Source organism: Stenotrophomonas sp. YJH_SMC_57 (assembly GCF_059369755.1).
The window spans coordinates 114,055-171,341 of record NZ_JCAFSZ010000005.1 but is presented as its reverse complement, the minus strand read 5'-3'; the positions used below and the strand labels follow the sequence as shown (position 1 = coordinate 171,341).

At 65.1% G+C, this 57,287-nt stretch carries 52 protein-coding genes (2 of these 52 only partly in view); 32 read left to right on the top strand and 20 right to left on the bottom strand.

Going from position 1 to position 57,287, the window contains the following annotated elements:
• Both creC and creB read right to left on the bottom strand, forming a co-directional pair.
• Positions 1-757, bottom strand: partial view of a two-component system sensor histidine kinase CreC gene (gene creC, locus AC5P7U_RS08225; RefSeq protein WP_006426003.1) — the 5' portion only. The gene continues 704 nt to the left of window position 1, outside the view; 757 of the gene's 1,461 nt are visible here — the first part of the coding sequence; its start codon is at positions 755-757; the stop codon falls past the left edge of the window.
• Positions 758-760: 3 nt separating this feature from the next.
• Positions 761-1,486 (bottom strand): two-component system response regulator CreB, encoded by a 726-nt coding sequence (gene creB / locus AC5P7U_RS08220; protein ID WP_197563132.1) that lies wholly within the window; start codon positions 1,484-1,486, stop codon positions 761-763.
• A 35-nt stretch (positions 1,487-1,521) separates the two neighbouring features.
• On the opposite strand from creB, the gene AC5P7U_RS08215 reads away from it, so the two are divergent.
• The 4 genes from AC5P7U_RS08215 (at position 1,522) to AC5P7U_RS08200 (ending at position 7,298) form a co-directional block, all read left to right on the top strand.
• Positions 1,522-2,379: a 23S rRNA (adenine(2030)-N(6))-methyltransferase RlmJ gene (locus tag AC5P7U_RS08215; RefSeq protein WP_006425982.1), complete on the top strand. Its 858-nt coding sequence runs from the start codon at positions 1,522-1,524 to the stop codon at positions 2,377-2,379.
• A 95-nt stretch (positions 2,380-2,474) separates the two neighbouring features.
• Positions 2,475-3,020, top strand: coding sequence for a GNAT family N-acetyltransferase (locus AC5P7U_RS08210; protein WP_004150340.1), 546 nt, complete (start codon positions 2,475-2,477; stop codon positions 3,018-3,020).
• A gap of 150 nt (positions 3,021-3,170) precedes the next feature.
• On the top strand, positions 3,171-6,635 hold the full coding sequence (mfd, locus tag AC5P7U_RS08205; protein ID WP_197563229.1) for a transcription-repair coupling factor: 3,465 nt from the start codon (positions 3,171-3,173) through the stop codon (positions 6,633-6,635).
• Positions 6,636-6,680: 45 nt separating this feature from the next.
• Positions 6,681-7,298 (top strand): HD-GYP domain-containing protein, encoded by a 618-nt coding sequence (locus AC5P7U_RS08200; protein ID WP_197563231.1) that lies wholly within the window; start codon positions 6,681-6,683, stop codon positions 7,296-7,298.
• A gap of 171 nt (positions 7,299-7,469) precedes the next feature.
• Here the strand turns inward: AC5P7U_RS08200 and AC5P7U_RS08195 are convergent, their stop codons facing one another.
• Together AC5P7U_RS08195 and gpmA are read right to left on the bottom strand one after the other, a co-directional pair.
• Positions 7,470-9,563, bottom strand: coding sequence for a M13 family metallopeptidase (locus tag AC5P7U_RS08195; RefSeq protein ID WP_197563233.1), 2,094 nt, complete (start codon positions 9,561-9,563; stop codon positions 7,470-7,472).
• Positions 9,564-9,705: 142 nt separating this feature from the next.
• Entirely contained in the window at positions 9,706-10,455 is a 750-nt protein-coding gene (gene gpmA, locus AC5P7U_RS08190; protein WP_197563235.1) for a 2,3-diphosphoglycerate-dependent phosphoglycerate mutase, read from the bottom strand.
• A gap of 94 nt (positions 10,456-10,549) precedes the next feature.
• Here gpmA and nfi point away from each other — a divergent pair, with 94 nt between their 5' ends.
• A complete protein-coding gene (gene nfi, locus AC5P7U_RS08185) occupies positions 10,550-11,224 on the top strand; it encodes a deoxyribonuclease V (RefSeq protein ID WP_197563237.1) in 675 nt (224 codons plus the stop codon).
• A gap of 37 nt (positions 11,225-11,261) precedes the next feature.
• Here the strand turns inward: nfi and AC5P7U_RS08180 are convergent, their stop codons facing one another.
• Both AC5P7U_RS08180 and AC5P7U_RS08175 read right to left on the bottom strand, forming a co-directional pair.
• Entirely contained in the window at positions 11,262-12,242 is a 981-nt protein-coding gene (locus AC5P7U_RS08180) for a cation diffusion facilitator family transporter (RefSeq protein ID WP_006425777.1), read from the bottom strand.
• 180 nt (positions 12,243-12,422) lie between these two features.
• Positions 12,423-14,672: a TonB-dependent siderophore receptor gene (locus tag AC5P7U_RS08175; protein ID WP_197563239.1), complete on the bottom strand. Its 2,250-nt coding sequence runs from the start codon at positions 14,670-14,672 to the stop codon at positions 12,423-12,425.
• 287 nt (positions 14,673-14,959) lie between these two features.
• On the opposite strand from AC5P7U_RS08175, the gene AC5P7U_RS08170 reads away from it, so the two are divergent.
• Positions 14,960-16,372, top strand: a complete 1,413-nt coding sequence (locus AC5P7U_RS08170) for a GGDEF domain-containing protein (RefSeq protein WP_197563241.1) — start codon at positions 14,960-14,962, stop codon at positions 16,370-16,372.
• Positions 16,373-16,374: 2 nt separating this feature from the next.
• Here the strand turns inward: AC5P7U_RS08170 and AC5P7U_RS08165 are convergent, their stop codons facing one another.
• Positions 16,375-17,580 carry an MFS transporter gene (locus AC5P7U_RS08165; protein WP_197563243.1) on the bottom strand — a complete coding sequence of 402 codons (1,206 nt, stop codon included), beginning with the start codon at positions 17,578-17,580 and terminating at the stop codon, positions 16,375-16,377.
• Between the two features lie 78 nt (positions 17,581-17,658).
• On the opposite strand from AC5P7U_RS08165, the gene AC5P7U_RS08160 reads away from it, so the two are divergent.
• The 15 genes from AC5P7U_RS08160 to map all read left to right on the top strand — a co-directional run bounded on the left by AC5P7U_RS08160 (position 17,659) and on the right by map (position 30,293).
• The gene (locus tag AC5P7U_RS08160; RefSeq protein ID WP_197563245.1) at positions 17,659-18,108 is read left to right on the top strand and encodes a winged helix-turn-helix transcriptional regulator; all 450 of its coding nucleotides are present in this window, start codon (positions 17,659-17,661) and stop codon (positions 18,106-18,108) included.
• Between the two features lie 73 nt (positions 18,109-18,181).
• Positions 18,182-19,300: a metallophosphoesterase gene (locus tag AC5P7U_RS08155; RefSeq protein WP_197563247.1), complete on the top strand. Its 1,119-nt coding sequence runs from the start codon at positions 18,182-18,184 to the stop codon at positions 19,298-19,300.
• A 132-nt stretch (positions 19,301-19,432) separates the two neighbouring features.
• Positions 19,433-20,116: a response regulator gene (locus AC5P7U_RS08150; RefSeq protein WP_049456140.1), complete on the top strand. Its 684-nt coding sequence runs from the start codon at positions 19,433-19,435 to the stop codon at positions 20,114-20,116.
• Positions 20,113-21,492 (top strand): sensor histidine kinase, encoded by a 1,380-nt coding sequence (locus AC5P7U_RS08145; protein WP_053509417.1) that lies wholly within the window; start codon positions 20,113-20,115, stop codon positions 21,490-21,492. Before AC5P7U_RS08150 ends, AC5P7U_RS08145 begins: the two co-directional genes overlap by 4 nt.
• 79 nt (positions 21,493-21,571) lie before the next feature.
• Positions 21,572-22,408, top strand: a complete 837-nt coding sequence (locus AC5P7U_RS08140; protein WP_006425770.1) for an alpha/beta hydrolase — start codon at positions 21,572-21,574, stop codon at positions 22,406-22,408.
• 1 nt (position 22,409) lies between these two features.
• Positions 22,410-22,769 (top strand): EamA family transporter, encoded by a 360-nt coding sequence (locus AC5P7U_RS08135; protein ID WP_006425769.1) that lies wholly within the window; start codon positions 22,410-22,412, stop codon positions 22,767-22,769.
• Positions 22,766-23,164, top strand: coding sequence for a DMT family transporter (locus AC5P7U_RS08130; RefSeq protein ID WP_006425768.1), 399 nt, complete (start codon positions 22,766-22,768; stop codon positions 23,162-23,164). The genes AC5P7U_RS08135 and AC5P7U_RS08130 overlap by 4 nt, the downstream gene beginning before the upstream one ends.
• A gap of 10 nt (positions 23,165-23,174) precedes the next feature.
• Positions 23,175-24,383 (top strand): DegT/DnrJ/EryC1/StrS family aminotransferase, encoded by a 1,209-nt coding sequence (locus AC5P7U_RS08125; protein WP_197563249.1) that lies wholly within the window; start codon positions 23,175-23,177, stop codon positions 24,381-24,383.
• A 168-nt stretch (positions 24,384-24,551) separates the two neighbouring features.
• On the top strand, positions 24,552-25,268 hold the full coding sequence (locus tag AC5P7U_RS08120; protein WP_006425765.1) for an MtnX-like HAD-IB family phosphatase: 717 nt from the start codon (positions 24,552-24,554) through the stop codon (positions 25,266-25,268).
• 65 nt (positions 25,269-25,333) lie between these two features.
• Positions 25,334-26,734: an aspartate aminotransferase family protein gene (locus tag AC5P7U_RS08115; RefSeq protein WP_006425764.1), complete on the top strand. Its 1,401-nt coding sequence runs from the start codon at positions 25,334-25,336 to the stop codon at positions 26,732-26,734.
• A 28-nt stretch (positions 26,735-26,762) separates the two neighbouring features.
• Complete coding sequence (locus AC5P7U_RS08110; protein ID WP_197563251.1) at positions 26,763-27,827, top strand: GNAT family N-acetyltransferase; 1,065 nt, start codon at positions 26,763-26,765, stop codon at positions 27,825-27,827.
• 3 nt (positions 27,828-27,830) lie between these two features.
• Complete coding sequence (locus AC5P7U_RS08105) at positions 27,831-28,715, top strand: arginase family protein (RefSeq protein WP_197563253.1); 885 nt, start codon at positions 27,831-27,833, stop codon at positions 28,713-28,715.
• 147 nt (positions 28,716-28,862) lie between these two features.
• Positions 28,863-29,222, top strand: a complete 360-nt coding sequence (locus AC5P7U_RS08100; RefSeq protein WP_197563255.1) for a glyoxalase superfamily protein — start codon at positions 28,863-28,865, stop codon at positions 29,220-29,222.
• 68 nt (positions 29,223-29,290) lie between these two features.
• A complete protein-coding gene (locus AC5P7U_RS08095) occupies positions 29,291-29,503 on the top strand; it encodes a ParD-like family protein (RefSeq protein WP_006425741.1) in 213 nt (70 codons plus the stop codon).
• A 7-nt stretch (positions 29,504-29,510) separates the two neighbouring features.
• Complete coding sequence (gene map, locus AC5P7U_RS08090) at positions 29,511-30,293, top strand: type I methionyl aminopeptidase (RefSeq protein ID WP_197563307.1); 783 nt, start codon at positions 29,511-29,513, stop codon at positions 30,291-30,293.
• On the opposite strand, the gene AC5P7U_RS08085 is transcribed toward map, so the two are convergent.
• The gene (locus AC5P7U_RS08085; RefSeq protein ID WP_197563257.1) at positions 30,290-30,904 is read right to left on the bottom strand and encodes a LysE/ArgO family amino acid transporter; all 615 of its coding nucleotides are present in this window, start codon (positions 30,902-30,904) and stop codon (positions 30,290-30,292) included. The two genes, map and AC5P7U_RS08085, sit on opposite strands and share 4 nt — an antisense overlap.
• 107 nt (positions 30,905-31,011) lie before the next feature.
• On the opposite strand from AC5P7U_RS08085, the gene AC5P7U_RS08080 reads away from it, so the two are divergent.
• From AC5P7U_RS08080 to AC5P7U_RS08060, 5 genes are all read left to right on the top strand, one after another.
• Positions 31,012-31,905 carry a LysR family transcriptional regulator ArgP gene (locus AC5P7U_RS08080; protein ID WP_495220992.1) on the top strand — a complete coding sequence of 298 codons (894 nt, stop codon included), beginning with the start codon at positions 31,012-31,014 and terminating at the stop codon, positions 31,903-31,905.
• Positions 31,906-31,983: 78 nt separating this feature from the next.
• On the top strand, positions 31,984-33,390 hold the full coding sequence (locus AC5P7U_RS08075) for a TolC family protein (RefSeq protein ID WP_197563261.1): 1,407 nt from the start codon (positions 31,984-31,986) through the stop codon (positions 33,388-33,390).
• A complete protein-coding gene (locus tag AC5P7U_RS08070; RefSeq protein WP_197563263.1) occupies positions 33,383-34,396 on the top strand; it encodes an efflux RND transporter periplasmic adaptor subunit in 1,014 nt (337 codons plus the stop codon). The genes AC5P7U_RS08075 and AC5P7U_RS08070 overlap by 8 nt, the downstream gene beginning before the upstream one ends.
• The gene (locus AC5P7U_RS08065; RefSeq protein WP_197563265.1) at positions 34,381-35,568 is read left to right on the top strand and encodes an ABC transporter permease; all 1,188 of its coding nucleotides are present in this window, start codon (positions 34,381-34,383) and stop codon (positions 35,566-35,568) included. The genes AC5P7U_RS08070 and AC5P7U_RS08065 overlap by 16 nt, the downstream gene beginning before the upstream one ends.
• Positions 35,565-36,692 carry an ABC transporter permease gene (locus tag AC5P7U_RS08060; RefSeq protein ID WP_197563267.1) on the top strand — a complete coding sequence of 376 codons (1,128 nt, stop codon included), beginning with the start codon at positions 35,565-35,567 and terminating at the stop codon, positions 36,690-36,692. Before AC5P7U_RS08065 ends, AC5P7U_RS08060 begins: the two co-directional genes overlap by 4 nt.
• A 116-nt stretch (positions 36,693-36,808) precedes the next feature.
• Here AC5P7U_RS08060 and AC5P7U_RS08055 read toward each other — a convergent pair whose 3' ends face one another.
• The 3 genes from AC5P7U_RS08055 to AC5P7U_RS08045 form a co-directional block, all read right to left on the bottom strand.
• A complete protein-coding gene (locus AC5P7U_RS08055; RefSeq protein ID WP_008268471.1) occupies positions 36,809-37,177 on the bottom strand; it encodes a glycine zipper 2TM domain-containing protein in 369 nt (122 codons plus the stop codon).
• Between the two features lie 166 nt (positions 37,178-37,343).
• A complete protein-coding gene (locus AC5P7U_RS08050) occupies positions 37,344-39,566 on the bottom strand; it encodes a methyl-accepting chemotaxis protein (protein WP_197563269.1) in 2,223 nt (740 codons plus the stop codon).
• 165 nt (positions 39,567-39,731) lie between these two features.
• Positions 39,732-40,226: a hypothetical protein gene (locus tag AC5P7U_RS08045; RefSeq protein ID WP_006425600.1), complete on the bottom strand. Its 495-nt coding sequence runs from the start codon at positions 40,224-40,226 to the stop codon at positions 39,732-39,734.
• Positions 40,227-40,449: 223 nt separating this feature from the next.
• Here AC5P7U_RS08045 and AC5P7U_RS08040 point away from each other — a divergent pair, with 223 nt between their 5' ends.
• Together AC5P7U_RS08040 and AC5P7U_RS08035 are read left to right on the top strand one after the other, a co-directional pair.
• Positions 40,450-41,850 (top strand): site-specific integrase, encoded by a 1,401-nt coding sequence (locus AC5P7U_RS08040; protein WP_197563271.1) that lies wholly within the window; start codon positions 40,450-40,452, stop codon positions 41,848-41,850.
• A gap of 122 nt (positions 41,851-41,972) precedes the next feature.
• Positions 41,973-42,341: an H-NS histone family protein gene (locus tag AC5P7U_RS08035; RefSeq protein WP_197563273.1), complete on the top strand. Its 369-nt coding sequence runs from the start codon at positions 41,973-41,975 to the stop codon at positions 42,339-42,341.
• Between the two features lie 448 nt (positions 42,342-42,789).
• Here the strand turns inward: AC5P7U_RS08035 and AC5P7U_RS08030 are convergent, their stop codons facing one another.
• The 8 genes from AC5P7U_RS08030 to AC5P7U_RS07995 form a co-directional block, all read right to left on the bottom strand.
• Positions 42,790-43,035, bottom strand: coding sequence for a hypothetical protein (locus AC5P7U_RS08030; RefSeq protein ID WP_197563275.1), 246 nt, complete (start codon positions 43,033-43,035; stop codon positions 42,790-42,792).
• Positions 43,036-43,503: 468 nt separating this feature from the next.
• A complete protein-coding gene (locus tag AC5P7U_RS08025) occupies positions 43,504-45,657 on the bottom strand; it encodes a peptidase domain-containing ABC transporter (protein WP_197563277.1) in 2,154 nt (717 codons plus the stop codon).
• Entirely contained in the window at positions 45,654-46,499 is an 846-nt protein-coding gene (locus AC5P7U_RS08020) for an HlyD family secretion protein (RefSeq protein WP_197563279.1), read from the bottom strand. Before AC5P7U_RS08020 ends, AC5P7U_RS08025 begins: the two co-directional genes overlap by 4 nt.
• Positions 46,489-47,766, bottom strand: a complete 1,278-nt coding sequence (locus AC5P7U_RS08015; RefSeq protein WP_197563281.1) for a hypothetical protein — start codon at positions 47,764-47,766, stop codon at positions 46,489-46,491. Before AC5P7U_RS08015 ends, AC5P7U_RS08020 begins: the two co-directional genes overlap by 11 nt.
• Positions 47,754-48,236: a toxin-activating lysine-acyltransferase gene (locus tag AC5P7U_RS08010; protein ID WP_197563283.1), complete on the bottom strand. Its 483-nt coding sequence runs from the start codon at positions 48,234-48,236 to the stop codon at positions 47,754-47,756. The genes AC5P7U_RS08015 and AC5P7U_RS08010 overlap by 13 nt, the downstream gene beginning before the upstream one ends.
• A complete protein-coding gene (locus tag AC5P7U_RS08005; RefSeq protein WP_197563285.1) occupies positions 48,211-50,619 on the bottom strand; it encodes a hypothetical protein in 2,409 nt (802 codons plus the stop codon). The genes AC5P7U_RS08010 and AC5P7U_RS08005 overlap by 26 nt, the downstream gene beginning before the upstream one ends.
• Positions 50,620-50,669: 50 nt before the next feature.
• Positions 50,670-51,413, bottom strand: a complete 744-nt coding sequence (locus AC5P7U_RS08000) for a hypothetical protein (RefSeq protein WP_006425594.1) — start codon at positions 51,411-51,413, stop codon at positions 50,670-50,672.
• A 47-nt stretch (positions 51,414-51,460) separates the two neighbouring features.
• Positions 51,461-52,162, bottom strand: a complete 702-nt coding sequence (locus AC5P7U_RS07995; protein WP_197563287.1) for a hypothetical protein — start codon at positions 52,160-52,162, stop codon at positions 51,461-51,463.
• Between the two features lie 695 nt (positions 52,163-52,857).
• Between AC5P7U_RS07995 and AC5P7U_RS07990 the strand changes: the two genes are divergently transcribed.
• A complete protein-coding gene (locus AC5P7U_RS07990; protein ID WP_006425593.1) occupies positions 52,858-53,322 on the top strand; it encodes a hypothetical protein in 465 nt (154 codons plus the stop codon).
• A gap of 211 nt (positions 53,323-53,533) precedes the next feature.
• Here AC5P7U_RS07990 and AC5P7U_RS07985 read toward each other — a convergent pair whose 3' ends face one another.
• Positions 53,534-54,046, bottom strand: coding sequence for a hypothetical protein (locus tag AC5P7U_RS07985; protein ID WP_006425592.1), 513 nt, complete (start codon positions 54,044-54,046; stop codon positions 53,534-53,536).
• Positions 54,047-54,569: 523 nt separating this feature from the next.
• Here AC5P7U_RS07985 and AC5P7U_RS07980 point away from each other — a divergent pair.
• The 3 genes in view from AC5P7U_RS07980 to hxsC are tightly spaced (each overlapping or abutting the next) and all read left to right on the top strand, a layout consistent with a single transcriptional unit that may run on beyond the window.
• Positions 54,570-54,875 carry a hypothetical protein gene (locus AC5P7U_RS07980; RefSeq protein WP_197563289.1) on the top strand — a complete coding sequence of 102 codons (306 nt, stop codon included), beginning with the start codon at positions 54,570-54,572 and terminating at the stop codon, positions 54,873-54,875.
• Positions 54,862-56,358: a His-Xaa-Ser system radical SAM maturase HxsB gene (hxsB, locus tag AC5P7U_RS07975; protein ID WP_495220984.1), complete on the top strand. Its 1,497-nt coding sequence runs from the start codon at positions 54,862-54,864 to the stop codon at positions 56,356-56,358. Before AC5P7U_RS07980 ends, hxsB begins: the two co-directional genes overlap by 14 nt.
• Positions 56,345-57,287, top strand: the 5' portion of a protein-coding gene (gene hxsC, locus AC5P7U_RS07970) for a His-Xaa-Ser system radical SAM maturase HxsC (protein WP_197563293.1). The gene runs 227 nt beyond the window's last position; the window shows 943 of its 1,170 coding nt (coding positions 1-943); it begins with the start codon at positions 56,345-56,347; its stop codon lies off the right edge, out of view. Before hxsB ends, hxsC begins: the two co-directional genes overlap by 14 nt.

The window sequence follows — 57,287 nt, the reverse complement described above, 5'->3', positions numbered from 1 at the left end:
GCTTGCGGCGCATGGTTTCCAGCGCCTGGCCGAGATCGCCGATCTCGTCGCGGCGGCGGCGCGGCGGCGGTACCGGTTCGCCGGCGGTAACCGCGCGGGCATAGCGGCTGAGCTGGCCCAAGCCGGTGGTCAGCCACATCGTCACCAGCACGCCGACCAGCGCCGACAGCCCGATCAGCCAGGCCCCGCGCTCGATGATGGCGCGCTGGCTGGCGGCGATGAACGGATCGATGCTGCGGTTGGGCTGGGCCAGGCTGAGCACGCCGATCAGCGTGCGCCCATCGGCCGGGTCATACACCGGCGCCGCCACGTGCATCACGGTATCGCCTTCCTCGCCCGGTACCTCCGGGCTGGAACGGGCGCCATACTCGCCGCGCAGGGTGCGGTAGACATCGTTCCAGCGCGAGTTGTCGCGGCCCAGATCGCGGCCCAGCGAGTCGTAGATGACGATGCCCCGGGCGTCGGTGATGGTCACCCGGTAATCCAGCGAGCGCTTCGGGAAGCGCCAGACCATCGCCTTCAGGTCGCGCTGCCGCGCCTTGGCCAGGTTGCGGGTGAAGCCGCCGCTGCGGATGGTGCCGTCCTTGACGTCGGCGGCGGCCATCTCGGCCAGCACATTCGCCGCATCGACCAGGGTCGACTCCATCGCCTGGCGCACACCCGGTTTCACTTCATTGACGAACACCCGCATCACGAAGAACGCGGCGATGCCGGTGATCAGGAAGAAGCCCAGGAACAGCTTCAGCACCAGGCGCATCGACTAGACCTCCAGCGCGTAGCCGAGGCCACGGTGGGTGCGGATCGGATCATCACTGGCACCGGCCGCACGCAGCTTGGCGCGCAACGTCTTTACATGCGTGTCCACGGTACGGTCGGCGCTGTCGGCGCTGCTGTCCCAGCCGCGATCCATCAGCTGCGCACGGCTGAGGATGGCGCCCGGGCGTTGCAGCAACGCCTCCAGCAGCGCGTATTCGTAGCGGGTCAGGTCCAGCGCGTGGCCCCGGAAGCGGATGCGGCGGCCGTCGCGGTCGATGGCGAAGGCGCCGTGCTGCTGCCAGCCCGCATCGGCGCTGCCCGCTGTCGCCAGCGGTACGGCACGGCGCAGGCGAGCTCGCACCCGCGCCACCAGCTCGCGCGGCGAGAACGGCTTGGTCATGTAGTCGTCGGCACCCAGCTCCAGGCCGAGCACGCGGTCGACCTCGTCGTTGCGGGCGGTCAAAAAGATCACCGGCAGCTGCGCAGCCGGGCCCGGCTGTGCGCGCAGCCGCCGACACACCTCGAAGCCGCCCAGATCCGGCAGGCCCACGTCCAGCACCAGCAGATCGATACCCCCGGCCTGCAGACGTTGCAGGGCTTCGCTGCCCAGCAGGCAGTGGCTGGCGGCGTAGCCTTCGCTGCGCAGCGCGTAGAGCACGGTTTCGGCGATGGCGGCTTCGTCCTCGACCACCAGGACATGGGCAACAGGAGCTGTCATGGCGCGCAGCATAGCCGCTGCGGCCGCCGCCCCGTACACTGCCGCCCATGAACTATCGCCACGCCTTCCATGCCGGCAACCACGCCGATGTGCTCAAGCACATCGTGCAGCTGGCCCTGATCGACAGCTTCAAGCGCAAGGACAGCCCGTTCTTCGTGCTCGACACCCACGGCGGTGCCGGCCGCTACCTGCTGGCCAGTGAAGAGAGCCGCAAGACCCTGGAGGCCGAGTCCGGAATCATGCGGCTGATGGCCCAGCCCAAGCTGCCGGAGGTGGTCGAGCGCTACCTGAAGGCCGTGCAGGCCGACAACCCGGTCGGCGCACTGACCAACTACCCGGGCTCGCCGCTGCTGAGCGCACAGGCGATGCGCGCGCAGGACCGCATGGCGGTGTGTGAGCTGCAGGAACCCGAAACCGCCACGTTGAAGGCCCTGTTCGCCCACGACAGCCGCGTCGATGTGCGTCCGGGCGATGGCTACGCGCTGCTGCGCTCGCTGCTGCCGCCGAAGTTCAACGGCAGCAAGATCGGCCGCGGCCTGGTGCTGATCGACCCGCCCTACGAGGCCCAGGACGCCGAGTACCAGAACATCCTGGCCGCCCTGGCCGAGACCCTGGCACGCTGGCCGCAGGCCACCTGCGCGGTCTGGTTCCCGATCAAGCAGCGCCGCACCATCCTGCACTTCCTGCGCAAGGCCAGCGCGCTGCCGGTGAAGTCGGCGATGACCATCGAGTTCCTGGTGCGCCCGGACGACTCGCCGCTGCGCCTCAACGGCAGTGGCATGCTGCTGCTCAACCCGCCCTGGCAGTTCGATCGGGTGGTCGGGCCGGCCCTGCCGGCGCTGCGCCAGCACCTGGGCGAACCCGGTGCCAGCACCCGCCTGGATTGGCTCAAAGCCCCCGAATAACGGCCTTCACGAGGCTGTACCGCCGTGAGCCTTTCGTTCACGGAATGCAGCCCCGGTGATGCCACAATCGATGGACCACCAAGGAATCACCCGGTATGGCCACTCGCAACCGCATGCCGCCCTGGCATGAGATCTTCAAGGCTCCCAGCGGCCACGAGCTGCTGATCCGCCCCATCCGCCCGGAAGATGGCGCGCCGCTGCAAGCAGCGTTCAGCCTGTTCGGGCCGGAAGAAATCCGTGATCGTTTCCTGCAGGCGGTGACCGAGCTGTCGCCGGAAACCACCCAGCGCCTGACCCACCCCAATCCCAAGACCGAGATCACCCTGGTCGCAGCCGAATCCCTGCCCGCTGGCGAAGCGGTGGTCGGCGCGGTCGCCCGGGCCTCGATCATCCCCGGTACCCGTGAAGCCGAGTACGCGATCCTGATCAGCCGCTTCCTGATCGGCCAGGGCCTGGGCCGGCAGCTGATGCGCAAGCTGGTGAAGTGGGGCCGCGGCAAGTACCTGGACCGCCTGTACGGCGATGTGGCCGCCGAGAACGAGCCGATGAAGCAGCTGGCCGCCTCGCTGGGCTTCAAGCCGGTGCCGCACCCGACCGGCGCCGAGGGCCTGGTGCGGATGGTGCTGGAGCTGGACAACTGAAGGATGCGCCGGGCCTGGCCTGGCGACGCATTACCGGTAGTGCCGGCCGCTGGCCGGCAGCCTCATGCACCGTTGGAGTATCGGAATGCCGGCCAGCGGCCGGCACTACCCGACGGGGTTTGATCGGGCTTCTGCTAAAATCCGGGGTCCATGTCGCGTACCTCATACCCCGCCCCGCCGCTGCCGCGCGCCGGCCAGCTCCGCGCCTGGTGGCGCGCCCCCGCATCGCCGACCGCCCTGGCCTGGTACCTGGCCCAGGCCGCGCGTGCGCACGACGCCCCGCTGCTGGTGATCGCCCGTGACAACCACGGTGCCAACCAGCTCGAAGCCGACCTGCAGACCCTGCTTGGCGGCGACCCGGCCCTGCCGGTGGTCGCCTTCCCGGACTGGGAAACCCTGCCCTACGACCGCTTCAGCCCGCATCCGGACATCATCTCGCAGCGCCTGGCTGCCCTGCACCGCCTGCCCGCGCTGAAGCGCGGCCTGGTGATCGTGCCGGTGCAGACCCTGCTGCAGCAGCTGGCGCCACGCAGCTACGTGATCGGCGGCAGCTTCGACCTGAAGGTCGGCCAGCGCCTGGACCTGGAGGCCGAGAAGCGCCGCCTGGAGAGCGCCGGCTACCGCAACGTGCCGCAGGTGATGGACCCGGGCGACTTCGCCGTGCGCGGTGGCCTGCTCGACGTGTTCCCGATGGGTGCCGACGAGCCGCTGCGGGTGGAGCTGCTGGACGAAGACATCGACTCGATCCGCGCGTTCGACCCGGAAAGCCAGCGTTCGCTGGACAAGGTCGCGGCCGTGCACATGCTGCCCGGCCGCGAAGTGCCGATGGACGAGGCCAGCATCGCCCGCGTGCTGGCCACGCTGCGCGAGCGCTTCGATGTCGATACCCGGCGCAGCGCGCTGTACCAGGACCTGAAGTCCGGGCTGGCCCCGGCCGGCGTCGAGTACTACCTGCCACTGTTCTTCGAGCGCACCGCGACCCTGTTCGATTACCTGCCCAGCGGCAGCCTGCCGGTGGTCTGTGCCGGTGCCGGCGAAGCCGCCGAGACGTTCTGGGCGCAGACCGGCGAGCGCTACGAACAGCGCCGCCATGATGTGGAGCGCCCGCTGCTGCCACCGTCGGCGCTGTACCTGTCGCCGGAAATGCTGCGCGAGCGCCTGAACGATGCGCCGCGCATCGAGGTGTGGTCAGCCGACCACGCACGCATCGCCGACGCGCACGCGCTGGGCGACCAGCCGTTGCCGCCGCTGCCGGTGGCCGCACGCGAGGCACCGGCCGGTGATGCGCTGAAGTCGTTCCTCGGCCACTACCCGGGCCGGGTGCTGATCGCAGCCGATTCGCCGGGCCGCCGTGAAGCCCTGCTGGAAGTGCTGCAGGCCGCCGAGCTGAAGCCACCGGTGGTGGCTGACCTGCCCAGCTTCCTGGCCGGCGATGCGCGCTTCGCGATCGCGGTGGCGCCGCTGGAGGATGGCTTCGCGCTGGACGATCCGTGCATCGCTGTGCTGACCGAGCGCCAGCTGTTCCCGGAGCGCGCTGGCAGCACCCGCCGCACGCGCCGTGCCGGCCGCGAGCCGGAAGCGATCATCCGCGACCTCGGTGAGCTGACCGAAGGCGCGCCGATCGTGCACGAGGACCATGGCGTGGGCCGCTACCGTGGCCTGATCGCGATGGACGTCGGCGGCATGCCCGGCGAGTTCCTCGAAATCGAATACGCAAAGGGCGACCGCCTGTATGTGCCGGTGGCCCAGCTGCACCTGATCAGCCGTTACTCCGGTGCATCGGCGGAAACCGCGCCGCTGCATTCGCTCGGCGGCGAGCAGTGGAGCAAGGCCAAGCGCAAGGCCGCCGAAAAGGTACGCGACGTGGCCGCCGAACTGCTGGAGATCCAGGCCCGCCGCCAGGCGCGTGCCGGCCTGGCACTGCAGGTGGACCGCGCGATGTACGAACCGTTCGCGGCCGGTTTCCCGTTCGAGGAGACCCCGGACCAGCTGGCCGCAATCGACGCCACCCTGCGCGACCTGGCCAGCAGCCAGCCGATGGACCGCGTGGTCTGCGGCGACGTCGGCTTCGGCAAGACCGAGGTGGCGGTACGCGCCGCCTTCGCCGCCGCCAGCGCTGGCAAGCAGGTGGCCGTGCTGGTGCCGACCACGCTGCTGGCCGAACAGCATTTCCGCAATTTCCGCGACCGCTTCGCCGACTACCCGATGAAGGTCGAAGTGCTGTCGCGCTTCAAGACCAGCAAGGAAATCAAGGCCGAACTGGAGAAGGTCGCCGCCGGCACCATCGATGTCATCGTCGGTACCCACCGCCTGCTGCAGCCGGACGTGAAGTTCAAGGACCTGGGCATGGTCATCGTCGACGAAGAGCAGCGTTTCGGCGTGCGCCAGAAGGAAGCATTGAAGGCGCTGCGCGCCAACGTGCACCTGCTGACCCTGACCGCCACGCCGATCCCGCGCACCTTGAACATGGCCATGGCCGGCCTGCGCGACCTGTCGATCATCGCCACGCCGCCGCCGAACCGGCTGGCGGTGCAGACCTTCATCACGCAGTGGGACAACGCGCTGCTGCGCGAAGCCTTCCAGCGCGAACTGGCGCGCGGCGGCCAGCTGTACTTCCTGCACAACGACGTGGAGAGCATCGGCCGCATGCAGCGCGAGCTGTCCGAGCTGGTGCCGGAGGCGCGCATCGGCATCGCCCACGGCCAGATGCCCGAGCGTGAGCTGGAAAAGGTGATGCTGGATTTCCAGAAGCAGCGCTTCAACGTGCTGCTGTCGACCACGATCATCGAGTCGGGCATCGACATCCCCAACGCCAACACCATCATCATCAACCGCGCCGACCGCTTCGGCCTGGCCCAGCTGCACCAGCTGCGCGGCCGTGTCGGCCGTTCGCACCATCGCGCCTATGCCTACCTGGTGGCCCCCGACCGTCGTTCGATCACCCCGGATGCGGAAAAGCGCCTGGAAGCGATCGCCTCGATGGACGAACTCGGCGCCGGCTTCACCCTGGCCACGCACGATCTGGAGATCCGCGGCGCCGGCGAACTGCTGGGCGAGGACCAGAGCGGACAGATGGCCGAGGTCGGCTTCAGCCTGTACACCGAACTGCTGGAACGCGCGGTGCGCAGCATCAAGCAGGGCAAGCTGCCCGACCTGGATGCCGGTGAGGAAGTGCGCGGCGCCGAAGTCGAGCTGCATGTGCCGGCGCTGATTCCGGAAGACTACCTGCCGGACGTGCACACCCGCCTGACCCTGTACAAGCGCATCTCCAGCGCGCGCGACAGCGATGCACTGCGCGAGCTGCAGGTGGAGATGATCGACCGCTTCGGGCTGCTGCCGGATGCGGCCAAGCACCTGTTCGCCATCGCCGAGCTGAAGCTGAAGGCCAACACGCTCGGCATCCGCAAGCTGGACCTGGGCGAGAACGGTGGCCGCATCGTGTTCGAGTCCAAGCCGAACATCGACCCGATGGCGGTGATCCAGCTGATCCAGAAGCAACCGAACCTCTACGCCATGGAAGGGCCCGACAAGCTGCGCATCAAGCATCCGCTGCCGTTGCCGGAAGACCGCTTCAACGCGGCCCGCGCCCTTCTGACCACCCTCGCCCCGGGTTGATCGCCCCCCGAATACCCCGCACCGGTCCCCACCCGGTGCGGGTGGATGCCCATGTTTCCTGACGCCGTACCCGCCCCCGACCTGCTGCACGCGCAGGCCTGCCTGATCGATGCCCTCTCGATGTCGCTGCAGATGCGCGACGCTTACACCCGCCACCATTGCGACCGTGTCGGCCTGCTCGCGCAGCGCCTGGCCGCGCACTGCGACCTCGACGCCGAGGCCTGTGAACAGATCGGCCTGGCCGCCCGCTTCCACGACATCGGCAAGATCGGCATTCCCGACGATGTGCTGCTGGCCCCGCGCCGGCACACCGACGAAGAGCGCGCGATCATGCGTGAGCACCCGGTGCGGGGCGAGCATATCTTCCTGGCCACCGGCCGCAGTGATGCCGCACCGGTCGCGCAACTGATCCGCGCCCATCATGAAGCCTTCGATGGCAGCGGCTATCCCGATGGCTTGCGCGGCGAAAGCATTCCGCTGGGCGCGCGCATCGTCACCCTCGCCGATGCCTACGATGCGATGACCAGCGTGCGTCCCTATCGTGCCGCGATGGCGCGCGAGGCTGCGCTGGGCATCATCGAGAACCAATCGGGTGGCCTGGTCGATCCCTACGTGCTGCAGCGCTTCCATCGCCTGCTGGCGCTGGAGCCGGAGCTGGCCTGACTGACGCGCTGGCTGACCCGCCGGCCGACGCACGTGTATCGCGAACATCCCGCGCTGCGCGCGATAGTCAACCAGCGGTCGACGCTACCAGGCCGCCCCTCGCCACCGGGCCGGCAAACAAAAGGCCCGGCTTTCGCCGGGCCTTTCGCAATACGCATCACGTGCGATCGGTTACCAGATCACCACGCGCTTGTCGTCGGCACGCACCATCGCGTCGCCGGCCTTGCACTGGAACGCGGCAGCGAACGACGGCATGTTCGACGGCGCACCGTTGGCACGGAAGTTGGCCGGGGCGTGCGGATCGGTGTTCAAGCGCACGCGCAGTTCACCGTCGGTGAAGTTGCGACGCCACACGGTGGCCCAGTTCATGAAGAAGCGCTGGTCCTGGCTGTGGCCATCGACGTCGACGTTCGCCTTCGGGTCTTCCTTCAGCGCCATCTGCAGCGCGTCGTAGGCCACGGTCAGGCCGCCGAGGTCGCCGATGTTCTCGCCCAGGGTCAGCTTGCCCTTCACGAACACGCCCGGCACTGACTCATAGCCGTCGAACTGCGCGACCAGCTGGTCGGTGCGCTGGGTGAAGGCCTTGCGGTCGGCGTCGGTCCACCAGTTGTCGAAGTTGCCGTTGGCGGCGAACTGGCTGCCCGAGTCATCGTAGCCGTGCATCATCTCGTGGCCGATGACCGCACCGATGCCGCCGTAGTTCAGCGCCGGATCGGCCTTGGCGTCGAAGAACGGCGCCTGCAGGATTGCCGCCGGGAACACGATCTCGTTCTTGGTGGCGTTGTAGTAGGCGTTGACCGTCTGCGGGGTCATGCCCCACTCGGTCTTGTCCACCGGCTTGCCGATCTTGTCCAGCATGTAGCGGTAGTTGAACGCACGCGCCGCCTGCATGTTGCCCAGGTAGCTGTCGCCATTGGTCTGCAGGCCGGCCCAGTCACGCCACTTGTCCGGGTAACCGATCTTCGGGGTGAAGCTGGCCCACTTTTCCAGTGCCTTCTTCTTGGTCTCTTCGCCCATCCACGGCAGCTGCTCCAGGCGCGCCTTCAGCGCTACCGAGAGATTCTCCACCAGGTGCTGCATGGCCACCTTCGACTCGGCCGGGAACACCGCGTCGACGTAAAGCTGGCCCAGCGCTTCACCCATGCCGCCGTTGACCGACTCCAGCACGCGCTTCCAACGCGGCTGCATTTCCTTCTGGCCACGCAGGGTGGTGCCGTAGAAGTCGAAGTTGGCCTTCTCGAACGAGCTGCTCAGGTACGGCGAAGCGTCATCGATGGTGTGGAAGCGCAGGTAGGCCTGCCAGGTGCTGGCTGGCACGTCGGCCAGCATCTTGTCCATTTCACCGAAGAAACCCGGCTGGGCCAGCGAGAACTTCTGCGCGGCCGGCACCTTCAGGGTGTCGAACAGCGCGGTCCAGCTGAAGTTCGGGGTCAGCCTGTCGGCGTCGGCCGCGCTGAGCGGGTTGTAGCGCTTGGCCGGGTCACGCATTTCGATGCGCGACATCGAGGCCTTGGCCAGGCGGGTTTCGAAGGCCATCACGGCCTTGGCCTGCTCGGTGGCCTGTGCAGCATCCACGCCGGACAGGGTCAGCACCTGCGCGATGTAGGCCACGTAGGCATCGCGGATCTTGGCCTGCGCGTCGTCGAAGTAATAGCCCTTCTCCGGCAGGCCGAGGCCGCCCTGGCCGACGTAAGCGATGACGTTGGCCGAATCCTTGTAGTCGGCATTGGCAAACAGCGAGAACAGCACGCCCTTGCCCTCAGCCTGGCTGTCGCGCAGGTACTGGGTGATGGCGGCGGTGTCATTCAGCGCGGCGATCTTGTCCAGCTGCGGTTGCAGCGGCGCCAGGCCTGCGGCTTCGATCTTCGCTTCGTCGTTGCCGGTCTTCCAGATGTCACCGATCTTGGCTTCCACCGAGCCGGCCTTGGCCTGGCTGGCGGCGGCCTGCTGCACCAGCGCGTGCTGCACTTCCAGCGAGCGCTCGCGCAGGATCTCGAAGCTGCCCCAGGTAGTCTGGTCGCCCGGCACCGGGTTGGCCTTCAGCCACTTGCTGTTGACGAAGCCATTGAGGTCGGTACAGGCCGAAATGGCCGGGTCCAGATCGGCGCTGTTGAGCGAGATCAGCGGCGTCTTGATCTGCGACTGATCGAAGGCCGGCTTGGCATCGGCAGTGGCGGCCGGTGCGGTTTCGTTCTTGCCACAGGCGGCCAGCGAGGCGGCGATGGCGATCGTCAGGCCCAGCGGGACCAGATTGCGGACGTTCATGAGGCTCTCCTGCGGGTAATTCCACAGGGTAGCCGGGGAGGCCCGCGGCAGGGACCGGCCAAAGGTCACAGGGCCTGCCCCTCTATCGTCGAGCATGGCTCGACTCTACAAAAACGAAGGCCGGCTTGCGCCGGCCTTCTTCTTATTTCGCCTTGCCCTGGTTGGCCACCGCTTCTGCGGCCTTGCGCGCCGCTTCCGGGTCGCCCAGGTAGCGGAACGACTTCACCGTCAGGTCGTCGTTCAACTCGAACAGCAGCGGGATACCGGTCGGGATGTTCAGCTCGAGGATTTCCTCGCGCGAGACGTTGTTGAGGTACTTGTACAACGCGCGCAGCGAGTTGCCGTGGGCGGTGACCAGCACGGTCTTGCCGTCCTTCAGCTGCGGCGCGATGGCGTCGTGCCAGTACGGCAGCACGCGGTCCAGCGTGGTCGCCAGCGATTCGGTGCCCGGCAGCGCGTTGCGGTCCAGGCCGGCGTAGCGGCGGTCATGGATCGGGTGGCCCGGATCTTCCAGTTCCATCGGCGGCGGCGGGATGTCGTACGAGCGACGCCACACCTTGACCTGCTCCTCGCCATGCTTGGCCGCAGTCTCGGCCTTGTCCAGGCCCTGCAGGCCGCCGTAATGGCGCTCATTGAGGCGCCAGGACTTGTTCACCGGCAGCCAGTCCTGTTCCATCTCGGCCAGCGCACCCTGCAGGGTGTGGATGGCGCGCTTGAGCACCGAGGTGTGGGCGACATCGAACTGCAGGCCTTCCTCGCGCATCAGGCGGCCGGCGGCGACCGCTTCCCGGCGCCCCTGCTCGGTGAGGTCGACATCGACCCAGCCGGTGAAGCGGTTGTCCAGGTTCCACTGGCTCTGGCCATGGCGCAACAGTACGAGTTTACGGGTCACTGCAGGGTCTCCAACGCGAGGAAAGGCAGGCCGCCATTGTAGCCCCGGCCGCTGCTCACCGGGCCGTGGCGCCGCGCATGCAATGCTGTGGCCGATGAATACGATGATCGACCCCGGGCGCTGGGAAGGCAGCGTCAGCGCCGCCCGCGCGCAGCAGCTTCAGCTGGCCGGCCGGGTGGAACGCCAGGACCGCCTGCCCCGCAACGTGCGCTGGCTGGCCGGGCTGGATGTCGGCTTCGAGGAGGACGGCGCCATCACCCGCGCCGCTGCGGTATTGCTGGACGCAACGACGCTACGGCCTGTCGCGCAGGAGATCGCGCGCATTCCCACGGTGATGCCCTACATCCCCGGCCTGCTCAGCTTCCGCGAACTGCCCGCGTTGTTGGCCGCGTTGGCCTTGCTGCCGCGCACACCCGATCTGGTGTTCGTCGATGGTCACGGTATCAGCCATCCACGCCGACTGGGCGTCGCCGCGCACCTGGGCGTGGTCACCGACCTGCCGAGCATCGGCGTGGCCAAGTCGAAACTGGTGGGCCGCTTCGTCGAACCAGCCGCCGAGGCCGGTGCGCATACGCCGCTGCTGGACGGCGAGGAACAACTGGGTTGGGTACTGCGCAGCAAGGTGCGCTGCAAACCGTTGTTCGTGGCCGGCGGCCATCGGGTCAGCGCGGATACCGCGCTGGACTGGGTGCAGCGCACACTGCGTGGCTACCGCCTGCCGGAGCCGACCCGGCTGGCGGATCGGCTGGCCTCGCGCCGGGACGAATGACCGCAGCGGGCATTCCCGGCGCGGCCTTCGATTTCGATCAACGATGCACGTGGCCGCGATGGCCCTGCGCATCCTCGCCGTGGTCGTGGCCTTCATGGCCCTCGTGGTCGCCGCCCTTGGCCGGCGCCGGCTCACCACAGGCCTCGCCGCAGTGGTCCGCCTCGATCTGCAGCGTCACGTGTTCGATGCCGAAGTCATCGTGCAGGCGGCCGCCCAGTTCACGGCGCAGCGCATCGGCATCGGTGCCGTCGCGCATCACGATGTGCGCGGTCAGTGCCGGCGTGCTGGAAGCCAGCGCCCACACATGCAGGTCATGCACGTCCAGCACGGCCGCGTGGCCGGACAGGCTGTCGCGCACCTTGGCCACGTCCATGCCCTTGGGCACGCCTTCCAGCAGCACGTTGATCGCCTCGCGCATCAGCACGTAGGTGCGCGGCAGTACCCACAGGCCGATCAGCACGGCCAGGATCGGGTCGATCGGCTTCCAGCCGGTCCACTTGATCAACAACGCGCCGGCGATCACCGCCACCGAGCCCAGCATGTCCGCCCACACTTCCAGGTAGGCGCCCTTCACGTTGAGGCTCTCGCCGCTGCCGGCCTGCAGCAGGCGCATCGAGATCAGGTTGATGATGAGGCCCGCGGCGGCGATCACCAGCATGCCGGAGGAAGCGATCTCCTGCGGCTCGCGGAAACGCCCCACCGCCTCCCACAGGATGTAGGCGGCGACCACGAACAGCATCGCGCCGTTGATCATCGCGCCCAGCGCTTCCAAGCGTGCATAGCCGTAGGTGCGGCGCGCGTCCGGCGGGCGCCGGCTCAGCCGCACCGCCACCAGCGCGATCATCAGCGCCAGCGCATCGGTGGCCATGTGTGCGGCATCGGACAGCAGCGCCAGGCTGTTGGTCCAGAACGCGCCCACCACTTCGACGACGAGGAAGGTGGAGGTCAGGCCGAGCGCCCACCATAGGGGTTTCTCGTGGCGGATCTGGGATGGCAGGTGATCGTGGTCGTGGCCCATGGCAACAGCTCCTTTGCGATGGGAGGCAGGCTACGCGTGCGTGCGTAGGGAAACTATCACGGTGTTTATAACATTGCAGGCCACGCGGTCCCTCATCGGGCCGGGCCCGGCGCTACTGGAGCCCGTCCGGTGGCGCCAGTCCCGCCCCGGCGATCACAGCGGAGCGAAGTCCGCGTCCGGTCAGAATCCGAAGCGCAGGCTGGCCCAGTACGCGCGACCCGGCTCGTTGTAGGTCGCCGCACCGGCATCGCTGCTGTTGGCTTCGCGGAACAGGCGCTTGTCGGCCAGGTTGTTCACACCGAAGCCGAAGCTGACCGTCTCGGTCACCCTGTAGCGCGCGCTCACGCCCCAGATGTTGTACGCCCCGCGATCCTGCAGCGCGAGCGACGGATCGCAGGTGCCGGTGCAGCGCGGATCATTGTTGATGTTGGTGGTGGCCGGCTTCTGCCTGCCATAGAAGGTACCGGTCAGCAGCAGCGACAGCTTGTCGGTGGCCTGCCAGTCCAGCATGGTGTTGATCGTGTACTTCGGGATCACCGACAGCGGCTGGCGCGTGGTCTTGTTCTCGTTCTCCACCATGTAGGTGAAGTTGTTGCTCCACTTCAGGCGGTTGCCCTGCTCGCCCAGCAGCGGGATCACCAGGTTGCCTTCCAGCCCCTGCACGATCGCCTTCGGCGCGTTCTCCCAGCGGAAGATGCGGCCCCTGCCGTCGGCGGTCAGGCCGATCTGGTCGTAGCCGGCCTGGATCTTGTCCTTGTAGTCGTTGTGGAAGTAGGTCAGCGACGCCTGCCAGCCACTCTGCGGCGCCCACTCCACACCCAGTTCCTTGTTCAGGCTGGTTTCCGCCTTCAGGTCCGCATTGCCGCGCATGTAGCAGCCGGCCCCCAGGCTCGGCAACGCATTCGGGCAACCATTGCCGCGGGTGTAGTACAGGTAGTCCGGGTTGGACTGGTACAGGTTCGGTGCCTTGAAGGCGCGCGCGATGCCGCCCTTCACCACCCAGTCGCTGTTGATGCGGAACTGCGCGTTGAGGCTGGGGCTGGTGTTGTTGCCGAACTGGCTGTGGTGGTCGAAACGCAGGCCCGGGGTGACGATCCAGCGCTCGCCCAGGTAGATGTTGTCTTCCACGAACACCGCAGTGGTCTGCGCATCGGCTTTGCCGCGTGCACGGTCGGCCGACAGGCCGGGGAAACCGCCGCCGCTGCTGCTGGACTGGCTCATCGAGTACGGATCGGTCAGGCGGCTGTCGAGGTATTCAAAGCCCAGCGTCCAGATGTTCTCGGCGCCGCCCAGCGTGGTCGGGAAGCTCACTTCGCCATCCAGCTGGTAATTGCGCAGGCGCGAGGTCGACCAGTCGGTGCCGTTGAAGCTGCCTTCCGGGCCACCGGCCAGGCCTTCATTGATGCGCGAGTTGTTCACCGCCTCGACCGCGGCCGTGAGCCGCGAGGTCACGTCGCCCCAGCGGCCACGATGGGTGATCGCACCGGTGTTGCGGTACATGCGGTTGGTTTCCGCCTTGCCGTCGGCCAGCGCGGCCAGATCGACACCGGTCGAGGTGCCGGTGGTGCTGACGGCGCGGTCGCCGGCATAGATGTTGCCCTGGCGGCTGGTGCCGGCTTCGAACTCGACCACCTGGTCGGCGGTGAGGTCCCAGCGCAGCAGCGCGTTGATGTCACGGTTCTTGACGCCTTCGCGGCCAGCCGGCGGTACGGCATTCGGGTTGGTCGCGTACTGGCGGTTGAGGTCCAGCGAATCGGCGTCGGTCTTGTTGAGGTTGCCGTACAGCCGGAATGACAGGGTGTCGGTCATCGGGCCGCTCAGCTGCAGGCCGACGCGCTCGCTGCCGCCTTCGGCGCTGTGCTCGGGCACCAGGCCATACAGGTCAACCGCGCCGGTCAGGTCGCCGGTCGGGCGCTTGGTGATGATGTTGACCACGCCGCCGGAAGCGCCGGAACCGTAGCGGGCTGCCGCCGGTCCGCGCAGCACTTCGATGCGCTCGATCATCTCCGCGGGGACCCAATTGGTGTCGCCGCGCGTGTTGCGCTCACCGCTGCGACCCATGCGTACGGCGTCACGCGCACCGATGCGCTTGCCGTCGACCAGGATCAGGGTGTTTTCCGGGCCCATGCCGCGCAGGTCGATCTGGCGGTTGTTGCCGTACTGGCCCGAGGCGCTGTTGCCGGTCAGGTTGACGCCCGGCATGGTGCGCAGCAGTTCGGCGATGTCGTTGGCCGGCGGGCGCTTGGCGATGTCCTCGGCGGTGATGGTCGAGGTGCCCAGCGCCTGCCGCGCGATCTGCGAGGCAGTGACGTGCACCGTGTCGATATCGGTTGCGTCGGTTTCGGCCTGGGCGGTCAGGGCGCTGCCCGCCAGCAGGGCGACAACGGCGAGCGCCAGCGGGCGCGGCGAAAGTACAACGGCTCGGGACATGATCTGGACCTTCTGGCAGGGCAACGGGGCCTCTGGCAAAGGGCTTGAGGCAACGACGAGGGGGGAGGCGGAGCGTCGCTGCAGTCGCCTGCGGCCCGTTCCGTGCGCGCATTCTCCCATTAATGCGATTGATTCTCAAATGCGTTCACTCATTGCAGCAGCAGGCGCGATGTGCTTTGCGCACCGAGCAAGCCTGCATCGCGCTTAAACTGGCCGGCTCACCCGCCATCAACTGCACGCCACCGCGGCCGATACCGGTGGTTTGCCGTACGCAGCCAGAGATCGACGTGGAACCACCCCAATTGGACGATGCCAGCCAGCCGTTGGCCGAGGCGTGGCAGCATTGCCTGCAACAGGCCGGCCCGGCCGCCACCGCGCTGTTGCGCGCCGCTGCCACCGACGCCCCACCCGCGCTGGCCCAGCGCTTCTACGAAGTGCTGCTGCAGGATGCACGGGCACGCCGCTTCCTGTCCCACGAGCAGGTCAAGCAGCGCCTGCAACCGGCCATGCAGCGCTGGCTGGTGCAGTTGCTGACCACCGACGCCGCCGGCATCGCCACCACCGTGGCCTCGCAACGGGTGATCGGTGATGTGCACGCGCGGGTCGGCATTCCTGTCGACCTGGTGACCCGTGGTGCGCGCGTGCTCAAGCACGAGCTGTTCGTGCGCCTGCGCGACACTGCGCCCGACAGTGCCACCGCCTTCGCCGCCATCGACTGCCTCAGCGCGATCATGGACATCGCCATGGAAGGCATGACCCTGGCCTACACCCACGCGCGCGAACGCTCCACCCGTGCCGATGCGGCCTACCGGTTGTTCTCGCTGGTGCAGAACGTCAGCACCGAACGCGAGCGCCAGCGCGCCCTGCTGCTGGACTGGGAGAACGCCCTGCTGTACGCCCTGGCCGGCCATGTGCAGGGCAGCGACAGTGCCAGCCTGGCCAGCTCCGAGTTCGGCCTGTGGTTCACCCACAAGGGCATCCCCAGCTTCGGTGAAAGCAGCGAGACCCAGCAGGTCGGGCAGTTGATGGCGCGTATCGATGACAACCTGCAGCGCGCGAACAGCGATGCTGCACAACGCTTGGCGGTGCTGCCTGTCATCCGCGAAGACCTGGCAGCCATCCGCACGCTGATGACACTGCTGTTCGAGCGCATCGGCGAACTGGATGCCGGCAGCGACGCCCTGACCAATCTGCTCAACCGCCGCTTCCTGCCCACGGTGCTGCGCCGGGAGATCGAGCTGGCCACCCGCAACCACACGCCGTTCTCGCTGCTGCTGCTCGATCTGGATCACTTCAAGGCCATCAACGACGGCCACGGCCATGATGCCGGCGACCGCGCGTTGCAGCACGTGGCCGGCCTGCTCGGCCAGCTCACCCGCGGCAGCGATTATCTGTTCCGCTATGGCGGCGAAGAATTCGTGGTGGTGCTGGTCGCGGCCAGCGAATCGCAGGCCGAAGTGATTGCCGAAAGCCTGCGCCGGCAGATTGCACAGTCGCCGGTGGCCCTGGCCAATGGACAGGTACTGGCGCTGACCGCCAGCATCGGCGTGGCCGGCCATGACGGCCACCCGGATTACGAGCGGCTGATGGCGCGCGCCGACGCCGCGATGTACGAGGCCAAGCGCAGCGGCCGCAACCGCGTGGTGGTGGCCAGCGACGCGCTGCAGGAGGCGCCGGGACGGCGCGCATTGCAGCGGTAGCGTCAGCGCCGGACGGGCGTGTCACTCCGCAGGGGCACGCCGCGGTATGCACCACATCCCCACCACAGCAGCGCCAGCATTGCGATGCCCGCCCCCAGCAGGCACACCGCGGCCCAGCCATGCCGGGCCTGCACCCAGGGCCCGGCCGCCGCACCGATGCCGCTGCCCACCGCGTAGAACAGCATGTACAGCGCCACCAGGCGCCCATGCTGTTCAGCCGGCGCACGCAGCAGCAAGGCCTGGTTCGACACGTGCAGTGCCTGCCCACCGAGGTCGAGCACGACCACGCCCAGCAGCAGCAGGGACACTGACTGTTGAAGGCCCAGCAGCGGCCACCAGGCAAGCAGCATCAACACCAGCGCGCCAATGCTGACCCGATGGGCGAAGCCACGATCCATCCAGTGCCCCACACGCGCCGCCATCAGCGCGCCGAGCACACCGGCCAGGCCAAGGGCACCGATGGCGGCGGTCGACCAGCTCAACGGCGGTGCCGACAGTGGCAGCGGCGCCGCTGCCCAGAACACATTGAGACCGGCAAACAGCAGCAGCGCCAGCGGACCACGCTCGCGCAGCGTTCGATCCCGCCGCAGCATGCCCAGCATCGAGCGCAGCAGCGCCGACCAGCGCGGCGGTATCGCCGGCACCGGAACCGCCGGCAGCCGCCGCCACAGCACCCCTGCCAGAGCTGCCATCACCAGCGCTGAAAGCAGATAGACCGCCCGCCAGCCAGCGCTGGCCGCCACCACGCCCGATACCACGCGCGCCAGCAGCAGGCCGATGAACACTCCCCCCTGCACCACGCCCACGCTGCGACCGCGCTGCTCGGGCGGCGACAACGTGGCGGTATAGGCGATCAACCCCTGGGTCAGCGCCGTGCCCAGCAGCCCGGCCAGCAGCATGCCCGACAGCAGCCACACTGCGCTGCGTGCCGCCGCCAGCCACACCAACGCCACCACCAGTGCCATCAGCTGCAACCGCAGCAGCCGGCGGCGGTCACCGCGGTCAGCCAGTGGAAGCAGTCCGAGCAGCGCCAGCACGCTGCCAGCCTGGGTAGCGGCCAGTACCGCGCCCGCCACCGCGCGATCCAGCGCGAACGCCTGCGCCAGCTGGTCCAGCAGAGGCTGGGCGTAATAGACGTTGGCGACGCTGGCGCCTGCGGCAACGGCCAGCAGGACCAGCAGTGGTCGTGGAATGGATTCGGCCTTCATGATGTGGTTGCAAATTGAAACTTGATGCAGGCTAGCTACATTGGTTTTAAACTGCAACTACATTCGGAGATACCCGCCATGCACGCTGACAGTCCCTGCCCCGTCGCCCGCAGCGCCGACCTGTTGGGTGATCGTTGGTCGCTACTGGTGATCCGCGATGCCTTCGATGGCGTCCGCCGCTTCGGCGACTTCCAGCGCAGCCTCGGCGCGGCGCGCAACATCCTCAGCGATCGCCTGCGCAGGCTGGTCGAGGCCGGCATCCTGCAGCTGCAGCCGGCCTCCGATGGTTCGGCCTACCAGGAATATGTGCTCACCGCCGCCGGACTGGAGCTGTTCCCGCTGCTGGTCGCGCTGCGCCAATGGGGCGAGCGCCATCGCTTCGAGTCCGGCGAAGCGCATTCGCAGCTGATCGAATCGAGCACACGGCGGCCGCTGCCCTACATGCAGCCGCGTGGGCGCGATGGCCAGCCGCTGCAGGCTGCCGCCACCCGCGTGCGCAAGCTCAAGGACGATGGGCGCGTGGCCTGATCCGCCCATTCGCGCACACCACCGCACGGCCATGCCGGGTAGCATCGGGCCTTTCCGCCGCTGGATGCCGCCGATGTCGCGCTACCGCCCCTTCCTGTCGACCGCCCTGCTGCTGGCCTGCGCCACGGGAACCCTGCAGGCCCGCGAGGTCGCCGCACCGGCCGCCCATGTGGAGGCCGATGGCCCCTATGTGTTCCGCCAGGGCAACCAGCTGCAGGCCAAGTGGATCTGCACCGACAAGGTCGAGTCGCGCACGCTGGCCATTGGCGCAGCAGGTACCGATGTCGCGCCGCGCTGCGGGTACGCGCACACCGTGCACGTGGCCGCATCCACTGCGCCCTCGGTCTCCGTGCTGCCGGCGGTGCCGCGCATCGTGGCGCTGTCCGACATCCATGGCCAGTACGGTCTGCTGGTACGCCTGCTGCGCGCCAACAAGGTGATCGATGCCCAGGACCGCTGGGCCATGGGCAGGGACACCCTGGTCATCGCCGGTGATGTGTTCGACCGCGGCCCGCAGGTGACCGAAGCGTTCTGGCTGCTGTATGGCCTTCAGCAGCAGGCCGCCGCTGCCGGTGGCGCGGTGCACTTCGTGCTCGGCAACCACGAGACCATGGTGCTGTACGACGATCTGCGCTACGTCAACCCGAAGTACCTGCGCAGCGCGCAGCTGCTCGGCCGTAGCTACCCCCAGCTGTACGCCGCAGATTCGGTGATCGGCCAATGGCTGCGCACCCGCCCGGTGCTGCTGAAGATCGGTGACACCCTGTTCCTGCATGGCGGCATCTCGCCCGAGGCGGTGGCACTGGCACTGGACCCGGCGCGCACCAACGCGGCCTACCAGGCCTCGCTGGGCCTGCCCAAGGCCGAAGTGAAGGCCGACCCCGCCACCGCGCCGCTGTATGACGGCAAGACCAGCCCGATCTGGTACCGCGGCTATTTCGACGGGCGCCTCGACACGGCGGGCGTGCAGGCGGTACTGGACCGCCTGCAGCTGAAGCGCATCGTGGTTGGCCATACCTCGATGCCGCACGTCAGCAGCTTCCATGGCGACCGCGTGATCGCGATCGACAGCAGCATCAAGAACGGCGAGAACGGCGAGCTGCTGTTCATCGAAAACGGCGCACTCAGCCGTGGCCTGCTGGACGGCTCACGGGTGCCGCTGGCGCCGGGCGAACCCGGCCTGCAGGACTGAATGGCGGGACAGCGCGGCGGCGGCCGACCGTGCCGCGCTGCTCCACCTTCACCCGGTTTGCGGCTACCCTCGGCAGCCGAGAGGCCCACCCCGTCCATCCGGAGGGCCTGACCGTTACAGGAGCCCCCGCGCATGCGCGTATTGATTGCTGAAGACGACCCGGACATTGCCTCCGGCCTGTGCGCCTCGTTGCGCCGGCAGGGGCATGTGGTCGACCACGTCGACAATGGCGCGCACGCCGATGCTGCGCTGGGCTCCACCCAGTACGCGCTGCTGGTGCTGGACCTGGGCCTGCCACAACTGGATGGCCGCGACGTGCTGCAGCGCCTGCGCCAGCGCGGTGATGGCCTGGCGGTACTGGTGGTGACCGCGCGCGATGGCCTGGCCGAGCGCGTGCGCGTGCTCGACCTCGGTGCCGATGACTATCTGGTCAAGCCGTTCGCGCTGGACGAATTCGAAGCGCGCGTGCGTGCGCAGCTGCGCCGGGTCACCAGCAATGGCAATCCGGACCTGCGCATCGGCCGCCTGCGCCTGGACCTGGCCGGTCACCGGGTGTGGATCGATGACCAGTCGCTGGAACTGACCGCGCGGGAGTTCGGCCTGCTGTCGGCACTGGCGGTACGCGCCGAGCGCATCGTCTCGCGCGCGCAGCTGGTGGAGGCGCTGTGCGACTGGGGCCAGGACCTGACCGACAACGGCCTGGACATCGCCCTGCACCGCCTGCGCCGCAAGCTGCAGCCGGGCGGCATGGGTATCCGCACCGTGCGTGGGCTGGGCTACATGCTGGAAGACGGGCAGGACGACAGCGCCCCGTGATCAGCGGACCGCCCAGCCTGCGCCGGCGCCTGCTCGCCTTCCTGGCGTTGCCGATGCTGGGCCTGCTCATCTTCAATACGATCCTGGCCTATTACGTTGCGCTGGACTATTCCAACCGTATCCACGACCGCAACCTGATCGACGATACGCATTCATTCGCGCAGATGCTGAGCACCATGCCGGTGACCAGCGACCTGTCACCGCAGGCGCGCTTCCTGATCGAATACGATCCCGACGGCCATCGCTATTTCAACGTCGACAGCAGCCGCAAGGGCACCCTCAGCGGCAACGCCGACTTCAGCCCATACGCGCCGTCGCAGGACTGCGCGGGCGTGCATCCGGCGCTGTATGACGGCAATCTCAACGGCCAGCAGGTGCGCATGGCCACCGTCTGCACCCAGGCGATGAATGATCCGCAGGACCAGCTGGCGGTGACCGTCGCCGAAAGCATGGCCGACCGCCGCCAGCGCGCGCGCGAGATCCTGATGATCATCATCCCGCTGATGACCATGCTGGCGCTGGGCACCGCCGCCCTGGTCTGGTTCGGCGTGACCTACGGCCTGCGCATCCTGACCCCGCTGAGGACCCGCCTGGCACAGCGCCGCGGCGAACTGGCGCCGATTTCCGATGCCGACGTGCCGGAAGAGATCCAGCCGCTGATCAGCACCATCGACGATCTGTTCGCACGCCAGGCCGAGATGATCACCCTGCAGAACCGCTTCATCGCCGATGCCGCCCACCAGCTGCGTTCGCCGCTGGCCGGCATGGCCCTGCACGTGGACCAGGCGCTGGCGCATGGCGACCCGGACACCGTGCGCGAGGCCCTGCAGCACATCCGCCGGCTCAACCAGCGCACCGCCCGGGTCAGCACCCAGCTGCTGGCGCTGAGCCGGGCGCAGACCGTGCCGGACACGGTGGAAGCGCTGGACCTGTGCGAACTGGTCCCGCAATGGGTCGGCATGCGCGTGCCGGAGGCGATCCGCGATGGCATCGACCTCGGCTACCGCGGCAGCAGCCAGCCGCTGCGCGTGCTCGGCAACGGCGCCATGCTGCAGGAGGCGCTGGACAACCTGATCGACAACGCCCTGCGCTATGCCGGCCGTGATGCCACCGTCACGGTCGGCGTGCACGCGCTGGATGACAATGACGTCGAACTGTACGTGGAAGACAACGGCCCCGGCGTGCCCGAGGACGTGATGCCCCGGCTTGGCGAACGCTTCTTCCGTGCCCCCGGCACCGCTGCCAGCGGCACCGGGCTGGGGCTGGCCATCGCCCATGAGGCGGTGGAGCACTTCGGCGGCCGCCTGGCCTTCCTCAACCGGCCCGGCGGCGGGCTGAAGGTGGCCATCACGCTGCCGCTGCTGAAGGCCCCCTGACCCGGCCCGGGGCGTTGAAAGGCTGGTGAAAATCGCGCTTGCGATCCTGCCATCCCCACTGCCGTCCCGGAGCCGCCAGGTGACCGAATCGCACGACTTCTTCCTCCCCGGTGGCCCGCAGGGCGTGCTGCTGGTGCATGGCCTGACCGGCACCCCGGCGGAAATGCGCATGCTGGGCAAGGGCCTGAACAACGCGGGATTCACCGTGCACGGCGTGCAGCTGCCCGGCCATTGCGGCACCGTGGATGACCTGCTGGCGACCACCTGGGAGCAGTGGTACCAGGGCGTGGAAGATGCGGCGGCCACTCTGCGTGGCAAGGTCGACCAGCTGTTCGTCGGTGGCCTGTCGATGGGCGCGGTGCTGTCGCTGGCACTGGCCGCGCGCCGCCCGGAGTGGGTGTCCGGCGTCGGCGTGTATGGCGCCACCTTCCGTTACGACGGCTGGAACATCCCGGCCGTGGCCCGCTTCTCGTTCCTGCTGCCGTGGTTCAAGCGCTTCAACATCGGCCGCGACCGCATGTTCATGGAGGAGCCGCCGTACGGCCTGCGTGACGAACGCCTGCGCGCGCAGGTCAGCGCCGCCATGCTGTCCGGCGACAGCGCCGCCGCCGGCCTGCCTGGCAACCCCTGGCATGCCCTGGCCGAAATGCGTGCACTGAGCCACTGGACCCGCCGCCACCTGCACCAGGTGACTGCCCCGTGCCTGGTGATGCACGCCCGTGAGGATGATGTGGCCAGCATGGGCAATGCCGAACTGGTGATGTCGCGGGTCAGTGGCCCGAAGGAGCTGGTGGTGCTGGAAGACAGTTACCACATGATCACCATCGACCGCGAACGCCGCGACGTCATCCGCCGCAGCGCGCGCTTCTTCACCGAGATCGGTGAACGCAGCGGCGTGCTCAAGGCGGTGGCCTGAGATGGGGGCACTCGCCACCCTGCTGTGGCTGGCCAACGTCGTGCTCGATACCGGTGGCCAGCTCGCCTTCAAGGCTGCGGCCAGCGACCCGCAGGACGGCGAAGGACTGCAACGCTGGAAACACATGCTCAGCCGCCCCTGGCTGTGGATCGGCATCGCCTGCTATGTGCTTGAGTTCGTCGCCTGGATCGCCTTCCTGTCACTGGTACCGCTGTCCAAGGGCGTGCTGCTGGGCTCGATCAACATCGTGGCGCTGATGATCGCCGGCCGCTTCCTGTTCCGCGAGAAGCTCACGCCGCTGCGGGTCACCGGCATGCTGCTGGTCACTGCGGGCGTGGCGGTGGTGGGGGCCGGCTCATGAGGCGCCTGTATGTGATCGGTTTCCCGCTGCTGATGGCCTTCGACACGCTGGCCCAGCTGTGCTTCAAGTATGCCGGCGATGCCGCGCTGCCGGTCGAGGCCAACAGCGCGTGGCTGCTGCGCGTGCTGTCGCAGCCGTGGGTGTACGGCGCCATCCTCGGCTACATCGGTGCGTTCTTCACCTGGATGAGCCTGCTGCGCCATGCGCCGATCGGCCCTGCGTTCGCCGCTTCGCACCTGGAAGTGATCAGCGTGCTGCTGCTGTCGGCCTGGCTGTTGAACGAGCCGCTGACCCTGCATCACCTGGTCGGTGCGGTACTGATCGTGGCCGGTATCGTCTGCCTGGGCCGTGCCGAAGCAGACGACCCGCACAGCCCCGCCGAAAGCACCGCATGAGCGCGTTGCGATGAGCCTGTTCGCGCGCGAACTGCCACCGACCGCAGGCCTGCCGATGCAGGCCAGCGACTTTCTTCCCGGTGGTGGCGACCTGCGCGCGATCCTGGCCAACCAGCTGGGCACACCGCCGCTGCAGCTGACCTGCTCCGGTACCCACGCGCTGCTGATTGCACTGCGCACCCTGCGCAAGCGCGCGCCCAAGCGCGACACCGTGATCCTGCCGGCCTACACCTGCCCGCTGGTGCCGATCGCGGTGCACAGCCTGGGCCTGCGCGTGCAGCTGTGCGATACCCGCCACGGCCACTTCGACTTCGATCCCGGCCAGCTCAAACGGCTGGCCGATGCGCGCACGCTGGCGATCCTGCCGACCCACCTGGGTGGCCGCATCGCCGACGTCGAGCTGGCCTGCGAGATTGCACGCGGCGCGGGTGCCTGGGTCATCGAGGATGCCGCGCAGGCACTGGGTGCCCGGATCGGCAACAGCAGTGTCGGACTGCGCGGCGATATCGGTTTCTTCAGCCTGGCCGCTGGCAAGGGACTGAGCCTGCACGAAGGCGGCCTGCTGGTCAGCCGTGACGACGAGCTGCGTGCCGCGCTGGCAGGACATGCTGCCGAACAGGTGCGTTCCAGCCTGCGCTGGGAGCTGCTGCGCAGCGTGCAGCTGCTCGGCCTGGCGGCCTGCTACCGACCTTCGCTGCTGTCGCTGGTATACGGCAATCCACTGCGCAGCGCGCTGCAGCGTGGCGACCTGGAAGAAGCGGTCGGTGACATTTTCCCGCTGCAGATTCCACAGCACCGGGTCAGCCAGTGGCGGCAGAACATCGGTGCCCATGCCGCGCGGCGATTGCCGGCCTTCCTGCAGGCCGGGCGCCTGCGCGCGTTGCAGCTGCGCGTGCAGCTGGCCCAGCTGCCGGCGGTGGAGGTGGTCGATGGCCTCGCTGGTACCGGTGGCACCTGGCCGATGCTGATGCTGCTGCTGCCCAGCCAACGTGCCCGCGATGCCGCACTGAAAAACCTGTGGCCGCGCGGCCTCGGCGCCAGCCGCATGTTCATCCATGCGCTGCCCGACTACGCCTACCTGCGCGGCATCGTGCCGATGGCCGACGTGCCCAACGCACGCGACTTCGCCGCACGCATGCTGACGCTCGGCAACAGCGCCTGGCAGACCCGTGAAGAGACCTCGGAAATCCTGCGGGCGCTGGCTGATGCCCAAGCGTGAAAGCCGCTCCTGCCGGGCGTTTCGCGCATTCAGCAACGTCACTTCCTGAACGCTTTCCCCACCCGGAAATGAAGGCTTTCAACAGGAAAGGAACGAGAAAGGCGGCCTGCCTACATTGAGCCTGCCCCGGCACCGTGCCGGACGCCTTTCCCATCGACGGACCTGCCCATGCACTGGAGCATCCTGTGTGACTTCGACGGCACCATCAGCCTCGAAGATGTCATCGACTCGCTGCTGGAGAAGTACGGCCAGCCGGGCTGGCAGGAACTGGAAGAACAGTGGAAGTCGGGAAAGATCGGCTCGCGTGAATGCATGCAGGGCCAGGTGCGGCTGCTGAAGCTGGACCCGGCCATGCTTGATGCGCACCTGGACCAGGTGCAGATCGATCCGGGCTTCGCTGCCTTCGTCGCCCGCGCCGAGCAGCTGGGCCTGCCGCTGCGCATCGTCAGCGACGGCTTGGACTATGCGATCCACCGCATCCTCGCCAACCACGGCCTGTCGCGGCTGCCGGTAGTGGCCAACCACCTGCGCTGGTGTGAAGACCACTGGGAACTTGAATCGCCCTACCAGTCCGAAGGGTGCCGCAGCGGCACCTGCAAGTGCACCTGCGCTGCGCAGGCACGTGCCAACGAAGCACCGCGCGTGCTGATGATCGGCGACGGCAGCTCGGACTTCTGCGTGTCGGAGGATGCCGACTTCGTGTTTGCCAAGCGCCGCCTGATCACCCATTGCACCCATGCCGGCATCGAACATGCCGCGATCGATACCTTCCACGATGCCATCGCGCTGTTGCCGCGCCTGCTTGATGGCAGCCTGCTGCAGCCACGTCGCATCGACGCCAGCCCGCAGCCCACTGCACTGCCCCTGCTGCTGGCCACCGCCTGAGCACCTCCTTCCAGACCCGCTCCCCCGTTGCCCCCTTTCGAACGTCCTTCACGGAACCGAACTGCATGAACATTTTTGACAAGAATGCCGACGCCGCTGCCTCCGATGCGCAGCTGCTGGCCGACGAAGCCCGCTACAGCTCCTTCGGCGACACCGTCCACTACGTCGACCCGCCGAAGATCTTCCAGCGCGGCGAAGGCAGCTACATGTTCGATGGTGCGGGCGTGCCCTACCTCGACCTGCAGATGTGGTACTCGGCCTGCAACTTCGGCTACAGCAACAAGCGCCTGAACGATGCGCTGAAGGACCAGATCGACACCCTGCCGCAGGTCGCCAGCCAGTACCTGCACCCGACCCGCGTGCAGCTGGCCAAGACCATTGCCGTGGACATGCACGAGAAGTTCGGCCTCGACGGCCGCGTGCACTTCAATGTCGGCGGCGCGCAGGCCATCGAAGACTCGCTGAAGATCGTGCGCAACGCGCGCGGTGGCAAGAGCCTGATGTTCGCCTTCGAAGGCGGCTACCACGGCCGCACCCTGGGTGCCTCGTCGATCACTTCCAGCTACCGCTACCGCCGCCGCTACGGTCATTTCGGCGAGCGCGCGATGTTCATCCCGTTCCCGTACCCCTTCCGTCGCCCGAAGGGCATGACCCCGGACGAGTATTCCGACCACTGCGTGTGGCAGTTCGAGCGCCTGTTCGAAAGCGAATACAACGGCGTGTGGGATCCCAAGGTCGGCCAGGCCGAGTACGCCGCGTTCTACGTCGAGCCGATCCAGGGCACCGGCGGCTACGTGATTCCGCCGCGCAACTTCTTCACCGGCCTCAAGCGCGTGCTGGACAAGTACGGCATCCTGATGGTGGTCGATGAAATCCAGATGGGCTTCTGGCGCACCGGCAAGCTGTGGTCGATCGAGCACTTCGGCGTGACCCCGGACGTGCTGGTGTTCGGCAAGGCGTTGACCAACGGCCTGAACCCGCTGTCGGGCCTGTGGGCGCGCGAAGAGCTGATCAACCCGACCGTGTTCCCGCCGGGCTCCACCCACTCCACCTTCAACTCCAACCCGCTGGGCACCCGCCTGGGCCTGGAAGTGCTGAAGCTGGGCAAGGAAATGGACTACGAGCGCACCGTGCCGGAAAAGGGCGCGTACTTCCTCGACGGCCTGCGTGGCCTGCAGAAGCGCCACCCGGAAATCGGCGACGTCGATGGCCTGGGCCTGGCCCTGCGTGCGGAAATCTGCCAGACCGACGGCTACACGCCGAACAAGGAACTGCTGGACCGCATGGTCGACATCGGCCTGGCCGGTGACCTGCTGCACGATGGCAAGCGCATGGGCCTCGTGCTCGACGTGGGTGGCTGGTACAAGAACGTGATCACCTTCGCGCCGTCGCTGGACATCAGCTACGAAGAGATCGACCTGGCGATCACCCTGCTCGACCAGGCGCTGACCAAGGCCAAGGGCTGAGGTCGATGCGCTGCCGGTTCCCGTGCCGATGGAGATGACGTCACGTGCATCCAGCACTGCGCTGGAACCGGCCGCGCTGCTGGAGGGCTTCCTGGCCCACCCACCGCTCGGATTCGAAGCAGGCCGCCTGCCCAGCGGCCTGCCGACCTTCCGTGCGCCGCTGGACCTGACCACCACGATGGACGACGCACTGCGCGACAAGCTGCTTGGCCTGCCGCTGTCGCGCCTGTGGCGGCCATGGATCACCTGGCAGACCCGCTTCGTCGGTGCCACCAGCACCGAGTACACCCCGCTGCCGGCGCACGTCGCGCCTGAGGCGCTGGCCGAGGACGTGACGCGTCACGCGATCGGCGATACGCGGCTGCTGGTGGTCAAGGACCTGGCGATCGATTCGCCGCTGCTGGACGACGCCGCCAATGCACACAGCGGTGCCTTCCTGCAGGCGCTGCTGGCGCGTGGCTTCGTCGAACTGGAAGGCATGCCGCTGGCCTGGGTGGCGATCGATTTCGATTCGCTCGACGGCTATCTCGGCCGCCTGTCGTCTTCGCGTCGCAAGAACATCCGGCGCAAGCTGCGCTCGCGTGATGACCTGCAGATCGACTGCATCCGCACCGGTGATCCGGCGCTGGCCGACCCGCAGCTGCAGGCCGAACTGTATGCCCTGTACCTGGGCGTGTATGCGCAGAGCGCGGTGCATTTCGACCAGCTCGACCTGCCCTACTTCCAGCACCTGCTGGCCGACAGCCAGGGCCAGGGACGGATGTTCCTGTACCGCCACCAGGGCCAGCTGATCGGATGGAACCTGTGCTACGTGCACGCCGGCAAGCTGGTGGACAAATACATCGGACTGGCCTATCCGCAGTCGCGCGAGCACAACCTGTACGCGGTCAGCTGGATGCACAATCTCGCGTACGCGCTGCAGCACGGCCTGAGCCATTACGTGGCGGGCTGGACCGACTCGCGGATCAAGGCCGAACTGGGCGCGAGCTTCACTTCCACCCGGCATGCGATCCACGCGCGCTCACCGCTGCTGCGTGCCGCCCTGCGCAGGCTGGCGCCGCATCTGCAGGGCGAGCCTGATGGAGGCGGTTGAACGATGCCGTTGCGTTCCCCGCTGATCCTTGACCTGGATGGTGGCGTGCTGCCGCTGCCCCAGGCACAGACCCTGGCCCTGCCGCAGTGGCACGATCCGCTGCGCTTCGCCTGCAGCAATGCCATGCTGGACCGCTTCGCCGCCGACGTGCTGGCCCCGCTGCCTGCCCAGCTCGGCACGGTCATGCTCGGCAGTGGCGACTTCCATCACCTCAGCCTGCCGCTGCTGCGGCGCATGCGCGCGCAGGCACCGTTCCAGCTGGTGGTGCTGGACAACCACCCGGACAACATGCGCTTCCCGTTCGGCATGCACTGCGGATCGTGGGTGAACGCTGCCAGCAAGCTGCCGCAGATCGTGCACATCCACGTACTGGGCATCACCTCCAGTGACATCGGCCTTGGCCACGCCTGGGAGAATCACTGGCGTCCGCTGCTGGGCGGCCGCCTGACCTACTGGTGCATGGACGTGGACGTGAGCTGGGGCCACCGCCTGGGCATGGGTCACGCCTTCCGCCGTTTCGAACACCCCGAGGCACTGGTGGCGGCGTTCGCCGCCGAACAGGCCAAGTCGCCGCAACCCACCTACCTGTCCATCGACAAGGATGTGTTTGCCGAGGACGTGGCCCGCAGCAACTGGGATCAGGGCCGTTTCCAGCTGGAGGACGCGCTGGTGGTGATCGAGGCGCTGCGCGCCGGCGGCCTGGTCGGCAGTGACATCACCGGCGAAGTCTCGCTGGCCAACTACCGCAGCCGGTTCAAGCGCTGGCTGTCGTCGCTGGATGGCCAGCCCGACATCCCTGCCGACGATCTTCCCGTATGGCAGGCGCGGCACCAGCAGGTGAACCGCGAACTGCTGGCAGCGATGGCCGCGGTGCCGACCGCCTGCTGACCGCTTGCGGTCGCGCCGTCCGCTGGCCGGCGTGGCTTCGGTAGTGCCGGCCGCTGGCCGGCAATGCCAACCAAGATTGGCATCTACCAGACCAATGCCGGCCAGCGGCCGGCACTACACTGGATGCCTGCCCCCGGAGCCGCTGCCGTGCCCCAGACCGTCATTCCGCAACTGCGCATGCGCCATGCCGACACCAGCCTGCCGTTCTACGTGCAGGGGCTGGGTTTCGTGGTCGACTGGGAACACCGCTTCGAACCCGGCTTCCCGCTGTTCGCCCAGCTCACCCGCGACGGCCAGACGATCTTCCTCACCGAACACAGCGGCGACTGCGAAGTCGGCGGCGCGGTGTACTTCATCGTCGAGGATGTCGATGCACTGCACCGCGCCTTCAGTGCCGCAGGCGTCCCCATCGAGCAGCCGCCGCATGACACCGAATGGGGCATCCGCGAGATGCTGCTGCGTGACCCCGACGGCAACCGCCTGCGCTTCGCCACCCACGCAGACTGAACCCTGGCGGCTTGAGCTGGATATACGAAACATATACGCTTCGTATATTCACTTCCCCAGGACCTCCGATGGGCATCGTCAACATCGATGACACCCTGCACGACCAGCTGCGCCGTGCCTGCACCGTCTCCAGCCGCTCGATCAACGCCCAGGCTAATTTCTGGATCCGGGTCGGCATGCTGTGCGAGATGAATCCTACGCTGAGCTTCCAGGACATCGTCGCCAGCGAACTGCGCGCGGCCGGCGTGCAGCCACAGGCGCTGGCGCCCGGGCGGGCCTGACATGGCGATGATCAAGCAGCCGCACGAAATCGCACTGATGGCCGAATCCGGGCGCCTGCTGGCGCAGGTGTTCGCCGCGCTCGACCGGCTGCCGCTGCAGGGCCGCAGCACCATGGAAATCAACGATTTCGTCGAGCGCATGATCGTCGATGAACTCCATGCGCGGCCGGCCAGCAAGGGCCAGTACGGCTTCCCGTACGTGCTCAACACCTCGATCGACAACGTGATCTGCCACGGCGTGCCCAGCACTGACGACGTGCTGCGCAACGGCCAGATCGTCAACCTCGACATCACCCTGGAGAAGAACGGCTACATCGCCGACTCCAGCACCACCTACCTGGTCGGTGAGGTCGACTACCCCGCACGCCGCCTGGTGCAGACCACCTACCAGGCGATGTGGAAAGGCATCGCCGCAGTGCGACCCGGCGCACGGCTGGGCGACATCGGCCACGCCATCGCCCGCCACGCGCGCAGCCATGGCTACAGCGTGGTGAAGGAATACTGCGGCCACGGCATCGGCCAGGAGATGCACGAGGAACCGCAGATCCTGCACTACGGTCATCCGAACACCGGCATGACACTGGAAGAAGGCATGGTGTTCACCATCGAACCGATGCTCAACCAGGGCAAGCCGGCCATCCGCCAGCAACCGGACGAATGGCCGGTGTACACCCGCGACGGCAAGCTGTCGGCGCAGTTCGAACACACCGTGGCGGTCACCGCCAGTGGCGTGCGCGTGCTCACCCTGCGCCCTGGCGAAACGCCGTTGTGTGCGGTGGAAGCGGCCTAGAGCGGGCGCAACAGCAGCAGCGTGGCGAGGCAGAACATGAAGACCGCCACCCCTGCGTCCAGCACACGCCACGCAGCCGGCCTGCGGAACACCGGCTGCAGGATGCGCGCGCCATAGCCCAACGTGCAGAACCAGGCCACACTGGCAACGCAGGCACCGGCGGCGAAGGCCCAGCGCAGATCACCCGGGTAACGCGTGGACAGGCTGCCCAGCAGCACGACGGTATCCAGATAGACGTGCGGGTTGAGCAGGGTGAAGGCCAGGCAGGTCATCAGCACCTGCCGTCCACTGCCGCCCTGCGCCTCGGCGGCGGCCAGTGCGCTGCCACCGCGCCACGCGCGCAGCCCGGCCTGCAGGCCGTACCAGAGCAGGAATGCCGCGCCACCGAAGCGCAGCACCTGCAGCAGCAGCGGCCACTGCAGCACCAGCGCGCCCATCCCGCCCACGCCGGCCAGGATCAGCGCGATGTCCGCGCCGGCACAGGCCAGCACTACCCTCCCAACATGGCGCTGCTGCAGGCCCTGGCGCAGTACGAAGGCGTTCTGCGCACCGATGGCGATGATCAGGCCGGCACCTGCGAACAGGCCGGCGGCGGTAGCGGCAATCCACATCAGGGGCGGGCCAAGCAGTGAAGGGACGCGCAGGGTGCGGCCAACGGTCCTGTTAAGACAATCTGCTTTTTCTTTATCCTGTGCAGAAAAACTGAAGAGGCTTCCGCGTGGATCTGGTACATCCGCAACTTGCAGCCTTCTCTGCGGTGCTGGAAGAAGGCAGCTTCGAGGCTGCGGCACGCCGCCTGTCGATCAGCGCGTCGGCACTTTCGCAACGGATCAAGGCGCTGGAGGACCGGCTCGGCCAGGTACTGGTCGTGCGCCAGGCACCGTGCCGGCCCACCGCCGCCGGAGAGGCATTGCTGCGCCGCGTCCGGCCCATGCAGGCACTGGAGGCCGAGGCGCTGGCCGAACTGCTGCCCGAGCGCGGCAGCGATGCCGCGCGCACGCCGATCCCCTTGGCGGTCAACGACGACTCGCTCGATACCTGGTTCGTACCGGCGATCGCCGAACTGCACCAGCGCCACGGCTACCTGTTCGACCTGCGCATGGACGACCAGGACCACACCCCGCAGCTGCTGCGCGATGGCAGCGTGCTCGGCGCGGTCACTGCCGAAGGCCAACCGGTGAAAGGCTGCAACGTGCATCCGCTCGGCGCCATGCGCTACCACGCCATCGCCTCGCCCGGCTTCACCCGCCAGTACTTCAGCGATGGCATGCAGGCCGCCGCCCTGGCGCGCGCACCGATGCTGGTGTTCAACCGCAAGGATGAACTGCAATGGCGCTTCGTGCGGCGGCTGACCCGCGCGCGCGTGCAGCCACCGCTACACTACCTGCCCTCCTCCACCGGTTTCGTCGAAGCCGCGGCGTGCGGACTCGGCTGGGGCATGGCGCCGGAAACCCTGGTCGCGCCCGCCGTGCGCGCTGGACGCGTGGTGGTACTGGAACCCCGCCGCTGGCTGGATGTGCCGCTGTACTGGCAGCATGCCGCCGTGCGCTCAAGCACGCTGCAGCACATCACCCAGGCGCTGCGCAGCGCGGCCAGCGGCACCCTTCGCTGAGGACCACACGATGACCGCAGACCCGGGCTTCACACCGCGCGCACTACCGTTTGCACACTTCTTCACCATTGGGACGGCATGGGCGTGATCGGCCGACGTACAAGGATGCACCGCGCAAAGGCCGCGCTGGCGCTGACGCTGGCAACCTGCCTGCCCCTCACTGCGCTGGCGCAGACCATCACCGACGCACCGGCATTGGACTGGGAACAGGCACGCCAGCGCCTGGAACAGGTCTCCGATGCGTTGGCCGCGGCCGATGCAGCGGTTCGCAACAAGCAGGACCTGCAGGACGCCACGCGCCTGCTGCGCCTGCCGGAGATCACCGGCGAAGTACGCCGCCTGCAGTTCCAGAAGACCCTCACCCTGCCACTGGGCTCGCTGGCGCCGGTGGCCGAAGCCTTCGGCATCGACTCGCCCCTCTCATTCACCGAACGCGACTGGCGCACCCGCCCGGTGGTGACCGCAGTGCTGCCGCTGTACACCGGCGGGGTGATCCCTGCTGCACAGCGCGCCGCCAGCGCCGCCCACGAACAGGCCAGCGCCGAGCGCGAAGCGCAGCGCCAGTCGCTGACCGTGCAGCTGGCCCAGGCTTATTTCGGCCAGCGCCTGGCCGAACAGGCGGTGGAGGTGCGCCGCGATGTGCGCGATGGCCTCAACCAACACCTGTCCGACGCCGGAAAGCTGGAACGCGAGGGCTTCGCCACCCGTGCGCAGCGCCTGCAGGCTACCGTGGCCCGCGACAAGGCCGAGCGCGAGTACCAGAAGACGGTCAACGACCTGGCCACGCTGAAGGCCGCGCTGTCCACCCTGCTGCGCAGCGGCGGCGAGGTGCAGCCGGTATCACCGCTGTTCGTGCAGCGCGCGCCGCTGGAACCGGTCGCCCGCTTCGAACGCACCGCGCAGGCCCGCCAGCCGCAGATCGCGCGCCTGCGGGCGATGGTGGCCCAGGCCGAACAGGGCGTGCGCGTGCAGCAGGCCAAGCTGAAACCGCAGATCTTCGCCTTCGGCCAGTACGACTTCCGCCGTCGCGACGAAATGCTGACCGATCCGGACTGGGCGTTCGGCATCGGACTGAAATACACCTTCCTGTCGCCGAACTCGCGGCCGGCGCAGATCAGCGCCGCGCGTGCGCAGCAGGAGCAGGCCGAAGCGGGCCTGCGCGAAGCCGAGAACCAGGTTGCACTGGGCGTGCGCAAGGCCTGGAACGAACTGGAGACCGCCCGCCAGCAGTTCGTGCTGCTCGACAGCAGCATTGCCCAGGCACAGGAAAACCTGCGCCTGCAGGAGCTGGCGTTCCGCGAAGGCCAGGCCACCTCGCTGGATGTGATCGACGCGCGGCTCGGCCTCGGCGGTGCCCGCGTCGAGCGCGCACAGGCCGCCTACCAATACGATATTGCACTGGCACAGCTGCTGGAGGTCAGTGGACAGATGGACCGTTTCGAAGAATTCCGGCGGCGTGCGGACGAGGTGATCGACCATGAGTGATGTGCTGCACGACGATGCGACAACGCCCCCCGGCAAGCGCCGGCTGGGACCGATTCTGATAGGGGTACTGCTGGTGGTGGTGGTGGTCGGCCTGTGGCTTGCCTGGCGCAGCCCGGCCGACCAGATCCAGGGCATGGCCGATGCGGACACCATCAACGTGGCCGCCAAGATCACCGCGCGCGTGGCCGAACTGAAGGTGCGCGAGGGCGACCGCGTGCAGCCCGGGCAGGTGCTGTTCCTGCTCGACAGCCCCGAGGTGGCCGCCAAGGAACAACAAGCACACGGCGCCCTGGCCGCCGCGCAGGCGGTGGCCGACAAGGCCGACGAGGGTGCGCGCAGCGAAGACATCCGCGCCGCTGAAGCCAACTGGAAGCGGGCCGAAGCCGGTGCGACGCTGGCCGAGGCCACCTACCAGCGCGTGCAGAACCTGTTCAACGAAGGGGTGATGACCCGGCAGAAGCGCGATGAAGCGCATGCCCAGGCCACCAGCTCGCGCGAACTGGCGCGTGCCGCCCGCGCGCAGTACGACATGGCGCTGTCTGGCGCGCGCGAGCAGGACAAGCGCGCCGCGCAGGGCCAGGTGCAGCAGGCGCAGGGCGCGGTGGCCGAAGTCAACGCCGCACGCGCCGAAGTGGAAGGCCGCGCGCCGGTCGCCGGTGAGATCAACAAGCGCATGGCCGACCCGGGTGAACTGGTGCCGGCCGGCTACCCGGTGTTCACCCTGGTCGACATCGACCGCATGTGGGTGGCGATGAACCTGCGCGAATCGCAGATGCAGGGCCTGAAGGTCGGCAGCAAGCTGCGTGGCAGCGTGCCGGCGCTTGGCCAGGACGGCGAGTTCGAGGTCTATTTCATCAATCCGGCCGGTGACTATGCGACCTGGCGCACCACCCGCCAATCGTCCGGCTACGACGTCCGCAGCTTCGAGGTGCGGGTGCGCCCGGTACGCCGCATCGAGGGCTTCCGCCCCGGCATGAGCGTGCTGTTCGCATGGCCCCAGCACTGAGCCCTGGCCGCGGCGGCTTCGCCGCCAGTTGGCGGCGCGAGCTGCGATCGCTGCGCGGCAACCGTGCCGACCTGATGCTGGTCACCGTGCTGCCGCTGCTGATGCTGGTGGTGATGGCATGGATGTTCACCCCCTCGGTGATGCGCGACATTCCGATTGCCGTGGTCGACCTCGACCACAGCAGTGACAGCCGCCTGCTGCTGCGCATGCTCGATGCCAGCCCGGGCGTGCGCATCGCCAGCCAGCCAGCCGACATGGAGGACGCACGTTCGCAGTTGCGCCGCCTGGACGTGTTCGCCATCGTGCTGGTGCCGCGCGACGTTACCCGGCAGGCCCTGCGCGGGCGCCAAGGCACGGTATTCGCCTATTACAACGCCACCTACATGACCACCGGCCAGTCCGCCGCGCGCGATATCGGCGATGCGGTCTCGGCCTGGAATGCGCGCCTGCTGCGCGAGCGCATCGGCCTGCAGGTCGGCCCGGGCAAGCTGCGTGCGGCACCGATCGCGGTGCAGTCGGACATCCTCTACAACCCGGCACGCAGCTACGAGCTGTTCCTGCTGCCGCTGATCTTCCCGGCGGTGCTGTCGCTGGTGCTCGCGCTTGCCGTGGCCGGCAGCCTGGGCCGCGAGATCCGCGATGGCAGCCTGCCCGACTGGCTGGGTCGCACGCCGTGGGCCGCCATCGCCGGCAAGGTTGCACCGTACATCCTGCTGTTCTCGCTGTACGGTGCACTCGGGCTCGGTTACCTGGCCTGGCTGCGCGGCGATGGCGTGGCCGGCAGCGTGCTCCTGCTGCTGCTTGCGCAGCCACTGTTCTACCTGGCCACGGCCGCCTACGCGTTGTTCTTCGTCGGCGTCACCCGCGACATGGGTACCGCACTGTCCGCAGTCGGCCTCAGCATCGGCACCGCACTGGCGTTCTCCAGCGCCACCTTCCCGGTGCTGGACGGCCCCCTGTTCACCCGCATCTGGCATCAGCTGCTGCCGCTCAGCGCCTACATCAAGCTGCAGACCCAGCAACAGTTCATCGGTTCGCCGCTGCTGGTCTCGCTGTGGCCGTTGGCCACGCTGCTGCTGATGTCGGTGGTGGCCGGCGGCATCGGTGGCCTGCGCCTGATTGCCTTCGCGCGTACACCCGAGGCTGCGCAGCCAGCAAGGGCCGACGCATGAGCACGCTCTGGCGCAGCCTGCGGCAGACCCTGATGGCGGTGCTGTGCGACCGCTATGCGATCGTGGTGATGGTCGGCGCGGTGATCCTGTATTCGTTCTTCTACCCGGCGGCATACCGTCACCAGGTGGCCGGCAACCTGCCGGTGCTGGTGGTGGACGAAGACCACAGCGCCACCAGCCGCGAGCTGCTGCGCAAGCTGGACGCGCTGCGGGTCGCACGCGTGGTCGGGCAACCGGCCGGCATCGACAGCGCGCGCCAGCAGCTGGAAGCCGGCCATGCCGAAGGCATCGTGCTGATTCCGGCCAACCTGGAGCGCGACATCCTGCGCGGCCACCCTGCCAGGCTGGTGCTGCTCGGCAATGGCGCCTACCTGGGCCGCGCCAGCTGGGTGCTGGGCAGCGTGGCCGATGCACTGGGCGCGTTCGGGCGCGAGGCGGCGGTCGGCCAGGCCGCCTTCATGGGCGCGCCGCAGGCGCCCCCGGTCACCCTGGTGCAGCGCCCGCTGTACAACACCCAGGAGGGCTACGGCAGCGCCATCGTGCCCGGCGTGGCCGAACTGATCGTGCACCAGACCCTGCTGATGGGCATCGGCGTACTGCTGGGTGGCCGCCGCCTCGCGCTCGGCCGGCGCCTGCGCTTCGACCTGCCGACCCTGGCCGGCATGGCGCTGGGTTTCGGCCTGATCGGCCTGTTCGGCCTGTTCTACTACGCCGGTTTCACCGCCTGGGTGCAGGACTACCCACGCGGGGGCAATCCGCTGGGCCAGCTGCTGGGCGGCACCCTGTTCATTGCCGCGACGGTGGCGTTCGGCCTGTTCATCGGCAGCTTCTTCCGCACCCGTGAACGCGCGTTCCAGTACATCATCGCCACCTCGATCCCGCTGTTCTTCCTGGCCAACCTGTCGTGGCCGGCGGTGATGACGCCACGCCCGCTGGTGTGGCTGGCGCAGCTGCTGCCAACCACCTCGGGCATCAACCTGATGGTGCGCCTGAACCAGATGGACGCCCGCCTGGCCGAAGTCAGCCACGAACTGATCACCCTCAGCGTCCTGCTGCTGCTCTACGGCAGCCTCGCCGCCAGGCGCCTCCTCGCAAAAAAGGGGACGGTGGGGATTAAGTCGTAAGCGGCCGGATTGGCGGATTGCGATTCAATCCCCTCCGTCCCCTTTTTCTGTAACGACGAACGCCGGCTTGGGGCCGGCGTTCGAAGTACAACGAGTGCGGAAGGGGACTACATCGATCAGCGGTAGACGCGCTCGCAGCGGCGCTCGACAACACGGTCGCCATTCTTCTGCTGCTGGTTGCCCTGGATCTGTCGGCCCGCGGCGCCACCGGCGACGGCACCGGCAACGGTGGCCAGCTTCTTGCCGTTGCCGCCACCCACCTGGTTGCCGAGCAGGCCACCAATCACCGCGCCGGTGGCCGTACCGGCAATACGGTTGGGGTCACGCGAATTGCGCTGCACTTCCACGTTCTTGCAGACCACGCGGCTGCCATCGTTGAACTTGCGCCCTTCATCACGCGGCCCGTAAGTCTGCGCGCCTGCAACCGAGCTGGCCGCCAGCAGCGTGCCCAGCACAAGCAGTCGAGTCGAGGTCTTCATGGCCATCTCCTGAGGTCCGGTATGGCACCAGTGTCCTCTCACGGTTGGCAACCCGAAGTGAAATGGGCGTATGCGCGATGACATCGGCCATTCTTCGTTCAGGAAGAAAATCCGCGCCCATCGCGACCAGCCATCGCGATGGGCGCCGTCTCCCTGCCGGCTTGCCACTTCTCTAGAACTCTTCCCAGCCACCCGCGTTCGCCGCCAGCGTCGGTTCGATACGGGGCGAAAGCACCGCCGGCCGACGCACCGGAGCCACCGTCGCAGCGACGGCCGCCAACGCGGGGCGTACCGCCGCCGCAGCGGTGGCGGCACCGGTGCGGAACACCGATACCGCCTCGGCCAACAGGTTGGCCTGCTCTTCCATCGAGCGTGCCGCTGCGCTGGCTTCTTCCACCAATGCCGCATTCTGCTGGGTGGTCTCGTCCATCTGCACCACGGCCTGGTTGACCTGCTCGATGCCCGAACTCTGCTCCTGCGAGGCGGCGGAGATATCGGCCATGATGTCGGTCACCCGCTGCACCGAAGCCACGATCTCGCCCATCGTGGTGCCCGCCTGGCGCACCAGTGCCGACCCATCGGCCACCTTGCCGACCGAGTCCTCGATCAGGCCCTTGATCTCCTTGGCGGCACCGGCCGAGCGCTGTGCCAGCGTGCGCACCTCGCTGGCCACCACCGCAAAGCCCCGGCCCTGCTCACCGGCACGCGCCGCTTCCACCGCAGCATTCAGTGCCAGGATGTTGGTCTGGAACGCGATGCCGTCGATCACCGAAATGATCTCGGCAATCTTCTTCGAGGAGGCTTCGATGGCGGACATCGTGGTCACCACCTGGCCGACCACCTCCCCGCCCTGCGAAGCGACACCATGCGCACCGATGGCAAGCTGGTTGGCCTGCCGTGCGTGTTCGGCATTCTGCTTCACGGTGGAGGTCAGTTCCTCCATCGACGCGGCCGTCTCTTCCAGGTTCGCCGCCTGCTGCTCGGTGCGCCGTGACAGGTCGGTGTTGCCCGAGGCAATCTCGCCCGCGGCCAGGTTGATGCTGGATGCGCTGGCCTGGATGCGGCCCACGATCTGCTTGAGCTGATCGACGGTGGCATTGCAGTCATCGCGCATGCGCGCGAACACCCCGTGGAAATCGCCGTGCATGCGCACGGTCAGGTCTCCGCGCGAGATGGCCTGCAGCAGGGTCGACACCTGCACCAGGTTCTCGTCGGTGGTCTGCATCAGGCGATTGAGCCCGGCCACCATGTCGCGGAAATCGTAGGCGAAGCGATCCTCATCGCCACGCAGGCTGAAGTCGCCCGCCGCAGCTGCGGTCGCCAGCCGGCGGATCTCGCTGTTGATCGCCGACAGGCTGCTCTTGGTTTCATCCATGGCCTGGGTGATCGCCGCCTTCTCGCCCGGCAACGGGTCCATGTCCACCGACAGGTCACCGCGGGCATAGTGCTTCATCACCTCGATCAACCGATTCTGCACCTGCACGTGCGAGCCAACCAGCGCATTGGTTTCGTGCACCATGCGACCGAAATCACCGGGGAACGCGCTCTCATCCATGCGATAGCTGAGGCTGCCGGCATCATGCTGGCGGGCCAGCTCGCCCTGCGCCGCCATCACCGCCTGTACCTGCATCTGCATGCGTTGCATCGACCGGAGCAGCTGGGTCACCTCATCGTTGCCTGACGCATCGATGACGTTGTCCAGGCGGCCACTGGCGATGCCGTCAGCCAGCTTCACCGCCCCCTCCAGCGGGCGCGTCAGGCTGCGGGTGATCGCCCACGCCGCCAGCGAACCCAGTGCCAGGCTCAGCACGCCGAACACGATCGACAACGTACCGGTCCAGGATTCGGTTGACCGGTATTCCTCGCGGCTGCGCGCGGTCAGCGTCTCCTGATGCCGCAGCAGGGCCGAGATGGATTCGTTCCAGGCCGTGGCCAGGCCGTGCTCGGCCAGCAGCTCTTTGGCAGCGCCGTCAAAATCCCCAGCCTTCATGCGCTCGTGCAGATGCTGGGTGGAGGCGTCGGTCGCCTTGCGTGCCGCGTCGATTTTCGCAACCAGGGCATCGCCGGTGGCGTCACGCGGAATCTTGATGTACTTGGCCCAGATGCCGTCGTAGGTCTGCGACAGTTCCTGCGCCTTCTGATAATCCTTGTCGAAATCCTCGCCGCGCTTGATCACCATCAGGCGCCGATGCATCAGCACGGCATTGTTGGTATCCAGCATGTCGTTCAGCAGCCGCATCTTCACCATGTTGACGTCCACCACTTTCTCGAACTGGGCGGACTTGAGCTGGTTTCCGTACAGCACCAGGCCAACGATGGCCACGATGAACAGCAGCAGCAAACCGAACCCGGCACCCAGCCGGGATCCCACTCGGAGGTTGCGTAAGGCGAGCATCTCAATTCCCTTGATCATGGCCGTACGATCGGTTGCGGCGCAGGCAAGGGAAACTTTATGGGCCAATACTATTATATCGATCCAAAAGATTGAAACTGTGCAGGCAGGCGTGAAATCGGGCCGAGCCGGTCAGCGCCATATCCAGGTGAAATACCCATATAACGCTCACTCACCCACAACCATCACGACTTTCGAAACGTCCCAGCCTTTCTGCTGAAGTCGCAGCTGAACGTCCTTCAATGTCGGGACAGCCTGCGCAAACTCCCTGCCTGCCAACCGGAAGCCATCCTTCCAGCAATACAACCTGTTGCCCTCTGCCAGGATCGACACCAGACGTTTGAACAACCCTTCGTCCAGTTCATTGCCACCGTCGTCCAACTCCAGAACAAGAATAATCTCCTGGGCGGCATCCACGGGTGGGCGATGTATGGTTTCGCCCAGGTATTCCGCGAGTGCGTGGGCTCGAAGAATCTCTATATTGATGAAGGGCTCGATCATTCCCGCCCACTCATCGCTTCCGATCTTCCACTTGTTGACCTTCAGGCCAAGAAAGCTGCTGTTGTTGAGATCCTCATCGCCCTGAAAGTAGGAGGCGGGAACCTCGCCCCATGCTGCACGGATCCACACGTCGCGCTGTGGCAATTCGACCGGGAAGTGCAAAGCGATCGCAATTGACTGCTATTGATTGCTTGAAAATCGCTCGAAACCCCTTGTTTTAAAGGACTTCACGGAGATAACTGATTTAGCGAGTTGGTGAGGGCACCCTCGCAGCCAGACCAACACCTAGGGGTGTTGAGTGGGGCGAAAATTTTTGTATCAACCCGGTTGACGAATTTCCGGCCTGTTTTATCCGTACTTCCATCCCCCAGATGGAAGTGAACCAATGACCGCTCTACCCTCCGCAGCCCTCACCGATTACATTGCCGCACCCTTTGGCACCCTTCATCTGGAGGGCATCCACATTGGTCGCTTCCGGATTGAACGAGCTACGGTTCAAGGTCGCGAAGCTGCAATCAATCTTCAGGAATGCATCCTGACAGCGCTGGACGAAATCGGCCGCAAGAGCGCGCTGAAGAACGGAACCCTCTATCCCCAGCAACTGCCCATGGGTACACCGGCTCGCCCCTTGGCCAAAGAGATCGATGATCACCTCGCGGACATGCGCCGCCGGCAGCTGGATCCCAAGACCGTCCTCGCCACCGAGCGCACCCTGAAGCTTCTCCTGCTGACCTGCGGCAACATTTCGGCCTGCCGCGTAGATGACAAACACATCCAAGCGTTGTGGCAGCTGCTGCGCTGGGCTCCGAAAAACCTGTTGTCGGATCCCTTGCTGAAACGCCTAAGCTTCGAAGACGCGATCATCTTGGGCAAAGAGCAAGACGTGCCGCCCTTGGCTCCGGCCACCGAAGAGCGCCATCGGCGCTTCTTGGTCGCCTTCTTCAACCACCTGGTCAACGGGCAAGCCATCGCGTCCTCGCCCATGAAGGCCTTCCGCAAACCAAAAGAAGATCACGCCATCGATCCCGACGAGGCCATCCGCCTGTTCGAGGACGGCGACCTGCAGGCCATCTTCGACCCGGCAGCCTTCATCCCTTGGGCGAGAGAGCCGCAGCACTGGTGGGCACCGATGATTGGCCTCTACACGGGCGCTCGCGTCAACGAAGTGTGCCAGCTGAAGCTGACCGACATCCTCCAGGAGCGCGGCATCTGGTGCATCGCCTTCCAAAAGACCATCGATGAAGACCTCGCCGCGGATCCGAAGCGCCAACGGCGTAGCCGGCAAAGCATGAAGGGATCCGGGTGCATGCGCATCGTTCCCATCGCCAAACCCCTATTGGACGCCGGTTTCCTCGAGTTCGTCGAAGACATGAAGGCCACTGGCCACCCGCGGCTGTTCCCCCTCCTCTCTGCCGGCGTGAACCGGAAGACCGGAGAGACCAACGCCCGCTACAGCCAGCAATTCGTGGTGGATTTCGGCCGCTACTTGAAGAGCCTTGGGTTCGCCAAAGGGATCGGCTTCCATGCCTTCCGCTACACCCTGGCGACCGAATTGGATGTCAACGACGTTCCAGAGAAGGAGATTGCACTGGTCACCGGCCACAGCACCGATCCACGGGATCGGGTCCAAGTGTTGCGCAAGTACTACCTCCACAAGAAACCGCAGGTGACCCGGAGCAAGCAGATCAGCGCCCTGGAGTTGTATCAGCCCAACGTGGAACCGCCGCGCTACGAGCGTGGGCAGTTTGCGGAACAGTTGCGGGATCCGAGCAAGTTCCATCCGTGATACCAGCACCTGTTGCCCAGGTCCAACCAACTCATGAAGAGGGGCTTGGGCTCGTCAGGGGAGCGTTCGCATCGAATTCCATTTGGAATTACGCTAAAGCCCTCGACGCTTGGACCACACAGATGACCATCGATGTCAGCGGCCTCTCGGCCAAAGAACTTAAAGCCCTGATCGCTCAGGCAGAGAAGCAGCAAACCAAGGTGCTGACCCGGCCCAAGGCTGCCGCCATGCGAGCCAAGATCAACCAATACGTCAAAGACCACGGTTACACGATTCAGGAGCTTTACGGAACGGTCTCAACGGCCTCTTCCGAGACCTCCAAGAAGCGCACCGGCCGCGGGCCCAGGAAGTCCGCCGGCAGCAAGGTCGCCCCTAAGTACCGCAATCTGGCCAACCTCAGCGAAACGTGGTCCGGACGTGGCCGCCAACCAAGGTGGCTTGCTGCGCTGGTCCAGAAGGGGAGAGAGCCCAGCGAGTTCTTGATCAAGTAGTCCAAAGTGCAGGTCGAAGATCGAAGGCGAATCAACGGCCAGGACCCTTGTCGGCACGCACGCGGGCGCATGGGAAGGGCTGAGGCCGGTTGCCATGGATGGCCAATGCGCTCTAGCTAAGGCAGTGATCGGTCCCACCTATCACCGTCAAGACAGGACACACCCCACTAGCAGGCGTGCTGAGAGCAGAGTTCCTCGACAGGGTGACTCAGCGGTGGGCCAACTCCCCGCTGCGGCAGCGCTTGGAGGTGCTTCAGACGCTGTCAGCGCTGTATGACCAGTTCCACCGAATGGGCTTGGCCCGACGTCGCCCGAGAATGTTGCCCACTTTTCCTACCGGCTGCAGCAGAGGTCGCCCGTGGCTGGCCCAGACCTCCTCGCAGTAACCGCCGCACCAACTCGATGACGTGCCGCCCCTTCCGCGTTGCCGTTTGTTCAAACCGGTCATTCAGCTCCCGTGGCACGCGAACGGCGATTTGCACGTAAGGTGGTCGGCTCCCGTGGACAGCCCCGCCAAGGTGAGCACCCAGGTCGATGCCAAACCGGCCAGGATTTGGGCCCGCCAACGGTAACGCTCACGAAGCTCCCCGCTGGCGTGCCGGGCGTTGACCCAGGAGATGCCAGCCAAGCCCAGGACAGCAGCCAAGACCGCTGCATCCAGCACGGCGGCCAACACCGCGCCCAGGGTGGTCATGCCAGCGCTCCAGCCCTGGTTGCCAGGGCGAACCAGGGCAACGATTGGGTCGTCGCCGACGAGAAATGCCTCCAAGCAGGTACGCGTAGCAGGCCAGCTCGGTGACCATAAGCTTGGCGTCGTCGATGGAGAGACCGAAGTGTATCTGAAGGGCAGCATTGAATCCCTTTGACCCCGAACTCTCGTCAAGATATGCCGCAAATCGCGGGTCTCTTACGCTTCCGCCTGTTGGCGCAGATCGCCTTCATTCCCAGATGCCCGGGCGCTCGCAAAGTAAAGTTGACGGTAGGGAAGTAAGCCTTGCCGGGCCCTAACGTCTGGCAGCATAGCATCCACGGTCGTGCGCATCGCCGAAGCTCATCCTGAAGCGCGGCGAAGGCGCATCTTAAGGAGGCAGTAGCAACTTTGGGCAGAAAGAGGGAGAGACACCTACCCGTCGCTCTCAATGTCTAACTCCGACTCGCTGCGCTAGCCCTCTATAGGCTCAGGCAAGGAGATCTCTTCATCAACTTTTACCGGAGCGCTGCGTCCCGTTAGCACGCCATCCTTCAGATAGAGGATGCGATCGGCGAAATTGATCGTTTCCAAGCGATGCGCGACAAGGATGATGGTCAGGCCAAGAGCGCGCAAGTTGGTAAGCAGTCGCGCCTCCGTTTGAATATCCAGATGGCTTGTCGACTCATCCAACACCAGCACCTTGGGCCTGCGGTAGAGCGCCCTTGCTATCATGATTCGCTGACGCTGCCCGCCGGAGATGGACACCCTGCCAGTTCCAAGCTGGGTCTGATACTGCATAGGCATCTTTATGATGTCTTCATGCACACATGCGATCTCGCAACAATCACGAACCAACTCTGTGTCCAGAGAGGGGTCAAAGAAGGATACATTCTCCTCAACACTGCCTTGCAGAAGCTCGTCATCCTGAACAACAAACGACACGATCTCCCGAACTCGGGCCTTTCCCAGTTGCTCGTACTTCAGCCCCCCTAATAGAAGGCTGCCCTGAGTCGGGCTCACCGTTCCAGCAAGCAATTTGACGACCGTACTCTTACCCGAACCCGACTGCCCGGTTAGGGCCACACAGTCACCAGGGCGCACTGCAAAATCCACGTACTTAAGTATGGGATCGTCGGTCGGACTGTAAGCGAATCCTACATGCTCCAAACAGATTGTCGTATCAGCAGGGACGGGAAGACGGGTGCGCAGAACGTTCGTCTCCTGCGGAGAGTCCACAATTTCCCTAACGCGATCAGCGTGAACCTTGAGAATTCGCCAGTTGACGGCGTAATCGATCAGCCGTGCAGATCGACCCGTAAACTGATCGCAGTAAGCGAGAAATGCGATCAGCATGCCTGCGGTGAGTCCTCCGTTCATGATGAGCTTGGCGCCGAGGAAGATCGTGGCTATCCGTATACCGGAGGTTGTAAGTGTGCTGGCCGATGAGAAGACGAGCTGCACCGAAGCCAATCTTAGAGCGCTGCGCTGATAGTTCGACACCCGATCCACAAACCGTGCGGCCTGCATGGACTGGCGGTTGTTCAGCCGCAGTGTTCCTTGGGCAGCGATGGACTCAATGAACATTGTCTCCTTTCGCGCCTCTTGAGTAATCGCATCCACGTTCGCGTCTGCTAACACCCTGAAAGACAGCAGCTTGATCCCGAGGTAGATAGCGCAACCGGCACACACCACCAGTGCCATCTGTTTGCTATAAATGAACAACACCAGGAGAGTAAATATTGCCAACGCGCCATCCAATGATGCAGCAATGGCCTCGGTGGACACAGCGGACTGAAGATAGCTCAAACCACCGAAGCGAGAACTGAGGTCACCCGTGCTGCGCCCCTCGAAGTAACGATCCGACTGTTTTATCAACCGACGGAAAGTGTTGGTGATCCAGCCAACGCTCAACGAAGAGCCAAGGACCGAGATCGCCCAGCTGCGAAACGCAGTTGAAACTGTCTGAAAAACAGAAAGGAACAGGTAGCATCCACATACGATCAGCAGAAGATTGACATCTTCACTAACCAAAACGGTGTCAACTACCATTTGCAAAAACAAAGGCCCGAACAGGGCGGTTATTTCCAGAACGGCCGAGAACGTCAAGACCGCGATGAAGCTTGTCTTGAACCCCTTGAGGCGCCCTAATCTCCGCACCAGCGCAAGCGTTCCCTCGTTAGCCCTTGCCTTCGGTACGACGCGGTCGGATGCAAGAATCTCGATGGCAATCCCAGTGAATCGCTCATCAATCTCCCGGCGTCCCACTCTTCGTTTCCCCCTGGCAGGGTCATGAATCACCCAGCCTGAACGCGATACGCGCTCCAGAACCACGAAGTGGTCAGCATCCAGATGAATGATAGCCGGCAGTCGAAGCGATTTTGCTTCATCGCATTCCATCCTGATCGCACGAGCTTGGAGTCCGAACTGATCAGCCGCTTCGAGCAGAGATTTCAGCGCTGTTCCGCGAGACGAACTACGCATTGTCTCGCGAAGCTCTCTCAAGCTCGTTGCATGTCCATAGAACTCCAGGAGCATCGCCAGGCAGGCCGGGCCGCATTCGGAAGCCTCTGCCTGGAGAACCGTTCTAATGCTCTTCGACCAACCAAAAACATACTTTTGACTCATGCCTTTTCGTCCTTGTAGCCAGTCAGCCATCGCAGCAAGGATTTTCGCTCGGCTGGCACTGTCATTCGGAAGCCGACTCCAGGCCGAATGAGCTTTCGCACGGGATGTTCAGACAGCACGCCCGAATCAAGGTCCACCAGAAACATGGGCTCTGGAGAGGTCGCCGCTCCAAAGGTTGCGGCAAGTTCGGCCGGGCCCAAGGGCGCTCTGGAAATGCTGCGCACACGTGTTTTGATCGCTTCCATGTCACTCGCTTGGACAGCATCGAACTTCAGATAGACTTCGCTGCCAACAGCCACTTCGGTGACGGAATGTGAGGGAACCAGGGCCTGAAGCCTTATTCCCTCTGAACTGCCCCTGATCACCGCGATCGGTTGCGCAAACGAGGCCACCGCGCCGGGCCGCACCTCCAGACGATCCACAGCACCACGAAGTGTGCTGGACAGGACAAAGGTCTCCCCCTGCTTGTCTGCGGGGTCTTGGAGCAGATAAACAAACGCATTGAACGACTCGGGCCGCTCACCAAGCGCCCTACCCGAACCAGAAAGAAGCGCAATCGGCTGCCCAGGCACGACCACGTCCCCCAAACTGACATAGACCTCGTCCACCCTCGCCCCCTGCGAAAAGGGGGACGACACCACGGCACGCTGAACGGATTCCGAAGCGTATCCGGTAAATCTGTCATATCGGGTGTACTTCACACTCGCGGCAGCGCAAACGGCTACGACAATCAGCGAGAGCATAACGAACGAGGCCAGCAACGCGGCTCGTTGTGGCTGCACGATAACGCTACCCAGACCGACCAGGCGTCGTGCAGCGAGAAAATTATCTCTAAACAGCATTGCCCCTCTCCCCATACCCTATCCAACCATCCACTTCCAGCTGTACAAGGGACGCATCCCCTTGTTGGCTGGACTGGTCTAGCATCTTGAAAAGCGCCTCTTGAACCAGCTCGCGACGATAGCGCGCATTGCCTAAACCCGACCGGCCCTGATTGAATCCGGCAGGGGTGACTACCCCGTGCATGCTCCTAAGGCGCTCAACCAAGCACCGCCACCTGTCCATGAAATCTTCCGAATGCGAACACTGGAAGGACCTGTAGAAGAACTCCACGGCAGAATGGGAGGCTTCGGATTCAACTGATCCGTCTGCCAGCGCCCGCTCCAGCTCACCTAGAGCCTGAGCCCTGTAGCTATGCATAAGCGCCTGAACCGACGCTTTCACCTCGACGTATCGGCCCGCGTAATGCCGAATGTGAGCACCAAGCGAACCGATGGTTGTTTGAGCGAAATCGAGTTCATCCCCAAAGCATGGCCCATAGGTTTCATAGGACCGGCGCTTCCAGTTGGAGAGCTTGCGGGATGACCCAAAGTCCACAAGGCGCCCATCCATACCCATCACCGATGAGTACCACCCACCATGAAACCACCGTGCAACGTGCGCATGCGCGATTTGCACACCCGCCTTCCTGGCGAAGGAGTCAACGCAATCCTGCGATCCGAATTCAAGTTCCTTCATCCAATCTAAGACGCGGCCAATGTCCCTTAGATGAGCCGTGCTCTGATAGCGCTGGCTGCCTTGCCGGAAGCCCAAAGCGCGCTCCAAGTGGCATGCCCGCGCGACAAAGGGCCGGACCAACAGTGCCCCCCTGTGACGTACACCGTGGCGGTCGACAATGCCATCGCCGGTTTCGATCACAGCGACGGTACGCACGGCCCCCAGCGGAAACTCACGATGAGCCAACTCAGAGAAGATGGCCTCCCGCAGCGCCTCTTCCAAGAACATCCCGCCATGGGAGTGATGCCAGTCAGCGCTTTCGGCGACAAGTTCGGTAGGACCGATGCCTTTTACTTGCATCCCGTTCACGACACCTGCTCTACCACTCCCCCCGAAACGTGTCGTCCCGGAACTGCCGTAGAGATCGACCAGAACCTCATCCTCGCCAGACGGACAAAGCCGCCGTGCAAAGCGACTCATAACGAACGAATCAACAGAAGAGTCTGATCGCATCGTCAGGCCGGCCTCCGCGAGTATCTCGGCCGCGTCTGGATTGATCCAAGCCAATGTTGCGCGATCATCCCGCGCCGCTTCTGCTCTCAAGAATCGCATGACTTTCCAAATTCCGTCGCTTTCGCGCTCAGATGGACAGTGCGGAACCGACGGATGCTGCCGTCAGAACGGCGGACCAAATAGTTTAGCGCTCCGACATTCGGAAGAACCAACTTCCGAATGTATCCGGCGATAGCGCGCAGACTACCGTCGACGGCAGCAAAATCCATGATCCAAAAGTGCTCTCCGCTGGACCAGTCATGCCGGTCAAACAAGCATTGCGGATCCGTCAACAGCCGTTCTCTTGCCTGATCGGATAGATAGGCCCAAGTAAAGTAGCCAACCGCGCGCCCGTGGCTATCGTAGAACACGCTGACTTGCGAGAGCTCTACTGCGGGATAAATCCATAGACGCAAAGAGAGAAGAGAGGCCCGCGCGTGCCAACGAGATCGGGAAGCCACATCGAATATCTCCCCAATTCGTTGCGAGTAGGAAAAGTAGTGGTCAGACGGAGCGTTTGTGAAAATCATCTTTCTTGATCAGCAGGAGACGTTCGGCTGGCAGCACCAGCCATCCACAAAGGACTACAAGAGCGACCCAGGTGAGCGACGAGGCTGGCAACAGAAACATGCTTGCAATGGAGACCGCGAAAGTAGCGACCTCGGCCCACGAAAAGCCGAGCTTACTTCCGTTGGAAACCTTGCTAGCTGGTGACCATAGAAGTCCCCCTCTATTTGTCACCCAAGCCATGATCGCGCGCCCCCAAGCTGCGCCGGTTACCAAGAATGTTCGCGGGGCTCTGCATACGCGGATTGCCGTTGCGAGTAACAGAAACATGCCACCCATTACCAACAACCGAAGCGTATGACTGATGCCGACATTGGGAGAGTTAGCCACCGCGCGCCAAACCAAGCGGACTGCGCCGGGAAAAAGAAGTATGGCGAGCAGACTCAGCTGACTTGTCGGGTCCGGTCGCCACAAGCTCACGAGTATCAGCGGGAACCCAAGAAAACCACCAAGCCAACCGAGCGTCTGCTGGCAGACCGTTATCGATGCAAGAAGCTTGCGATGCACCCGATCTGATTTTGCCAGGCGGGGAAAGCGCAGCAGATTGAGCATGTCGCCTCGGGCCCATCTTTCATCTCTGCGCGCCAAAGAAGCGGGCGACCGCGGGAATGACTCGAAAATTGCTGCATCGTCGACATAGGTCGGACGGAGCATAAAGGATTCAATCGTGTCGTGACTCAAAGCCTCACTGGCCACTTGCTCATCGCACAGCAGACGATAGGTGCGGGGATCGTAGAGCCCTTTTCCCGTGTAGAGGCACTGCCCGGTCGTATCGTTCTTGGGATCCCTCCAACGAGGCGCTGGCTTATGCGGATTGGCAGCATCCCCGACACAGACCTGAGGAAACCGCCACGGCGTCACGGATGCATCAGCTATATGACCAGAAGGCACCGCCATTCCGTGCGCCCCGCCTATTTCAGGCGTTTCCTGGGAAATTTCATTCCAAGGATGGGCGAGGACCCCCGCAAGCCTTTGAATGCAGTCCCGACCTATCTGCGTGTCTTCATCGCAAACAAAGAGATATCGGCAGCGAGTAACATCCTCATAGAAACTCTGAGAAGTAGAACTGAAAGGTTCTTCCCCATCGATGATCGCCCGATGCAGGAGGTGAATCTTGCCTAGCTTTCGCCCCTCCCCCATCCAGGCCCCCTCGCTCGAAACGAACATGCGGCGACGGTGGGCGAAGTAGACGGGGCGCCGGTACCGCGCTCCTGCAGCCTCGTTCACCCGCTCAACCATAGCGGCAATCCGCTCGACCGTTGCCGCGTCTTCCTCTCCAGACGGCTGCTCCAGCGAATCGGCCAAGTCAGTTAGCAAGACGAAGCGGACTCCGTCGTCATTTACACTTCTGACGTTCCACAACAGGGTTCGCTCAAGCTGGATCAACTGCTCCTCGCCATGCAGAAGCACCGGAACTGCAACCCACACGGGATCCTCCACACCGGAAAGTGAGTAGTCGTACCGGACAGCTGAGTAGGGCCCGATGCGCCAAGCCTGAAGTTGTTCAGCCAGCCAATAGCAAGTCTCCAGAATCAAAGGGAACGCAAGGATGACCCACAGCACCGAATCTTTCGCCACAGGGAGCGAAGCTGCAATGACAAGGACTGTCAGAAAGGAAAGCGCGAAGGCTCCGACACACACCCAACCTTCTCTGGCCTGTTGGTTTCGATCACCACAGGCTCGCCCACGTACAACCCCTGCCCTTACCAGCCCCTCAAGTTCCGAGCTGGAGCGGGGCCGCATTTCTTCATCGAAAACAATAGAAATGCGGCTAACCCTTGAGCGCTCGGCCACGGCATCGACAGCAGCGTGACAGCGCACCTTCGACTCCATATCTAGGCACTGGTAACGATCCCCCAAGCGCTCTCCGAGAGCCTGATCGACACAGTCGTGCTTCAGGAAGGCGTCCTGAGCTTCGACGCCAGACGCGTCGGCGATCACTCCTAGGATGTACAGTTGACTGGAGGGGTCCAGGTTCTGTCGGCCGCTTTGGTTGAGCCGCCAATAAAGTACTGCTGCCACGAAGATGAGCGGCGCTCTTCTTGCATCCGCGTGGCGCATACCTCTGCCCACGGCCGATCCACAGAAGGTCGACAGGAATCCATCGAACGATGCGCCCTGCGAGGCACATTGGATTGCGGCGCTCCAAATTTCATCGATCGAACGCGATCTGTTGCGCCAAGCGCTTATCCATGTGCAGGGGAACGCGCGCGCAATAAAGCCTGCTGCTGCGTGGACACTCTCGGCTCCGTCAAATCCTGGCGCCACGTCCATCGCCATGCCACAAGCTTGCTCAATGACACGCAAGGCGGCATAAGCACGCCTCGCGCCAGCCATTCCCTCCATTTCAAAATCCTTCCTTGGAGCTTGACCTTACCGCCTGACAGTCGGCTCACTTAGTCGCAGTTGCCCTTGGTACCCGATCGGTAGCGGTCAAGGGCTTTCAGCCCATAGGTCTCCGCATCGGCCTCCTTGTCAAGCCCGACAAACAACTGCGGATACCGCGCCTGGTAAGCGTGCTGATACTCATGAGCCGCGACGAAGATCGCATTCTCCTCCGCGGTCAATGCACCCAGCGGCCGTCCCTGTTCCTGAAGTTCACCTGCGTCGTTGTAGTACCGATGGGAACGCGTCCCATCGGGCGTCGCCTTGAATGCATCAACGAACAGCATTGCGTTGGCACGGGTGTATGAGCCGTCGGGCTGGTAGGAGTTAGGATCTACGTACAAGGCGCCTCTGATCCGCTGGTAGCCATCAGGAACCTCAGGGCTGTCGCTTCTGAACTCATAGGTCTCCTGTCCGATCTGCTTGTTTGCGTGCGCATTCACGATTACCACGCGAACGTTCGCTGTGTCTGCATGACCCGGCTCCGCCACTGCGGCCACCTTGCACTCCATCTTGTCTGCACGCGGAAGCGTCGAGGGGTCAACGGCATGGTGAACAACGCCATATCCAGAGCCTGATGATCCGCCTGATTGCCCACCGCTACTCTCAGAGTAGCCCGGGCCATAGCTGAAATAGCCGCCGACATTGAACGTGCTGAAGGTTGGACCATGCACGGTGACCCGATTCAGCGTCAGCCCCACACTTGAATCACCTCCGAACACCTCGTCCAACTCTTGATCAGTAAGAATTCTCATCGTACTCCTCCATGAATAACAGTTTTGAGCTCACTTCATCAATGTTGCTAGTCGCACAACTTGGTGAACGAGGTAGATTCCGAGTAAGTTCGGTGGAACTGGGACTGAAACTTGCGTCCGGCGTCCTCATCCAGCCGCTTCAGAATGGCTGGATCGGAGATTTGAGCGCCGTAGCGGGCAGCATCGTAGCCAAACGTTTGCGACATTGCTGCGTCTTCGCTCCCCAGCTGCATAAGCCTTGAGATTTCATAGGCTTTCTGCGCTCCCAGAGAGAGGCGCGAAGTCATGCCTGCCTCAGAGTTGAGCGCGGATGCGGCGGCGCGAACCATCGGCCAGCTCCCAAGCTCGATTCCGCTCTCCACGAGGGCGGGGGCGTTTGTAGAGTAGATCTCGGAAAGGCGCTGAAAGGCCGGCGAGCTTTCGTCCGGCACCGCCCAAGGGGCCACGACAAAGCAGGCGGCCGCCATTCTGTCTCCGGCCAGGGCATTTTCAAGCGCCGAGAGGTAGATCTGCTGCGAGGCCTGCTCCCGGGTAGCTTCCCGCTCCCAACCAGCACACTCCTCTCTGCGCTCCTCCAGCATGGCAACGCGCTCAAGGTACCTTGCTCGAACATCTGGATCGAGCTGCATCAGCTTTTCTGGCTTTGACCGAACGGAATTCGGATCAATCCTCTGGTTCTCAAAAAAATCTTCGAACTGCCGACGCGCTTCGCACCGCCGCACGTACCTGTAAGTGGCCTCGTAAGACACCAACGCGCTCTGAGGAAGACCGTTCCGAGGAAAACTGGAGTCCCCCGAAGGGCCAGACTTCCACCCCTTGCTGGAAGAAGCGGAGCGTAGACCCCCAACGTTCTCAGCACGCTCCCGAGGGGCTTCAACACTAGCGCTTCCGCCCTGTTCGGCGCTCGATACAGTCACCATCGTGATGCCGCCCAAGAGAACAACCGTGCCCAGCGCGGCAAACAGTGCAACTTTTTTTTGTCCCACCATACTCTCCCAACGATCCCTGTTCTTGATGGCGCTACTGATCAGCCATCATTCGCCGATCCTACATCAGTATTTTCATCTCGGTTGTTAATCATGCATTGCGATGCGCCGTGATGCGCCTGCGAAACAGCCAAACCTGCTTGGCGTTCCGCGCTGACAAATGCGAGCAAACACAGCCGCAGACACGACGTATCATGATGTGATTGGCTTGTCACATTACTGTTGGATGATCGCTGGGCATGGAGAGCACAAGGATTACAAGGGAATGGGCCGCGTCGTGGGTCGGCCGGCACGTAACGGGATCGTCGGACTGCCGCTTGCGCTTGGAGGGCCTGGAGCTCGCCCTGGCGCTGGACGGGCGCACCCACCGGGTCAACGTCCAAGACTAGGCCACTTACTGCATCAATGCCGGCACCTTCTGGACCGACATCACGTTCCATCCGGGGCGGCGCCGGGAAGTGAAGGCCGACGGGTTGCCCAACGCCCAGGGCGCCGCCTTGGTTCAAGCGCTGAACGTGATGTTGAGGGAGAAGCGCCTGCGGGAGGACGTGGCGTTCCTCCAAGGCGTGCAGCGCACGATAGACGCGTGGCTGGACCACAAGGCAGAACAAGAGCGGGCCTGCTCCGAGCAGCGCCGCTGGTTCACCCACGAGCAGCAGGAGGACTTTCTCGCTGCCCGCCCCACGGTTGATCCAGCCGCCCTCCGATCGCGCCTGAAGAAACCGGGCGTGGCGGTCCGGTTGGGACCAGCTGCCCAGGCGATCCAACGCTCGCTCCTGTATGGCCTCGCTGTAGCGGCAGTCTCTGGCGTCATCTTCACCTTCAAGCGCGATGCGCTGATCCGCAGTCGCAACGCCTCCAAGATCGGGTACCTGAAGGGCGGCCTCCCCGCCTCCCCGTCCCATTTTGTCTTCACTCGATGAGGTCGACGATACCGTTAAAGAGATCGACAACAGCTTCTTGCTGCAGGACGAGGATCCCAAGGAAACCATTTGTCGATCAACGGTGAGTCGCATGGCTACTGGGGCCGGACACGAAGCCCCCGCCTGTCAGGTCCCGCCGCGTCCTCCAGCGGCTTGGTCCGGCCGACCTACGAACCCTTGGCTTTTCCAGCCAAGAAACGATGATCCAGTTTTAAAGAGCGCCCAGGTCTTTGACCACCGCTTGGCCTTGCTGCAGGAATCCCAACAGCAACCGCCCCCCTGCCACCTTCCGCCCACTTCTCTCGTTGAGCCACTGCGCCTGACCCCGGCCGGCCTCAAACAGGGCCGGCGTTGCCATTGAGGGCGGCCAGCCCTGCAAGGGCTCACCAGGCGACGAGAGCTGCCCCGTGGTCGGCTGGACCACCGCGGGCACCGTCGCGTCGTGTTTGGCGTAGGCGGTAGCCATCATGCGTCCGTTCTTGGGAGACCATCCACCCAGCACCAGCTCCGTGGTGCAGTATTCTGCCGGCAATCCCGCTTCAGCCACGGCGTTGGCGTAGTTCGGCCAAAGCTGGTCAATGACTCGCCCCAAGCCCGCCGTCAGCTGTTCCAAGGTGAAGTCTGCTCGAAAACTAGCTTCCAACGAGAGTTGGTAGATTCGCAGAAAGAACTGCGCTGAACCCCGGGTTGCAAGCAAGATCTGGTGCTGAGGAATGAGCAGCACCTTCGCCCCTGCCGAAGCTTGGCCACTTACGGCGCGCCTTGAGGCATGCGAGGTCGACTTAGAAGCCCACCGCGGCTACATCAAGGCACTGGAATACGGGCTGCGGGCCGTCAACGCCAGCCATCCGCCCCCCCCAGGTGTTTCCACTGGCATGGGAAATGGCACTAGCCGGAGCGTCGGACACCCACGCAGGAGAAGACGGATATGTATTCACCAATGCCACGCAGCAGGCGCTCTGCGCCTTGACTGCTGAGGTGAGCGTGGATGTGGTCGCGCCGAGATAAGGATGGTCAGTGGAAAATCGTCGGCGTGGAACGACAGATACCAAAGTAGCCTCATGTTCGGCAAGGCGCTTCCCGACGGCATCTCAAACCGTGACTGGCAGCTGGCGCTCTTGCGTGCGGCGCGACCTCCGGGGCGCCATTCAAGGAAGGGATTGAATCGCAGGGAGAGCCTCGGCTTCTGATGGCTTGCAACTAAGCCTACTCAGGAGCACAGTTCACTCATCCTGGGGGGATGAGCAATGGAACGCTCGGAATTTGCTGTTGACCGTGAACTGTATTCGGACGATATGGCCGCTCGGGCCGCGCATCGCTATGGTGGCGAGCTTGGTGTCGAGGTGCGCAGCCAAGGCGCCAACCTTACTGTCATCTTTTGGACTTTGGATGGCTCCGAGTTGCCAGAGAATCTCTGGGCACGGTTTTCCCGAGACTTGCTAGATGAACGCCTGCGGGCGGCCGTCCGAGCGGAAACGAGCGGGCTGCAGCAGGAGCTGCTTCGCGCAGCGCTGAACCAAGCAGAGCCGGTGGTTTCCCGTGTCGAGGTTTAGGTCCGCTGAGGCTTTCGCCGCCCCATCGGACTACCAACTGTTGCCTCTTCGGTTCCGGCGACTTCCGTGGGATCACGATCGGGCTTTCGTCTCGTCGATGGCTGGCGACTGGCTCTTGATGAAGATGGAGGACGTCGAGCGCCTGGTGAACCACCAGCTTCCGACCGAGTCCGCCCTATTTGGGGACTTGGAAGCCCGGCACCTTGTCGTTGCGGGGGCCGACCGAAGCAGCCTGGCGCCCCTGCTTAGTCAAATCCGCAGCCGAAAGTCCTACCTGATGGGTGGACCCGCTCTCCACATCTTCGTGGTGTCGCTGCGCTGCCCCCACACCTGCAACTACTGCCAGGTGTCGCGACAGGAGACGAGCGCCACTGCGTTCGACATGGAAAGTGCGCACGCCGAACAGGCGGTGGAACGGTTGTTCGAATGGCCGAGCCAAGAACTGACGATCGAATTCCAAGGGGGTGAACCCCTGCTCAATTTTGAGCAAGTGAAAGCCATCACCCGGCGGATCGTCGAGCATAATCGGAGGGCCCGACGCACCCTGCGATTCGTGCTGGCATCTACCCTGCATGACCTCACCAACGACCAGCTGGCGTTTCTGGCCGAGCACCGCTTCAAGCTCTCCACCTCGCTGGACGGTCCCGAATGGCTTCACAACGCCAATCGCCCCCGACCCGGTCGCGACAGCTACCGGCGGACTGTAGAGGGAATTGAACGCGGACGCCGTTGGCTGGGAGACGATGGCGTCTCGGCGCTGACGACCCTGACCCGCCAGAGCCTCGAGGTCCCTGAGGCCATCATCGACGAGTACCGGATGCTGGGTTTCCACAGCATCTCCTTGCGTCCATTAAGCCCCTACGGGTTCGCCACCAAGACGGCGCGCCGCACCGGCTACCCCACGGAAGACTTCCTCGCCTTCTACCGGCGCGCCTTCGATCACTTGCTGTCGGTGAACCTGGCCGGCTACGCCATGGAAGAGTCCTACGCGTCTCTTCTTCTCTCCCAGCTCTTCACGTCCTTCGGGCACGGCTACGTCGATCTCCGATCGCCCACCGGAGCCGGATTGGGCGCCGTCATCTACGACCACGACGGGCGGGTCTATCCGTCGGATGAGGCACGCATGCTGGCCGCCATGGGGGACGATGCCTTTGCCTTGGGCCACGTCAGCCAACCGGTCAGCCAATGGCTGTCCTCGCCCGACATGGGCCGCTTGCTGGACGCCGGAGTCGCCGAGGCCCTACCCACGTGCTCCGACTGCGCGTTTGTGCCGATGTGCGGCGCCGATCCGATCGAGCACTACGCCCGCCAAGGGGATCCCATCGGCCATCGGCCCAGCAGCGACTTCTGCCGGCGGAACATGGGGCTCTTTGATTTGCTGCTGGAGCGCTACGAGAAGGTTGATCGGAACATCCAAGGGTTGATGCGCTCCTGGGCCAATCCGAAGCCATCGGTGGAGGACGCCGTCCATGCTGCCGCTTGAAACCAGAGCCGAGCTGGCGCCGTCGGCGAAGGCCAGTCTGCTGAAGGTTGTGTCTCTGGCAGATTTTGCCCGATCAGCGCTTCCCTTGGAGCGCCTGGCGCTGGATCTGAGGGACGTCCCAACGGACAACTTCAGCAGTGACCTGCTAAACCTGCCTTGGGGTGCAGTCTTGCCTTCAGGCGGGTTGCGCTCTGCCGGTGAGGCTCCTCTCGTTCGCCTGGAAGGTCCGCCGGGTGTTTGCAAGCCTGGGGATGTGGTGGAGCTCAATCCCCTGCAGAAGAAGGTGGCGATCCGCTATCGACGCGGAGACACCGGCAATGTCTTGTTCGCCACCGAGCGCTGCAACAGCTACTGCCTGATGTGCTCTCAGCCGCCCCGAGACGTTCAAGACGACTGGCGGGTGAGGCACCTCTTGGATCTGATTGACCTCATTGATCCGGAGGAACCTTCGCTGGCGATCAGCGGTGGGGAACCAACCCTGCTGGGCGACGGGTTGGTCGACGTGGTGGCCAAATGCGCGCACGTGCTGCCCAACACCCACCTGCACATCCTGTCCAACGGCCGACTGCGTGAGCCCGGCCTGCACGCGAGATTTGCGGGCCTCCATCCCAACTTGAGCTGGGGCATCCCGCTCTACGGAGACCGCTATGCCTTGCACGACTACGTCGTGCAAAGCGAGGGCGCGTTCGCTCAGACCCTTCGCGGGCTTTACGCATTGGAAGCCGCTCAGCAGCGGGTGGAGATCCGAGTCGTGTTGGTTAAGCCCACGGTCGAGCGGCTGGCACAGCTGGCCCGCTACATCTGGCGAAACCTGCCCTTCGTCGAACACGTTGCCCTGATGGGCATCGAGCCCATCGGATTTGCCAAAGCGCATCAGCGTGAGCTTTGGGCCGATCCGGCGGACTACGGTGACATCCTGTCCGAAGCGG

Excerpts from the sequence above, each read along its gene's own strand:
- AC5P7U_RS08060 (WP_197563267.1), top strand. The coding sequence starts at position 35,565 with ATGAGCACGCTCTGGCGCAGCCTGCGGCAGACCCTGATGGCGGTGCTG.
- AC5P7U_RS08075 (WP_197563261.1), top strand. The coding sequence starts at position 31,984 with ATGGGCGTGATCGGCCGACGTACAAGGATGCACCGCGCAAAGGCCGCG.
- AC5P7U_RS08030 (WP_197563275.1), bottom strand. The coding sequence starts at position 43,035 with ATGACCACCCTGGGCGCGGTGTTGGCCGCCGTGCTGGATGCAGCGGTC.
- AC5P7U_RS08150 (WP_049456140.1), top strand. The coding sequence starts at position 19,433 with ATGCGCGTATTGATTGCTGAAGACGACCCGGACATTGCCTCCGGCCTG.
- AC5P7U_RS08085 (WP_197563257.1), bottom strand. The coding sequence starts at position 30,904 with ATGTGGATTGCCGCTACCGCCGCCGGCCTGTTCGCAGGTGCCGGCCTG.
- AC5P7U_RS08000 (WP_006425594.1), bottom strand. The coding sequence starts at position 51,413 with ATGAGAATTCTTACTGATCAAGAGTTGGACGAGGTGTTCGGAGGTGAT.
- AC5P7U_RS08165 (WP_197563243.1), bottom strand. The coding sequence starts at position 17,580 with ATGAAGGCCGAATCCATTCCACGACCACTGCTGGTCCTGCTGGCCGTT.
- AC5P7U_RS08115 (WP_006425764.1), top strand. The coding sequence starts at position 25,334 with ATGAACATTTTTGACAAGAATGCCGACGCCGCTGCCTCCGATGCGCAG.
- AC5P7U_RS08175 (WP_197563239.1), bottom strand. The coding sequence starts at position 14,672 with ATGTCCCGAGCCGTTGTACTTTCGCCGCGCCCGCTGGCGCTCGCCGTT.
- AC5P7U_RS08110 (WP_197563251.1), top strand. The coding sequence starts at position 26,763 with ATGGAGATGACGTCACGTGCATCCAGCACTGCGCTGGAACCGGCCGCG.
- AC5P7U_RS08095 (WP_006425741.1), top strand. The coding sequence starts at position 29,291 with ATGGGCATCGTCAACATCGATGACACCCTGCACGACCAGCTGCGCCGT.
- AC5P7U_RS08010 (WP_197563283.1), bottom strand. The coding sequence starts at position 48,236 with ATGATTTTCACAAACGCTCCGTCTGACCACTACTTTTCCTACTCGCAA.
- AC5P7U_RS08155 (WP_197563247.1), top strand. The coding sequence starts at position 18,182 with ATGTCGCGCTACCGCCCCTTCCTGTCGACCGCCCTGCTGCTGGCCTGC.
- AC5P7U_RS08070 (WP_197563263.1), top strand. The coding sequence starts at position 33,383 with ATGAGTGATGTGCTGCACGACGATGCGACAACGCCCCCCGGCAAGCGC.
- AC5P7U_RS08130 (WP_006425768.1), top strand. The coding sequence starts at position 22,766 with ATGAGGCGCCTGTATGTGATCGGTTTCCCGCTGCTGATGGCCTTCGAC.
- AC5P7U_RS08005 (WP_197563285.1), bottom strand. The coding sequence starts at position 50,619 with ATGGAGGGAATGGCTGGCGCGAGGCGTGCTTATGCCGCCTTGCGTGTC.
- AC5P7U_RS08055 (WP_008268471.1), bottom strand. The coding sequence starts at position 37,177 with ATGGCCATGAAGACCTCGACTCGACTGCTTGTGCTGGGCACGCTGCTG.
- AC5P7U_RS08015 (WP_197563281.1), bottom strand. The coding sequence starts at position 47,766 with ATGCGATTCTTGAGAGCAGAAGCGGCGCGGGATGATCGCGCAACATTG.
- AC5P7U_RS08215 (WP_006425982.1), top strand. The coding sequence starts at position 1,522 with ATGAACTATCGCCACGCCTTCCATGCCGGCAACCACGCCGATGTGCTC.
- AC5P7U_RS08105 (WP_197563253.1), top strand. The coding sequence starts at position 27,831 with ATGCCGTTGCGTTCCCCGCTGATCCTTGACCTGGATGGTGGCGTGCTG.
- AC5P7U_RS07980 (WP_197563289.1), top strand. The coding sequence starts at position 54,570 with ATGGAACGCTCGGAATTTGCTGTTGACCGTGAACTGTATTCGGACGAT.
- creB (WP_197563132.1), bottom strand. The coding sequence starts at position 1,486 with ATGCTGCGCGCCATGACAGCTCCTGTTGCCCATGTCCTGGTGGTCGAG.
- AC5P7U_RS08125 (WP_197563249.1), top strand. The coding sequence starts at position 23,175 with ATGAGCCTGTTCGCGCGCGAACTGCCACCGACCGCAGGCCTGCCGATG.
- AC5P7U_RS08180 (WP_006425777.1), bottom strand. The coding sequence starts at position 12,242 with ATGGGCCACGACCACGATCACCTGCCATCCCAGATCCGCCACGAGAAA.
- nfi (WP_197563237.1), top strand. The coding sequence starts at position 10,550 with ATGAATACGATGATCGACCCCGGGCGCTGGGAAGGCAGCGTCAGCGCC.
- AC5P7U_RS08200 (WP_197563231.1), top strand. The coding sequence starts at position 6,681 with ATGCCCATGTTTCCTGACGCCGTACCCGCCCCCGACCTGCTGCACGCG.
- AC5P7U_RS08120 (WP_006425765.1), top strand. The coding sequence starts at position 24,552 with ATGCACTGGAGCATCCTGTGTGACTTCGACGGCACCATCAGCCTCGAA.
- AC5P7U_RS08050 (WP_197563269.1), bottom strand. The coding sequence starts at position 39,566 with ATGCTCGCCTTACGCAACCTCCGAGTGGGATCCCGGCTGGGTGCCGGG.
- AC5P7U_RS08135 (WP_006425769.1), top strand. The coding sequence starts at position 22,410 with ATGGGGGCACTCGCCACCCTGCTGTGGCTGGCCAACGTCGTGCTCGAT.
- AC5P7U_RS08025 (WP_197563277.1), bottom strand. The coding sequence starts at position 45,657 with ATGAGTCAAAAGTATGTTTTTGGTTGGTCGAAGAGCATTAGAACGGTT.
- map (WP_197563307.1), top strand. The coding sequence starts at position 29,511 with ATGATCAAGCAGCCGCACGAAATCGCACTGATGGCCGAATCCGGGCGC.
- AC5P7U_RS08210 (WP_004150340.1), top strand. The coding sequence starts at position 2,475 with ATGGCCACTCGCAACCGCATGCCGCCCTGGCATGAGATCTTCAAGGCT.
- AC5P7U_RS08040 (WP_197563271.1), top strand. The coding sequence starts at position 40,450 with ATGACCGCTCTACCCTCCGCAGCCCTCACCGATTACATTGCCGCACCC.
- AC5P7U_RS08195 (WP_197563233.1), bottom strand. The coding sequence starts at position 9,563 with ATGAACGTCCGCAATCTGGTCCCGCTGGGCCTGACGATCGCCATCGCC.
- AC5P7U_RS08020 (WP_197563279.1), bottom strand. The coding sequence starts at position 46,499 with ATGCTGTTTAGAGATAATTTTCTCGCTGCACGACGCCTGGTCGGTCTG.
- mfd (WP_197563229.1), top strand. The coding sequence starts at position 3,171 with ATGTCGCGTACCTCATACCCCGCCCCGCCGCTGCCGCGCGCCGGCCAG.
- AC5P7U_RS08160 (WP_197563245.1), top strand. The coding sequence starts at position 17,659 with ATGCACGCTGACAGTCCCTGCCCCGTCGCCCGCAGCGCCGACCTGTTG.
- AC5P7U_RS08065 (WP_197563265.1), top strand. The coding sequence starts at position 34,381 with ATGGCCCCAGCACTGAGCCCTGGCCGCGGCGGCTTCGCCGCCAGTTGG.
- AC5P7U_RS08035 (WP_197563273.1), top strand. The coding sequence starts at position 41,973 with ATGACCATCGATGTCAGCGGCCTCTCGGCCAAAGAACTTAAAGCCCTG.